Origin of the sequence: Streptomyces sp. NPDC046931 (assembly GCF_040644655.1) — a bacterium.
GTDB lineage: Bacteria > Actinomycetota > Actinomycetes > Streptomycetales > Streptomycetaceae > Streptomyces.
Genome location: NZ_JBEYWX010000002.1, coordinates 229,715 through 286,847, shown reverse-complemented (window position 1 = coordinate 286,847; position 57,133 = coordinate 229,715). Strand labels below are relative to the sequence as shown.

At 69.7% G+C, this 57,133-nt stretch carries 55 protein-coding genes and 3 tRNA genes (2 of these 58 cut by a window edge); 26 read left to right on the top strand and 32 right to left on the bottom strand.

Annotated elements, in window-relative coordinates; all coding sequences use genetic code 11:
- The 3 genes from ABZ876_RS05375 to ABZ876_RS05365 all read right to left on the bottom strand — a co-directional run.
- Positions 1-680, bottom strand: partial view of a TrmH family RNA methyltransferase gene (locus tag ABZ876_RS05375; protein ID WP_361774565.1) — the 5' portion only. Its footprint begins 91 nt before the window's first position; only the first 680 of its 771 coding nucleotides appear in the window; it begins with the start codon at positions 678-680; its stop codon lies off the left edge, out of view.
- A 91-nt stretch (positions 681-771) separates the two neighbouring features.
- Positions 772-1,992 carry an HTTM domain-containing protein gene (locus tag ABZ876_RS05370; RefSeq protein ID WP_361774562.1) on the bottom strand — a complete coding sequence of 407 codons (1,221 nt, stop codon included), beginning with the start codon at positions 1,990-1,992 and terminating at the stop codon, positions 772-774.
- Positions 1,989-2,813 carry a DUF5819 family protein gene (locus tag ABZ876_RS05365; RefSeq protein WP_361774559.1) on the bottom strand — a complete coding sequence of 275 codons (825 nt, stop codon included), beginning with the start codon at positions 2,811-2,813 and terminating at the stop codon, positions 1,989-1,991. The genes ABZ876_RS05370 and ABZ876_RS05365 overlap by 4 nt, the downstream gene beginning before the upstream one ends.
- A gap of 298 nt (positions 2,814-3,111) precedes the next feature.
- On the opposite strand from ABZ876_RS05365, the gene paaA reads away from it, so the two are divergent.
- The 6 genes from paaA to ABZ876_RS05335 all read left to right on the top strand — a co-directional run bounded on the left by paaA (position 3,112) and on the right by ABZ876_RS05335 (position 8,079).
- Positions 3,112-4,164, top strand: a complete 1,053-nt coding sequence (paaA, locus tag ABZ876_RS05360; protein ID WP_361774556.1) for a 1,2-phenylacetyl-CoA epoxidase subunit PaaA — start codon at positions 3,112-3,114, stop codon at positions 4,162-4,164.
- A gap of 2 nt (positions 4,165-4,166) precedes the next feature.
- Complete coding sequence (paaB, locus tag ABZ876_RS05355; RefSeq protein ID WP_361654246.1) at positions 4,167-4,454, top strand: 1,2-phenylacetyl-CoA epoxidase subunit PaaB; 288 nt, start codon at positions 4,167-4,169, stop codon at positions 4,452-4,454.
- The gene (gene paaC / locus ABZ876_RS05350) at positions 4,451-5,170 is read left to right on the top strand and encodes a 1,2-phenylacetyl-CoA epoxidase subunit PaaC (RefSeq protein ID WP_361774553.1); all 720 of its coding nucleotides are present in this window, start codon (positions 4,451-4,453) and stop codon (positions 5,168-5,170) included. The genes paaB and paaC overlap by 4 nt, the downstream gene beginning before the upstream one ends.
- Positions 5,164-5,736 carry a 1,2-phenylacetyl-CoA epoxidase subunit PaaD gene (gene paaD, locus ABZ876_RS05345; protein WP_361774551.1) on the top strand — a complete coding sequence of 191 codons (573 nt, stop codon included), beginning with the start codon at positions 5,164-5,166 and terminating at the stop codon, positions 5,734-5,736. The genes paaC and paaD overlap by 7 nt, the downstream gene beginning before the upstream one ends.
- Complete coding sequence (locus tag ABZ876_RS05340) at positions 5,736-6,800, top strand: 2Fe-2S iron-sulfur cluster-binding protein (protein ID WP_361774548.1); 1,065 nt, start codon at positions 5,736-5,738, stop codon at positions 6,798-6,800. Before paaD ends, ABZ876_RS05340 begins: the two co-directional genes overlap by 1 nt.
- Before the next feature lie 139 nt (positions 6,801-6,939).
- Positions 6,940-8,079: an acyl-CoA dehydrogenase gene (locus ABZ876_RS05335; RefSeq protein WP_361774545.1), complete on the top strand. Its 1,140-nt coding sequence runs from the start codon at positions 6,940-6,942 to the stop codon at positions 8,077-8,079.
- 43 nt (positions 8,080-8,122) lie between these two features.
- Here ABZ876_RS05335 and ABZ876_RS05330 read toward each other — a convergent pair whose 3' ends face one another.
- The 4 genes from ABZ876_RS05330 to ABZ876_RS05315 form a co-directional block, all read right to left on the bottom strand.
- A complete protein-coding gene (locus tag ABZ876_RS05330) occupies positions 8,123-8,452 on the bottom strand; it encodes a rhodanese-like domain-containing protein (RefSeq protein ID WP_361775567.1) in 330 nt (109 codons plus the stop codon).
- An 88-nt stretch (positions 8,453-8,540) separates the two neighbouring features.
- Positions 8,541-9,548, bottom strand: coding sequence for a J domain-containing protein (locus ABZ876_RS05325; protein WP_361774542.1), 1,008 nt, complete (start codon positions 9,546-9,548; stop codon positions 8,541-8,543).
- A 356-nt stretch (positions 9,549-9,904) separates the two neighbouring features.
- Positions 9,905-10,231, bottom strand: coding sequence for an ankyrin repeat domain-containing protein (locus ABZ876_RS05320; protein WP_361774539.1), 327 nt, complete (start codon positions 10,229-10,231; stop codon positions 9,905-9,907).
- Positions 10,232-10,299: 68 nt separating this feature from the next.
- Positions 10,300-11,730, bottom strand: a complete 1,431-nt coding sequence (locus tag ABZ876_RS05315) for a DUF2252 domain-containing protein (RefSeq protein WP_361774536.1) — start codon at positions 11,728-11,730, stop codon at positions 10,300-10,302.
- 207 nt (positions 11,731-11,937) lie between these two features.
- Between ABZ876_RS05315 and ABZ876_RS05310 the strand changes: the two genes are divergently transcribed.
- Entirely contained in the window at positions 11,938-12,303 is a 366-nt protein-coding gene (locus ABZ876_RS05310) for an MmcQ/YjbR family DNA-binding protein (RefSeq protein ID WP_361775564.1), read from the top strand.
- A gap of 126 nt (positions 12,304-12,429) precedes the next feature.
- Here ABZ876_RS05310 and ABZ876_RS05305 read toward each other — a convergent pair whose 3' ends face one another.
- From ABZ876_RS05305 to ABZ876_RS05290, 4 genes are all read right to left on the bottom strand, one after another.
- Positions 12,430-13,524: a PP2C family protein-serine/threonine phosphatase gene (locus ABZ876_RS05305; protein ID WP_361774533.1), complete on the bottom strand. Its 1,095-nt coding sequence runs from the start codon at positions 13,522-13,524 to the stop codon at positions 12,430-12,432.
- Between the two features lie 158 nt (positions 13,525-13,682).
- Complete coding sequence (locus ABZ876_RS05300; RefSeq protein ID WP_361774530.1) at positions 13,683-14,129, bottom strand: SRPBCC family protein; 447 nt, start codon at positions 14,127-14,129, stop codon at positions 13,683-13,685.
- 242 nt (positions 14,130-14,371) lie between these two features.
- On the bottom strand, positions 14,372-15,403 hold the full coding sequence (locus ABZ876_RS05295) for an LAETG motif-containing sortase-dependent surface protein (protein ID WP_361774527.1): 1,032 nt from the start codon (positions 15,401-15,403) through the stop codon (positions 14,372-14,374).
- 1,019 nt (positions 15,404-16,422) lie between these two features.
- A tRNA-Leu gene (locus ABZ876_RS05290) sits at positions 16,423-16,509 on the bottom strand.
- Between the two features lie 571 nt (positions 16,510-17,080).
- Here ABZ876_RS05290 and ABZ876_RS05285 point away from each other — a divergent pair.
- The 6 genes from ABZ876_RS05285 to pknB all read left to right on the top strand — a co-directional run bounded on the left by ABZ876_RS05285 (position 17,081) and on the right by pknB (position 25,218).
- Positions 17,081-17,929, top strand: a complete 849-nt coding sequence (locus ABZ876_RS05285; protein ID WP_361774524.1) for a DUF3662 and FHA domain-containing protein — start codon at positions 17,081-17,083, stop codon at positions 17,927-17,929.
- 10 nt (positions 17,930-17,939) lie between these two features.
- The gene (locus ABZ876_RS05280) at positions 17,940-18,455 is read left to right on the top strand and encodes an FHA domain-containing protein (RefSeq protein WP_361774521.1); all 516 of its coding nucleotides are present in this window, start codon (positions 17,940-17,942) and stop codon (positions 18,453-18,455) included.
- Between the two features lie 90 nt (positions 18,456-18,545).
- Entirely contained in the window at positions 18,546-20,105 is a 1,560-nt protein-coding gene (locus tag ABZ876_RS05275) for a Stp1/IreP family PP2C-type Ser/Thr phosphatase (protein WP_361775561.1), read from the top strand.
- A 27-nt stretch (positions 20,106-20,132) separates the two neighbouring features.
- The gene (locus ABZ876_RS05270) at positions 20,133-21,569 is read left to right on the top strand and encodes an FtsW/RodA/SpoVE family cell cycle protein (protein WP_361774518.1); all 1,437 of its coding nucleotides are present in this window, start codon (positions 20,133-20,135) and stop codon (positions 21,567-21,569) included.
- Positions 21,566-23,053, top strand: a complete 1,488-nt coding sequence (locus ABZ876_RS05265; protein ID WP_361774515.1) for a penicillin-binding transpeptidase domain-containing protein — start codon at positions 21,566-21,568, stop codon at positions 23,051-23,053. Before ABZ876_RS05270 ends, ABZ876_RS05265 begins: the two co-directional genes overlap by 4 nt.
- Positions 23,054-23,223: 170 nt before the next feature.
- On the top strand, positions 23,224-25,218 hold the full coding sequence (gene pknB, locus ABZ876_RS05260) for a Stk1 family PASTA domain-containing Ser/Thr kinase (protein WP_361774512.1): 1,995 nt from the start codon (positions 23,224-23,226) through the stop codon (positions 25,216-25,218).
- Positions 25,219-25,298: 80 nt separating this feature from the next.
- Here pknB and ABZ876_RS05255 read toward each other — a convergent pair whose 3' ends face one another.
- From ABZ876_RS05255 to ABZ876_RS05230, 6 genes are all read right to left on the bottom strand, one after another.
- Positions 25,299-26,033 (bottom strand): class E sortase, encoded by a 735-nt coding sequence (locus tag ABZ876_RS05255; protein WP_361775558.1) that lies wholly within the window; start codon positions 26,031-26,033, stop codon positions 25,299-25,301.
- A 104-nt stretch (positions 26,034-26,137) separates the two neighbouring features.
- The gene (locus ABZ876_RS05250; RefSeq protein ID WP_361774509.1) at positions 26,138-27,307 is read right to left on the bottom strand and encodes a class E sortase; all 1,170 of its coding nucleotides are present in this window, start codon (positions 27,305-27,307) and stop codon (positions 26,138-26,140) included.
- Positions 27,304-27,942 carry an aminodeoxychorismate/anthranilate synthase component II gene (locus ABZ876_RS05245; protein WP_361774507.1) on the bottom strand — a complete coding sequence of 213 codons (639 nt, stop codon included), beginning with the start codon at positions 27,940-27,942 and terminating at the stop codon, positions 27,304-27,306. The genes ABZ876_RS05250 and ABZ876_RS05245 overlap by 4 nt, the downstream gene beginning before the upstream one ends.
- A complete protein-coding gene (locus tag ABZ876_RS05240) occupies positions 27,939-28,100 on the bottom strand; it encodes a hypothetical protein (protein ID WP_361774504.1) in 162 nt (53 codons plus the stop codon). The genes ABZ876_RS05245 and ABZ876_RS05240 overlap by 4 nt, the downstream gene beginning before the upstream one ends.
- A gap of 52 nt (positions 28,101-28,152) precedes the next feature.
- A complete protein-coding gene (locus ABZ876_RS05235; protein WP_361774501.1) occupies positions 28,153-28,836 on the bottom strand; it encodes a class E sortase in 684 nt (227 codons plus the stop codon).
- A gap of 36 nt (positions 28,837-28,872) precedes the next feature.
- Entirely contained in the window at positions 28,873-29,619 is a 747-nt protein-coding gene (locus ABZ876_RS05230; RefSeq protein ID WP_361775555.1) for a DUF881 domain-containing protein, read from the bottom strand.
- Positions 29,620-29,818: 199 nt separating this feature from the next.
- On the opposite strand from ABZ876_RS05230, the gene crgA reads away from it, so the two are divergent.
- On the top strand, positions 29,819-30,073 hold the full coding sequence (gene crgA / locus ABZ876_RS05225) for a cell division protein CrgA (protein ID WP_234516326.1): 255 nt from the start codon (positions 29,819-29,821) through the stop codon (positions 30,071-30,073).
- A gap of 302 nt (positions 30,074-30,375) precedes the next feature.
- On the opposite strand, the gene ABZ876_RS05220 is transcribed toward crgA, so the two are convergent.
- Together ABZ876_RS05220 and ABZ876_RS05215 are read right to left on the bottom strand one after the other, a co-directional pair.
- Entirely contained in the window at positions 30,376-31,287 is a 912-nt protein-coding gene (locus ABZ876_RS05220) for a rhomboid family intramembrane serine protease (protein ID WP_361774498.1), read from the bottom strand.
- Between the two features lie 97 nt (positions 31,288-31,384).
- On the bottom strand, positions 31,385-31,918 hold the full coding sequence (locus ABZ876_RS05215) for a peptidylprolyl isomerase (RefSeq protein WP_361774495.1): 534 nt from the start codon (positions 31,916-31,918) through the stop codon (positions 31,385-31,387).
- 365 nt (positions 31,919-32,283) lie between these two features.
- On the opposite strand from ABZ876_RS05215, the gene ABZ876_RS05210 reads away from it, so the two are divergent.
- Positions 32,284-32,979 carry a DUF5324 family protein gene (locus tag ABZ876_RS05210; protein ID WP_361774492.1) on the top strand — a complete coding sequence of 232 codons (696 nt, stop codon included), beginning with the start codon at positions 32,284-32,286 and terminating at the stop codon, positions 32,977-32,979.
- 433 nt (positions 32,980-33,412) lie between these two features.
- Here the strand turns inward: ABZ876_RS05210 and ABZ876_RS05205 are convergent.
- Positions 33,413-33,485: transfer RNA gene (locus ABZ876_RS05205), tRNA-Ala, on the bottom strand.
- 180 nt (positions 33,486-33,665) lie between these two features.
- Between ABZ876_RS05205 and ABZ876_RS05200 the strand changes: the two genes are divergently transcribed.
- Together ABZ876_RS05200 and ABZ876_RS05195 are read left to right on the top strand one after the other, a co-directional pair.
- Positions 33,666-34,214 (top strand): DNA-binding protein, encoded by a 549-nt coding sequence (locus ABZ876_RS05200; RefSeq protein WP_361774489.1) that lies wholly within the window; start codon positions 33,666-33,668, stop codon positions 34,212-34,214.
- A gap of 87 nt (positions 34,215-34,301) precedes the next feature.
- Positions 34,302-36,032, top strand: coding sequence for a protein kinase (locus ABZ876_RS05195; protein WP_361774486.1), 1,731 nt, complete (start codon positions 34,302-34,304; stop codon positions 36,030-36,032).
- A 15-nt stretch (positions 36,033-36,047) separates the two neighbouring features.
- Here ABZ876_RS05195 and ABZ876_RS05190 read toward each other — a convergent pair whose 3' ends face one another.
- Together ABZ876_RS05190 and ABZ876_RS05185 are read right to left on the bottom strand one after the other, a co-directional pair.
- Complete coding sequence (locus tag ABZ876_RS05190) at positions 36,048-37,466, bottom strand: hypothetical protein (protein ID WP_361774483.1); 1,419 nt, start codon at positions 37,464-37,466, stop codon at positions 36,048-36,050.
- A 215-nt stretch (positions 37,467-37,681) separates the two neighbouring features.
- The gene (locus tag ABZ876_RS05185; RefSeq protein ID WP_003999697.1) at positions 37,682-37,810 is read right to left on the bottom strand and encodes a DLW-39 family protein; all 129 of its coding nucleotides are present in this window, start codon (positions 37,808-37,810) and stop codon (positions 37,682-37,684) included.
- Positions 37,811-38,145: 335 nt separating this feature from the next.
- Here ABZ876_RS05185 and ABZ876_RS05180 point away from each other — a divergent pair, with 335 nt between their 5' ends.
- Positions 38,146-38,508, top strand: coding sequence for a DUF6344 domain-containing protein (locus ABZ876_RS05180; RefSeq protein WP_361774480.1), 363 nt, complete (start codon positions 38,146-38,148; stop codon positions 38,506-38,508).
- 199 nt (positions 38,509-38,707) lie between these two features.
- Positions 38,708-39,163 carry a class I SAM-dependent methyltransferase gene (locus tag ABZ876_RS05175; protein WP_361774477.1) on the top strand — a complete coding sequence of 152 codons (456 nt, stop codon included), beginning with the start codon at positions 38,708-38,710 and terminating at the stop codon, positions 39,161-39,163.
- 63 nt (positions 39,164-39,226) lie between these two features.
- On the opposite strand, the gene ABZ876_RS05170 is transcribed toward ABZ876_RS05175, so the two are convergent.
- Complete coding sequence (locus ABZ876_RS05170) at positions 39,227-39,661, bottom strand: VOC family protein (protein WP_361774474.1); 435 nt, start codon at positions 39,659-39,661, stop codon at positions 39,227-39,229.
- Positions 39,662-39,847: 186 nt separating this feature from the next.
- Between ABZ876_RS05170 and ABZ876_RS05165 the strand changes: the two genes are divergently transcribed.
- Positions 39,848-40,213 (top strand): hypothetical protein, encoded by a 366-nt coding sequence (locus ABZ876_RS05165; protein WP_361774472.1) that lies wholly within the window; start codon positions 39,848-39,850, stop codon positions 40,211-40,213.
- A gap of 241 nt (positions 40,214-40,454) precedes the next feature.
- Here ABZ876_RS05165 and ABZ876_RS05160 read toward each other — a convergent pair.
- The 9 genes from ABZ876_RS05160 to dnaA form a co-directional block, all read right to left on the bottom strand.
- A tRNA-Ile gene (locus ABZ876_RS05160) sits at positions 40,455-40,531 on the bottom strand.
- A 123-nt stretch (positions 40,532-40,654) separates the two neighbouring features.
- Positions 40,655-41,371, bottom strand: coding sequence for a DUF3566 domain-containing protein (locus ABZ876_RS05155; RefSeq protein WP_361774469.1), 717 nt, complete (start codon positions 41,369-41,371; stop codon positions 40,655-40,657).
- Positions 41,372-41,389: 18 nt separating this feature from the next.
- Entirely contained in the window at positions 41,390-43,984 is a 2,595-nt protein-coding gene (gene gyrA / locus ABZ876_RS05150; protein WP_361774466.1) for a DNA gyrase subunit A, read from the bottom strand.
- 40 nt (positions 43,985-44,024) lie between these two features.
- Positions 44,025-46,100: a DNA topoisomerase (ATP-hydrolyzing) subunit B gene (gene gyrB / locus ABZ876_RS05145; protein WP_361774463.1), complete on the bottom strand. Its 2,076-nt coding sequence runs from the start codon at positions 46,098-46,100 to the stop codon at positions 44,025-44,027.
- A gap of 361 nt (positions 46,101-46,461) precedes the next feature.
- Positions 46,462-46,995, bottom strand: a complete 534-nt coding sequence (locus ABZ876_RS05140) for a DciA family protein (RefSeq protein WP_361774460.1) — start codon at positions 46,993-46,995, stop codon at positions 46,462-46,464.
- Positions 46,992-48,113: a DNA replication/repair protein RecF gene (recF, locus tag ABZ876_RS05135; protein WP_361774457.1), complete on the bottom strand. Its 1,122-nt coding sequence runs from the start codon at positions 48,111-48,113 to the stop codon at positions 46,992-46,994. The genes ABZ876_RS05140 and recF overlap by 4 nt, the downstream gene beginning before the upstream one ends.
- Positions 48,114-48,166: 53 nt before the next feature.
- Positions 48,167-49,042, bottom strand: a complete 876-nt coding sequence (gnd, locus tag ABZ876_RS05130; RefSeq protein ID WP_361774454.1) for a phosphogluconate dehydrogenase (NAD(+)-dependent, decarboxylating) — start codon at positions 49,040-49,042, stop codon at positions 48,167-48,169.
- 176 nt (positions 49,043-49,218) lie between these two features.
- Entirely contained in the window at positions 49,219-50,349 is a 1,131-nt protein-coding gene (dnaN, locus tag ABZ876_RS05125; protein ID WP_361774451.1) for a DNA polymerase III subunit beta, read from the bottom strand.
- A 959-nt stretch (positions 50,350-51,308) separates the two neighbouring features.
- On the bottom strand, positions 51,309-53,231 hold the full coding sequence (gene dnaA / locus ABZ876_RS05120; protein WP_361774449.1) for a chromosomal replication initiator protein DnaA: 1,923 nt from the start codon (positions 53,229-53,231) through the stop codon (positions 51,309-51,311).
- A gap of 423 nt (positions 53,232-53,654) precedes the next feature.
- Between dnaA and rpmH the strand changes: the two genes are divergently transcribed.
- The 6 genes from rpmH to rsmG all read left to right on the top strand — a co-directional run.
- Positions 53,655-53,792 carry a 50S ribosomal protein L34 gene (gene rpmH / locus ABZ876_RS05115; RefSeq protein WP_003956500.1) on the top strand — a complete coding sequence of 46 codons (138 nt, stop codon included), beginning with the start codon at positions 53,655-53,657 and terminating at the stop codon, positions 53,790-53,792.
- Between the two features lie 18 nt (positions 53,793-53,810).
- Entirely contained in the window at positions 53,811-54,185 is a 375-nt protein-coding gene (rnpA, locus tag ABZ876_RS05110; protein ID WP_361774446.1) for a ribonuclease P protein component, read from the top strand.
- Positions 54,182-54,535 carry a membrane protein insertion efficiency factor YidD gene (gene yidD / locus ABZ876_RS05105; protein WP_361774443.1) on the top strand — a complete coding sequence of 118 codons (354 nt, stop codon included), beginning with the start codon at positions 54,182-54,184 and terminating at the stop codon, positions 54,533-54,535. The genes rnpA and yidD overlap by 4 nt, the downstream gene beginning before the upstream one ends.
- Before the next feature lie 3 nt (positions 54,536-54,538).
- Positions 54,539-55,825 (top strand): membrane protein insertase YidC, encoded by a 1,287-nt coding sequence (gene yidC / locus ABZ876_RS05100; protein ID WP_361774440.1) that lies wholly within the window; start codon positions 54,539-54,541, stop codon positions 55,823-55,825.
- A gap of 15 nt (positions 55,826-55,840) precedes the next feature.
- Positions 55,841-56,353, top strand: coding sequence for a R3H domain-containing nucleic acid-binding protein (locus ABZ876_RS05095; RefSeq protein ID WP_361774437.1), 513 nt, complete (start codon positions 55,841-55,843; stop codon positions 56,351-56,353).
- Between the two features lie 160 nt (positions 56,354-56,513).
- On the top strand, positions 56,514-57,133 hold the 5' portion of the coding sequence (gene rsmG, locus ABZ876_RS05090; protein WP_361774434.1) for a 16S rRNA (guanine(527)-N(7))-methyltransferase RsmG. The gene runs 97 nt beyond the window's last position; the window shows 620 of its 717 coding nt (coding positions 1-620); the start codon lies at positions 56,514-56,516; its stop codon lies beyond the right edge, outside the window.

Here is a 57,133-nt window from a genome sequence, read left to right as displayed (position 1 = left end):
GGCAGGGACACCAGGTGGTCGGTGCGCGAGCGCAGTTCGGCCGACAGTCCGGTGCGCTCCGAGCCGAACGCGAGCACGGCGTCGTCCGGCAGCTTCAGGGCACGGATGTCGTCGCCCTCCGGGTCCAGCGCGAAGACCGGGCCCGGCGGCAGCTCGGCCACGGACAGCCGCTCCACGGCGGTCGCGAAGTGTAGCCCGGCCCCGCCCCGCACGACCGTGGGATGCCAGGGGTCGAGCGTGCCGGTCGTCACCACACCGGTGACGCCGAAGCCGGCCGCGAGCCGGATCACCGCCCCCGCGTTGCCCAGGTTCCGCGGGTTGTCGAGGACGACGACGGGGGCGCTGCGGGGCGTGCGCCGAAGCGTCTCGAGATTGGCCTCGCGCGAGGGGCGTACGGCGAGGGCCGCGACCGCGGTGGGATGCGGGCGTGGCACGAGGGCCCGGTAGGTGTCCTCGGAGACCTCCGTCAGGAGCGCCTCCAGCACGTCCCGCACATCGGGCGCCAGCTCGTCGGCCAGGTCGAGCGCCGCACGCCGGCCGGTGGTGACGGCGATCGGCACGTGCGCGTGGAAGCGCAGCGCGTGCTTGAGCGCATGGAAGCCGTCGAGGAGGACGGAGGCGTCGGCGAGCCGGCGCCAGGTACCCAGCGGATCGGCGGTGCTGCGGTGGGGGGCCGTCATGCCGTGCAGCCTACGTGCGCCGCAGGCCGCCGGCGTCCGGGCGGCCCGGGCGGAGTCCGGGCCGGGCCGTTGTGCGGCTCACTTGCGCGGCTCACACCGTCGGACTCGCCTCCGGCGCCTCGGCCGGCTCCTCGGTGGGCGGCCGGGGCCTGCGCGGGCCGGGCAGCGGAATCCGGGCGCCGGATGTCGCGACCCGTCCCCGAGCGCGTGCCGCCCATCCGCCGAGCCGCCGCAGGAAGGACGTCGGCAGGAACACGGCGTCGGCGGCGATCATCGCGAGCGAGAAGAACGGCAGCCCGAGCACCACGGCGATCATCGCGTGCTCGGTCATCATGGCCGCCAGCAGGACGTTCTTCACTCGCCGGTTGAGCAGCGTGAACGGGAACGCGACCTGCGTGGCGACCGTCCCGTACGTCACCAGGAGCACGATCACACCGTGCGCGGACAGCAGATCGGACAGGGCGGGCCACGGCGAGAAGTAGTCGAGATGGAGCGGGTAGTAGACCGCGGTGCCGTCCTGCCAGCGCGACCCCTGGATCTTGTACCAGCCGGCGGTCGAGTAGATCAGACACGCCTCCGCCATGATGACCAGCAGGGCGGCGTTGTGGACGAGGTTGGCGACGACGTCCAGCAGCATGCGCGGCTCCGCGTGCGGGGCACGCCGGACGACGTACCACCACAGAGCCTGCACGGCCCACAGACCCCACAGGGCGAGCCAGGCACCGCTGATCCGGCCCGCGCCCGTCGCCACGGCCAGCGCGAGGCCGAGCACGACCCACAGAACGGGGCCCGCCCGGTCGGGCCGCGGCTGCCGGCCACGCGCGCGTGCCGCACGGGCGCGCCGGGCCCGCCGCTCGTCCAGCGACCACACCTGCCCGCAGCGCGTGAACACCAGATAGATCGCCATCAGATGGATGACGTTGTCACCGCCGTCGCCCATGAAGACGCTGCGGTTCTGCAGCGACAGCACACCCACCATGAACAGCACCGACATGGTGCGGGTGCGCCAGCCGACCAGCAGCAGGGCGCCGGACAGCACGGCGAGGGCGTACACGCTCTCGAACCACGCCTGACTGTCGGACCACATCAGGACGGTGAAGGCGTGGTTGTCCGCGGTCAGCTGCCGGGCCAGGTCCCAGCTCCAGGGGCCATCGGGCCCGTACAGCTCCTGGCGATGCGGAAGCTCACGCAGCAGGAACAGCAGCCAGGTGGCGGCGAAGCCGATGCGGACGGCCGCGGTCTGGTACGGGCCGAGGGCCGAGCCGGTGACGCGGGCGATCCCGCGCGAGACACCCGCGGCGAAGCGCTTCATCGGGCGCTCACCCCCGCCCGCTCGCCGTCCGACAGCGGCCACCAGGACAGCCGGCGGTACATGGGCGCCGTGCTGACCTGCTCGTCGCTCCACTTGGGGGGCGGCACGTTGGTGGTGCGGATGCGGACCTGGACGCGTTCGGCGGTCTCGCCGGGCCGGGCGGCGTGCTCGCGGCCGAGGCGCAGCGCGACGACCCGGCGGAGATAGTCCTCGGACAGGGCGCCGCGCAGGCCCGTGGGACGGTTCTCGCCGTCGTGCGAGGCGACGTAGAAGTCCCAGGCGCGGCGCAGCTCGTTCTGCTGGGTGTGGCTCGGCAGCAGGTTGCCGTCGATGGCGGCACCGTCGAGCGCGGACAGGTCGTACCAGCCGGTCGTCCGTGCGGCGCCGTCGCCGGTGCGCAGTTCGGCACGTGCCTGGACGTCGATGTTCTGCTGCAACGGGTTGGGCGCGAAGAGCTTCCAGTTCTGCTCGAACTCGGGGTAGATCCAGTGGTCGATCGCCTTGCCGTGCTCCTTCGTGACCACGTTCGCGGGCGCGACGTGCAGGAACACCAAGCCCAGGTGCACACAGGCGGCGACGGTGACGACCGCGAGGGCCAGCGCGGCGGGGATCTGGTAGCGGCGGGAGAGGGCGGCGATGCCGGTGCGCGGGGCCGCCGGGTCCGAAGCGGGCCCCTCCGCTTCCCGTGCCCCCGTGGTCTCCTTCGGGCCCGGATCGCCGGGTACGTCGCGGGCGGCGCCGGCCCGGCGGGCGGACACCGGGTCACCGAAGTCGCCCGGCTGTTCGAGCCGGGCGCCCGGTCCCTCGTCGTACGCGTCCATTCCGCCCCGTCTCCCGAGCTGCCGTGTGCCCGCGGTGCCGTCCCAGGCCGCAGGTGCTGTCCGGCGACCGTCTCCGCCGTGGGCCGAACGGACCGCACCACCCGTTCGCAGCACTCCACGGCGTTCGCACGGAACGGTACCCAGGCCCGCCCGCCCCGCACAGCGCATTGGGCACAGCGGCCGGACGGCTGCCCGGAGGTCGTCCACAGCGGTTGACACCCTACGGCGCCGCGTCCCACCATTGAATCGACACGACCGAACGATCGGTCGGGCAAGGTGAGTGGTCGAGGGGGATCGCATGGCGACAGCAGCAGCGCACCGGCCGGCCCGCGCGGACGGCACGGCACACATGGACACAGCGGCCTACGAGGCTGTCTTCGACGCCGCCGTCGCGGCCGAGGAGCGCATCGAGCCGCGCGACTGGATGCCCGACGCCTACCGCGCCACCCTGGTCCGGCAGATCGCCCAGCACGCGCACTCCGAGATCATCGGCATGCAGCCGGAGGCCAACTGGATCACACGCGCGCCCTCCCTGCGCCGCAAGGCGATCCTGATGGCCAAGGTCCAGGACGAAGCAGGCCACGGGCTGTACCTGTACAGCGCGGCGGAAACGCTCGGCACCAGCCGCGACGAACTGCTCGACAAGCTCCACACCGGCCGCCAGAAGTACTCCTCGATCTTCAACTATCCCACGCTGACCTGGGCGGACGTCGGTGCCATCGGCTGGCTGGTGGACGGCGCCGCGATCACCAACCAGGTCCCCCTGTGCCGCTGCTCCTACGGCCCCTACGCCCGCGCGATGGTCCGCATCTGCAAGGAGGAGTCCTTCCACCAGCGCCAGGGCTACGAGCTTCTGATGACCCTCAGCCACGGCACCCCGGAGCAGCACGCGATGGCGCAGGACGCGGTGGACCGCTGGTGGTGGCCGTCCCTGATGATGTTCGGCCCGCCCGACGACGAGTCCGCGCACTCCGCGCAGTCCATGGCCTGGAAGATCAAGCGGCACTCGAACGACGAGCTGCGCCAGCGCTTCGTGGACATCTGCGTCCCTCAGGCCGAGTCCCTGGGCCTCACCCTCCCCGACCCGGACCTCATATGGAACGAGGAACGCGGGCACTACGACTTCGGCGCCATCGACTGGACCGAGTTCTGGGACGTCCTCAAGGGCAACGGCCCCTGCAACGAGCAGCGGCTGACCCAGCGCAGGCGAGCCCACGACGACGGCGCCTGGGTACGGGAAGCGGCCGCGGCGTACGCGGCGAAGCACAACGCGACAGGTACGGCCGACACATCCGCGCGGACGGCAGGCGGACCGTCGGCAGACCAGACCGACGAGAACGGAAAGGCGTGACCATGACGACCGAAGAGTGGCCGCTGTGGGAGGTCTTCGTGCGCTCACGCCGAGGGCTCTCGCACACCCACGCCGGCAGCCTTCACGCCCCCGACGCCGAGCTGGCCCTGCGCAACGCACGTGACCTTTACACGCGGCGCGGCGAGGGAGTCTCGATCTGGGTCGTGCCGTCCGCCGCGATCACCGCGTCCTCGCCGGACGAGAAGGACCCCTTCTTCGAACCCGCCGCCGACAAGCCCTACCGGCACCCCACGTTCTACGACATCCCGGAAGGGGTGAAGCACCTGTGACCGCCACCGTACACACCGCGGCCGCCCTGGCCCTCGGCGACGACGCCCTGGTGCTCTCCCACCGCCTGGGGGAGTGGGCGGGCCACGCGCCCGTGCTTGAAGAGGACGTGGCGCTCGCCAACATCGCCCTGGATCTGCTCGGCCAGGCCCGGGTGCTGCTGTCCATGGTCGGCGACGAGGACGAACTGGCCTACCTGCGCGAAGAGCGCGCCTTCCGCAATCTGCAACTGGTGGAACAGCCCAACGGCGACTTCGCGCACACCATCGCCCGCCAGCTCTACTTCTCCACCTACCAGCGGCTTCTGTACACGCACCTCGCCGCCACGGACGGCCGGTTCGCGGGCCTCGCCGCCAAGGCGGTCAAGGAGGTCGCCTACCACCAGGACCACGCCGAACAGTGGACACTGCGGCTCGGCGACGGCACGGACGTCAGCCACGAGCGGATGCAGCGCGCGTGCCGGACGCTGTGGCGATTCACAGGAGAGATGTTCCAGCCGGTCGAGGGCCTGGACATCGACTGGACGGGCATGAAGACGGCCTGGCTGGAATCGGTGGGTGACGTACTGCGCCGCGCCACCCTGGACCTGCCCGAAGGACCCCAGACCGGGGCGTGGACCGCGGGCGCCGGCCGGCAGGGCCTGCACACCGAATCCTTCGGGCGGATGCTCGCCGAAATGCAGCATCTGCACCGCAGCCACCCGGGGGCGTCATGGTGACGGCCACAGCCCTCGAAGAGGAACTGCGCCGGCTCGCCGGATCGGTCCCCGACCCCGAGCTGCCCGTGCTCACCCTGGAGGAACTGGGCGTCCTGCGGGCCGTCCACCTGCACGGCCCGGACACGGTTGAGGTCGAACTCACCCCCACCTACACGGGATGCCCCGCGATCGAAGCGATGGCCCTGGACATAGAGCGCGTGCTGCACGAACACGGCGTGCCCCAGGTCGTGGTGCGCACCGTGCTCAGCCCGGCCTGGTCGACGGACGACATCTCCGACGAAGGCCGCCGCAAACTCAGGGAGTTCGGGATCGCACCGCCCCGCGTACGGCCGGCATCCGGACCCGTGTCACTGGAACTCGCTCCCACACGCACGGCCGCGGGCTCCCGAGACGCCGGCACCGCACCCCCGGCCACCGGCTCCCCCGGACCGGAAGAGCCCGTGCGCTGCCCGCTCTGCGGATCCGCCGAGACCGAGCTGCTCAGCCGCTTCTCGTCCACCGCCTGCAAGGCACTGCGCCGCTGTCTCGCCTGCCGTGAGCCCTTCGACCACTTCAAGGAGCTGTGATGGCCCGGTTCCACCCGCTCCTCGTGACCGCCGTCGACCGGCTCACCGACGACTCCGTCGCACTGACCTTCGCAGTACCGCCCGCACTGCGCGAGGAGTACCGGCACGCACCGGGCCAGCACCTGGCCCTTCGCCGCACCGTCGACGGCACGGAGGTACGGCGCACCTACTCGATCTGCTCCCCCGCACCGGCCCCGGACGGCGAGGGTCCGCACACACTGCGCGTCGGAGTCCGGCTCGTGGACGGAGGCGCCTTCTCCGCCTACGCGCTCAAGGAGATCGCCGTCGGCGACGAACTGGACGTGATGACCCCGGCGGGACGGTTCACGCTGGAGCCCGCGCCCGGGCTGTACGCGGCGATCGTCGGCGGCAGCGGAATCACCCCTGTCCTGTCCATCGCGGCCACACTGCTGGAGCGCGAGCCGCGCGCCCGGTTCTGCCTCGTACGCAGCGACCGCACGTCCGCCTCGACGATGTTCCTGGAGGAGGTCGCCGACCTGAAGGACCGCTACCCCGAGCGATTCCAGCTGGTCACGGTGCTCTCCCGGGAGGAACAGCAGGCGGGGCTGCCGACCGGCCGGCTCGACGGCGAGCGGCTGTCCGGACTGCTGCCCGCGCTGCTTCCGGTGGACGAGGTCGCGGGCTGGTTCCTGTGCGGACCGTTCGGACTGGTGCAGTCGGCGGAGCGAGCGCTGCGCGGGCTCAAGGTGCCACGGGCCCGTATCCACGAGGAGATCTTCCATGTGGACGCAGGCGCCGCCGTCACGCCGTCCGCACCCGCTCCCGCGCACAGCACGGTGACCGCGCGGCTCGACGGACGCGGCGGGACCTGGCCGGTCCACGACGGCGAATCGCTGCTGGAGACGGTGCTGCGCAACCGCCCCGACGCCCCCTACGCCTGCAAGGGCGGAGTGTGCGGGACCTGCCGGGCCTTTCTGGTCTCGGGCGAGGTGCGCATGGACCGCAACTTCGCGCTGGAACCGGAGGAGACGGACGCGGGATATGTGCTGGCGTGCCAGTCCCACCCGGTCACGGAGAAGGTGGAGCTGGACTTCGACCGGTGAACGGCGCCCCCCGCCGGCACGTCACCGGCCCCCTCGCCGCCCGAGGTGCCCCGGACCGTTCCCTCCCCGTTCCCTTCTTATAGAACCTGTTCTATCTTGACGCTCCGTCAGATCACCGGAGCCGCCGGGAGGACAGGCCGTGGACTTCACCTTCAGCGAGGAGCAGCAGGCGGCGCTCGAGGCGGCGAAGGCCCTCTTCGCCGGGGCCGCACCGGACAAAGTGCCCAGTCCCGCGCTGGCCCCGGGCGCCGTCGCCGACGACTTCGACCGAACACTGTGGGCACGGCTCGCGGACGCGGACCTGCTCAGCCTGCTGCTCGACCCCGAGTACGGCGGCGCCGGCCTCGACCCCATCGCCTTCTGCCTGGTATTACGGGAGTCCGCGAAGGCACTGGCACGCATACCCCTGCTGGAGAACACGGCCGCGGCCACCGCCCTCCAAGCCCACGGCAGCACCGAGGCGAAGGAGGAACTGCTCGCACGGACGGGCCGCGGGGAACTGGTCCTGACCGTCGCCGCCCACGGCCGGACCGGCCACGACCCGGCCGAACTCGCGGTGGCCGCCCGCAAGGAACCGGACGGCACCTGGCTGCTGGACGGCATCCAGACCGCGGTGCCCTGGGCACACACCGCCGACATCATCCTCGTACCGGCACACACCCACGACTCGGGCCGCACCGTCCTCGCCCTCGTACCGCGGGACCACGACGGCCTCGTACTCACCGAACAGGTCTCCACGACCGGCGAACGGCTCGCGGAACTGCGCCTGGACTCGGCACGCATCGCCGCACCGCACCTGCTCGAGGCCGACGGGGCCTGGGAAGAGCTCCGGCTGCTCCTCACCACCGGGACCTGTGCACTCGCCCTCGGACTCGGCGAGAAGGTGCTGGAGATGACCGCCGAGTACACCGGCAGACGAGAACAGTTCGGCCACCCCATCGCCACATTCCAGGCGGTCGCCGTACAGGCCGCCGACCGGTACATCGACCTGCGCGCCATGGAGGCCACGCTCTGGCAGGCGGCATGGCGCATCAGCTCCGGCTCACCCGGCGCCCTGCCCGCCGCCGGGGACGTGGCAGCCGCGAAGATCTGGGCATCTGAGGGCGTACGGCGAGTCGTGCAGACCGCGCAACACCTGCACGGAGGGTTCGGCGCCGACACCGACTACTGCCTGCACCGCTACCACGCCTGGGCCAAGCACCTGGAACTCTCACTCGGCCCCGCGGCGGCACACGAGGACGCCCTGGGCAACCTGCTGGCGGCGCACCCACTCGGATGATCGGCACACAAGCCCGCTCCGGGCCCCCAGTCCACCCCAGGAACTAGAGCACGAAGCCCGGCCCACCCTTGGCATCCACGACGGGGCGCCCCTCGGCGGCCCAGACCTGCATGCCACCGTCGACGTTCACCGCGTCGACACCCTGCTGCGCCAGATACATCGCCACCTGAGCCGAGCGGCCACCCGAGCGGCAGATCACATGCACCCGGGCGTCCTGCGGCGCCGCCTGGGTGAACTCGCCGTACCGGGCGACGAACTCGCTGATGGGGATGTGCAGCGCCCCTGCGGCGTGACCCGCCTGCCACTCGTCGTCCTCACGGACGTCCAGCAGGAAATCGCCGTCCTTGAGGTCCGCGACCTCGACCGTTGGCACACCAGCTCCGAAATGCATACCCCCGACGCTACCCGACGGACGCACGAACCAGCCTCGGCCCCGACCTCCCGGAGCCGTACCCGGCGGGTCAGCCGCGCAGCGCCTCCAGCTCGGCTTCCTTCTCCGCGACCTGGGCAAGCAGCTGCTCGGCGATCTCGTTCAGAAGAGTGTCCGGGTCGTCGGGAGCGAGCCGCAGCATCGAGCCGATCGCGCTCTCCTCCAGCTCCCGGGCCATGAGCGTAAGCAGATCCTTACGCTGGGCGAGCCACTCCAGCCGGGCATACAGCTCCTCGCTCCGGCTCGGCCTGCGCTCCTCGGGTACAGGCCCGGCAGCCCACTCCTCGGAGAGCTCCCGGAGCTGAGCCTCGTCACCACGTGCGTACGCCGCATTCACCCGGGCGATGAACTCGTCACGCCGCTTGCGCTCGTCCTCGTCCTGGGCCAGGTCGGGATGGGCCTTGCGGGCCAGGTCGCGGTACAGCTTGCGGGCCTCCTCACTGGGGCGCACCCGCTGCGGGGGCCGCACGGGCTGGTCCGTGAGCATCGCCTGGGCCTCCGGGAACAGCCCGTCCGAGTCCATCCAGCCGTGGAACAGTTCCTCGACACCCGGCATCGGCATCACCCGGGCGCGGGCCTCGTGAGCGCGGCGTATGTCCTCGGGATCCCCACTAAGGGCGGCCCGCGCCTCGGCGATCTCCGCCTCCAGTTCGTCGAGGCGCGTGTACATCGGCCCCAGCTTCTGGTGGTGCAGCCGCGAGAAGTTCTCCACCTCGACGCGGAAGGTCTCCACGGCGATCTCGTACTCGATCAACGCCTGCTCGGCGGCCCGCACGGCCTGCTCCAGCCGCTCTTCCGGCCGCGGCGCGGACCCGCCAACGTCCTCACCGGTTCCCGGGGCCTCACCAGGACCGGCAGGGTCCGGGCCGGTTCCCGGGGCCTCACCGGAACCGGCGGAGTCCTCGCCGGTCACAGCAGCCTCACCGGAACCGGTGCCATCCCCCTCGGTCCCCAGGGTGCCGCCGGAACCGGCGCGCTCGGCAAGCGGCTCCTCGGCACCGGACACGGACTCGCTCTGCTCGGCTTCGGGCGTCGTCACCGCACCAGCGTATGACACGCGGGGAGGGGCGCTGCGGGGTGCGGGGAGGTCCTGGGCCCTAGAGAAGATCGACGTAACGCCTGGGGGCTCCCCGCCCCCTCCCCCTTCCCCGCCCGCCCCCTCCCCCTCCGCTACCTACTTCGTGGCTCCGCGAGGGGGCCTCCGGCCTTCGGGCCCGGCATGGCTTCCCCCTCCTGTTGTTGATGACCCGGGGGGCACCGGGTAGGGCAAGCACCCACACCCAGGCCCTGCTCTTCCTCGCCCGACGCCGGGCCGATGTCCTCCTCGCCATGCTCCGCGACGGAATCTTCTATGGGCCGCAGCCCGCCAAAGCCGCCTGACCTGCATAAACTGCACTACGAGACCGGACGATCCCCGAGATGCACCGCGGCATCTGAACCAATACGCCAGTCGGCAAGGCGCCGCGGACTCACACCGTGAAGGTTGTCCATGCCCGGATCGGCACCGGCATTGACCAGCAGCGACAGCACCGCACCATCACCTCGATACGTGAACACCGCCTGCCACAAAGGCGTATTGCCCTGCTCGTCGGGGACATCCACTCCCGCACCCGCCGCCAGGAGAGAGCCGACAGCCGCGGCATCCTGCTCATCCGCCGCGAAGTGCAGCGGCGTCCACCCCCGGCGGCTCTCACGGCCCGAGCCCTGAACCTCATCCGTCATGCCAGCCATCATCACGACAGCTTGACGAAGGACCTAGGGGCACCTCCCGCGCCCCCCTCCGAACTCCTTCAGACCCCCATCTCCCCCGCAATACGCCCACTGCGCACCGCAGCCACCAACTCCGCGTGGTCCGCCTCCGTGCGGTCCGCGTAGGCCACGGCGAATGCGGCGATCGCCTCGTCCAGTTCCTCGTTCTTGCCGCAGTAGCCCGAGATCAGGCGCGGGTCGGCGCTGTGGCTGTGCGCGCGGGCCAGCAGCGCTCCGGTCATGCGGGCGTAGTCGTCTATCTGGTCGGCGGCGAGCGCCGCGGGGTCGACGCTGCCCTTGCGGTTGCGGAACTGCCGCACTTGGTAGGGACGTCCGTCGACCGTTGTCCAGCCCAGCAGGATGTCGCTCACGACCTGCATGCGCTTCTGGCCGAGAACGACCCGGCGGCCTTCGTGCTCCGCCTCCGGCACCGGGTGGCCGGCCGCCGCCAGATGCGGGAGCAGGGCGGAGGGGCGCGCCTCCTTGACCTGGAGAACCAGGGGTTCCCCCCGGTGGTCGAGGAGCAGCACCACATAGGAGCGCGTGCCGACACTGCCCGTGCCGACCACCCGGAACGCGACGTCGTGCACCGCGTACCGGCCGAGCAGCGGCAGGCGGTCCTCGGACAGGGTCGTCAGGTAGTGCTCCAGGGATGCGGCTACCGCCGCGGCCTCCGCGTCCGGTATGCGGCGCAGCACCGGTGGTGCGTCCACGAAACGGCGGCCTCCGCCGTCCACCGTCTCCGTCGACTTGGCCGCGAACCGTCCGCTGGTGTTGGCCCGGGCCTTCTCGGAGACCCTCTCCAGGGTGCCGAGCAGGTCGTGGGCGTCCGTGTGGGAGACCAGTTCCTCGTCGGCGATCGCGTTCCACGCGTCGAGCACCGGGAGTCTGGCCAGCAGGCGCATGGTGCGACGGTAGGCGCCGGCCGCGTCATGCGCGGCTTGCCGGCAGGTGTCCTCGTCGGCTCCGGCCTCACGGCCGGCGAGGACCAGTGATGCGGCGAGGCGCTTGAGGTCCCATTCCCAGGGGCCGTGGACCGTCTCGTCGAAGTCGTTCAGATCGATGACGAGGCCGCCGCGGGCGTCTGCGTAGAGTCCGAAGTTGGCCGCGTGGGCATCGCCGCAGATCTGGGTGCGGATGCCCGTCGTGGGGGTGCGGGCGAGGTCGTGGGCCATGAGGCCTGCCGATCCGCGCAGGAACGCGAAGGGGGTGGCGGCCATCCTGCCGACGCGTATGGGGGTGAGTTCTGGGAGGCGGCCGTGGTTGGACTCCTCGACGGCGGTGACCGCGTCGGGGCGGTCGGCGTCCACCACGAGTTCGGCGTGCGCCCGGCGCCGTACGCGGGCGCGCAGTTCCTTGCCTTGGTCCTTGGGTGACTCCGGTGCGGGCCATCGCGCGAAGCCCCGCACCGCGGAAATCCTGCTCGTCTGCAGCGGCAGCGCCGCCCCGGTCTCCGTGCCGGTCTCGGTCACACCGACCGCCTCCCCCCGTTGTCGGCTGTCCTTGCAGCCGTAGGAACATCAACTGCGGAGACCGTACAGCCGGTGGCTGGGGAGCGTCAGGCCCTGTGGACAACTCCGCAGGTGTGGACAACCTGGTCACAGCGCCCCTGACGGTTCGCAGGACTCGCGTGACCGGGCAGCCCCCGCCGCCGAGGATCGAGGATGAGGAGAGTCGCAGTGACCCCCGAACAGTTGCGTACCTTCTGTCTTTCCTTCAGCGCGGCTGTGGAGGAGTTTCCCTTCTCCTCGTTCCGGGAGCTCTCCGTCTTCAAGGTGGAGGGCAAGGCCTTCGCCCTGACGAGTCTGGACGCCCGCCCGCTCACCGTGAACCTGAAGTGCGATCCGGAGGACGCGCTGCGCCTCCGCGGTGAGCACCCGGGACTGATCGTCCCGGGGTGGCACATGAACAAGCGCCACTGGAACACGGTGACGGTGGACGGGGAACTGCCGGACCCCCTGGTCCGGGAGCTCGTCGAGGACTCGTACGACCTCGTCGTCGCGGGCCTGCCTCGCGCCGCGCGTCTGCGCCTGGACCGACCCTGAGATCGCCGCGGCGACCCACAACCCCGGCCCTGCGCCCTATCGGCCATGCACCATGCCCCTGCGTGCCACGCTCGCGCGCCATGCCCCTGTGCGCAATGCACCACCCGCTGTGCGCTCGTCGCAAGATCAAGGAATGGCGGAGGCTTCGGTTTCCTGGGCGGCTTTCCGGTCGGCTTCCTCGTCCAGCCGCTCGATGAGGAGCATCGCCGCGTCGTCCGCCAGGTGGCCGCCGGTATGGCGGATCAATTCCAGGTGCAGGCATTCCAGGAACTGCGACGGCCTACACGGGTGCACCGCTTCCATGGCCTCGTGCAGGGAGAAGAACGCGCCGTCCGGGCTGCGGGCTTCGACCACGCCGTCGGTGTACAGCAGCACACGGTCACCGGGCATGAACGGATAGCTCTCGACCTTGGCAGGAGAAACGGTCATGAATTCCTCCAGGCCCAGGGGCGGCAGATCCGTGGTGGGTACCAAGGCCCCGACCTTGCCCTGACGTAGCACCAGGGGGGCCGGATGGCCGCGATTGACCACCTGGACCTCGGAGCCTTCGGTCACCTGGGCCACAACGGCGGTGACGAAATCCTCGGCCTGTTCTTCCTCGCCGTGCCGGCCGGCAGCCGTCGGCACGGCGAGCTCTCGTTCCAGCGCGGCCGCGCAGTGGTTCACCACCTCGACCAGATCGTCCTCATAGTGGGCGGCCTCCCGGAACGCACCCAGCACGGCCGCGGCCAAGCGCACGGCAGAAAGTCCCTTGCCCCGGACGTCACCCACGATCACCCGCACCCCGTACCGGGTCTGCGCGGCTTCGTACAGGTCTCCGCCGATCTGTGCTCCGGTCTCCGCCGCGAGGTAGATGCTGGCCATCCGTGCAGGACCCAGCCGGGCCGGAACACCTCGCACGAGGACCTCCTGGGCGGCTTCGGCGACCCGGCGCACCTGGTCGAGCTCCGTCTGTCTGCGCGTCCGCATGGCATTACCCACGGTCACACTGGCCACGGACACCATGAACAGGGACAGAAGGTTGCTGTAACCCTGGGCCCCCCACGTGTGGTGGACCGTCAACGAGTACACGGTGACAGCGCAGGCTCCGGCCGCTGCCGAAAGAATGCCTCTCGGGCCCATCGTCAGCGAAGCCAAGGCCGGTGTGGCGGCGAGGATGGGACCGGTCACCACAGCGTGTGCGGGCGAGAACTCGACCCCCAGCGCGAACAGCACGATCATGAATGGCACAGACTGTCCGAGCCTGAAGAGAACCCGGTCATGACCGCCCGCTCCTGATGGGCCAGGTGAGCGGAAGAGCGACCGCATGGCTACAGCTTGACTCACCGAGGTCGAGCGTTCCACTCAGCGCCTTGCTCGGGACGTCGCCACGCTCCGTGTCAGAGGTTCGCTGCCAGGTAGGCGTTACGCGACCGGATGGGCCTCGGCATGTACCAACGCAGGACGGCAGCGTCTGCAAACCGTCCGAGAACGCCGAGAGGCGAGGCGAAGTCGATCACGTCGGTCATGAGGGTGCCGCCGTGACCGTGGGGTTCGAAGCGATGCACATGCCGCCAGTGCCCGAACGGACCGGCTTCCTGCTCGTCGACGAAGAACCGTGGCGGGTCCCAGGCGGTGATGCGGGCGGTCAGCCTCCACGTCAGACCGAAGTGCCGGGCCTGGAAGGTCACCGTCCGGCCGAGCAGGAGCTTGCCTCGTGTCGTGCCTCCCACGGCCCGTTCCGAGGAGGAGGCCATGGACCGGGTGTGCGCTTCTACGTCGAGACACGCATCGAATGCCTGCTCGGGGGGGACGGGGAGCACGGTGACGATCTCGAAGTGCGGCACGGATTTCCTTCCCGGGCGGTGCCGTGGGGTGGCCGCTCCACTGTAGGAAGAGTCCGGGGGTCACTTGACTTGGGCCCTCCGCACTTGGCGCCCTCCGCCGGCTAGGTTCCGGCCGACGGGTCCGCGGGGCCACCGACCAGCGAGTCCGCGGGGCCGTCAGCAGGTCCGCGCGGCCGCCGACCAGCGGACGCGCGGACTTCGCTTTCAGCGGAGTTCGCTTTCAGAGCGATGAGTCGCCGTTGTCAGAGTGCGGCACCCGGGCCTGCGCTCTTGCGGCGACGGACCAGGAAGACGGCGCCCGCGCCGACGGCCACCGCGGCGCCGCCTGCCAGGGAGATCACCGGCAGCGCGGAGCTGGAGCCGGTCTGGGCGAGGTGGCCCTGGGGTTCGATCTTGGTGTTGCCGGACGGCTGCTGCTTGGGCAGCGGCTTCTTGCCGCCCTGCGGCTTGGCGTCACCGGGGGTGCCGGGAGTGGCGCCTGCCTTGAGGATGTCGAACTCGTAGTAGCTGTCGTCACCGGAGAAGACACAGTTGCCCTGGTCATCGGCGTACATGCCGATGCTGATGGCGTAGCCGAGGCCGGCCGGGGCGGTCTTGTCCACGGCCAGGCGTAGATCGATGGAGAAGGACTCGTGGGCCTTCACGTCGGTGTAGCCGAGGTAGCCGGCGCCCTCGTCGTTCTCGTCCAGGGAGATGTCGACCCACTTGCCGGAGGACGGGTCCTTGTACTGGAGGGTGAGGTGGCTGGTGTCGACGAAGTATTCGTCCCTGTCCGTCTGGGCCGCGAACACACCGAGGTCGACGCGCCGGTAGGCACGGTCACCGGTGTTGTTCACGTTCAGCCGGAAGCCGTGGAAGCCGCTGCCCGCCACGATCTTCGACGGCAGGCCGGAGAGGCCGGTGTGCAGGTTCTTGTCGACCTGAGGCTCGTCCGCGTTGCACTCGAAGGGGCCCTTCGACTCCGACGGTGACGCCGAGGCAGGGGCGGACACCGAGGCCGACACGGACGCGCTGGAGGAGACGGACTGCGCGGCGGCGGGGACGTTGTCGTCAGCCGCCGGCGTGGTGTCGTCGGCTCCGGGAGTCGTCTCGTCCGCGGCCGGAGTGGTGTCCTCGGCGGCGGGCGTGGACTGCTCCCCGGTGAGAGCCGTCTCGCTGGCGGTGGGCGAAGCGGTGTCGTCGTCCGCGGCATAGGCGGCCGGAGCCGCAAGCAGGACGGCCGGAGCCATGGCGGCTGTCGCGGCGGCGAGAGCCAGAGACCGGCGGAGCTTCATCGCGAACCCCAAGAGCGTGAGTGGCCGAAAGCGTACGCAGAGACGACCCGCAGCGACTGAAAAGGGTTGTCTGGTACTTACACGGCACTTACGTGACCCACGTCATACCAGTCCTCCGAGGCCCGCGCCGCCGCGACCCGCCCCGCCCCGCCACGCCACGACCCGCGCCCCGCGACGCCGAGCACGCACCTCCCACAACTCCGAGCCGAGGAGCGGCAGATCCCCGACCGGTCCATGGACTGCACACTCGTCTACGACCAGCTCGCGCAGTGAGAAATGGCCGCTGCCGCCGCCCCCTTCATCGGAATGGCCGCTGCCGCCCTCTCATAGGCGAAGAAGGAGCCCTACGCGAAGCGTCGCCGCATCGCCATCGTCGTGGTCCCGTTACCGGCCCTGGCCGGCTGCTCGCGGCACAACGCCGAAGCAAACCCGGCTGCTTCACCGGTTGACGGTGCACGCCAGGCCGTCGACGACTACGTTTCCGCTCTCAACGCACACAGCGCGACCGGTCTCATCCGGATCGGCGGCGTAAAGGACGAGCCCTGGGCACGGCGGGAGGCGGCAAGGATCCTTGCCGGCAAGGGCGGGCGAGGATGGAAGATGGGCAGCCTGGAAATCGACCACGACATGGGCCCCCGCACGGGCAGCGCCCGTCTCTCCGCCACCGACAAGGCGGGCAGGGCCATGAAGGACACCTTCACGGCGCCCCGGGACAAGGCAACTGGCACCTCGCCGTCTTCACCGGGCAGCCCACCCCGCGCGGCAGATCGCCCGCCTCAACCACCGGTCCGACCGCCTTCCAGGAAGCAACGGAGGCGAACCGGACGGCGGTACTCACCACCCCGCCTCCGGACTGGAGACCGAAGGCCTGGCCGCCCGTGAGATAGCTCACCGGCGGGGCTGAGTCACCCGCAATCCGTCTCCCAGGCTGTGCGATCCCTCACAAGCCCAGACACAACGACAAACGGGCCCCGCGGTGACTTCCGTCGCCGACAGAGACCCGTTTCGTCGGTTTCTCGTGGTGCGCGAGGGGGGAGTTGAACCCCCACGCCCTTGCGGGCACTGGAACCTGAATCCAGCGCGTCTGCCTATTCCGCCACCCGCGCATTGGGTGTGTCGTCCAGCTTCCGATCCCTTGCGGTGCGGCGCCTTCCGACATCGAGAACATTAGCACGCTGTCGACGGTGGGTTCACATCGCTTTCCCGCAGGGCACCGGCCCCACCAGTGGACACTTCTCCGACCGGCCCCGCGGAGACCCGTTCGACCAGCGCCGGTACCCAGCACCCGCCCCGTCCCCCCGCAACCGCAGCGCCCCACCGCGCCCCCGCACAGCCCCCGCGCCCCAGGCGCCCCGGCACCCCGGCAACGTCTCGAGCCGTATCTGTTCACGTATCAACCTCGTACCGGTCCCGCTCATCTCTCCAGGAGGGGACGGGGTCCACAGCCAGGTGCGGGACACTGGTCTACGGCCGCCTCTACGATCCATGCCAGGAGTACGAGCACGGAGTACGAGCAGGAGGAGTTCGAAGGGGTCGACCGGAGGGAACTCCGCAGGCGTCGACACCCGTCGACAGGGCCGACAGGGGGAACCAGCCGATTTTCCGGCGCGTGGATACGATCAGTAAGCAGTACCAGGTAAGCAGTACCCAGGACGGCAACGACGGAGGAGGTGCCTCATGGGAGTCCTGAAGAAGTTCGAGCAGCGTCTCGAAGGTCTGGTCAACGGCACCTTCGCCAAGGTCTTCAAGTCCGAGGTCCAGCCCGTGGAGATCGCCGGCGCGCTGCAGCGCGAGTGCGACAACAACGCGACGATCTGGAACCGCGAGCGGACCGTGGTCCCCAACGACTTCATCGTGGAGCTGAGCGCACCGGACCACGAGCGCCTGAGTCCCTACTCCGGCCAGCTCGGCGACGAGCTCGCCGGCATGGTCCGCGACTACGCCAAGCAGCAGCGCTACACCTTCATGGGCCCCATCAAGGTCCACCTGGAGAAGGCCGACGACCTCGACACCGGCCTGTACCGGGTGCGCAGCCGCACGCTGGCCTCCTCCAGCAACCAGCAGGCCTCCGCTCCCGCCCCCTCCGGGCGGCAGGGCCCCGGCGGCTACGGCTATCCGCCGGCCGCCGCGCCGGCGGGAGCGCCGCCCATGCCGCCCGCGCCGCCGCCCGGCGGACGCGCCGACGGCTACGGGTACCCGCAGCCCGCGGGCCAGCGTCCCGCTGCCGCCCCGGCGTCCGGCGGGCGCACCCGCTACTGGATCGAGATCAACGGCACCCGCCACCAGATCTCCCGTCCGACGCTGGTGCTGGGCCGCAGCACCGAGGCGGACGTGCGGATCGACGATCCCGGCGTCTCCCGCCGGCACTGCGAGATCCGGACCGGAACGCCCTCGACGATCCAGGATCTCGGGTCCACCAACGGCATCGTGGTGGACGGGCAGCACACCACCCGCGCTACGCTCCGCGACGGCTCGCGGATCGTCGTGGGCAGCACCACCATCATTTACCGGCAAGCCGAAGGGTGAAGCGGGGGCAATGTCAGAGCTGACCCTCACGGTCATGCGGCTGGGTTTCCTGGCCGTACTGTGGCTGTTCGTGATCGTGGCCGTGCAGGTCATCCGCAGCGACCTGTTCGGTACGCGCGTCACCCAGCGCGGCTCGCGCCGGGACGGCGGACGGCCGCAGCAGGCCGCCCGGGCCGCCGCGGGGCCACCGCCCCAGCGGCAGCAGCCGAGCGGCAGCCGCCAGCGCCGCGGTGCGCCTAGCAAGCTGGTCGTCTCCGAGGGATCCCTGACCGGCACCACGGTGGCGTTGCAGGGCCAGACCATCACGCTCGGCCGCGCCCACGACAGCACGATCGTGCTGGACGACGACTACGCCTCCAGCCGGCACGCCCGGATCTACCCCGACCGGGACGGCCAGTGGATCGTCGAGGACCTCGGGTCCACCAACGGCACGTACCTCGACCGGACCAGGCTGACGACCCCCACACCGATTCCGCTGGGCGCGCCGATCCGCATCGGCAAGACCGTTATCGAGCTGCGGAAGTAGTACGACAATGAGCGAGCGGAGCGAGCACGCAGCGGCGGACCACACCATGGGCCCCGGCGCGCTCCCGACCGGAGGGTGGGCACCGTGCGGATGTACCCGGAGCCGACGGGCGAGGTGCGCATGAGTCTGTCACTGCGCTTCGCCGCCGGATCGCACAAAGGCATGATCCGCGAGGGCAACGAGGACTCCGGTTACGCCGGTCCGCGCCTGCTCGCGATCGCCGACGGGATGGGCGGCCAGGCCGCCGGCGAGGTCGCCTCGTCCGAGGTGATCTCCACGATCGTCGCGCTCGACGACGACATTCCCGGCTCCGACATCCTCACCTCGCTCGGCACGGCGGTGCAGCGCGCCAACGACCAGCTGCGAGCGATGGTGGAGGAGGACCCCCAGCTGGAGGGCATGGGCACCACGCTCACCGCCCTGCTGTGGACCGGTCAGCGGCTCGGCCTCGTCCACGTCGGCGACTCCCGTGCCTATCTGCTGCGGGACGGCGTCCTGACACAGATCACCCAGGACCACACCTGGGTTCAGCGGCTCGTCGACGAGGGCCGCATCACGGAGGAAGAGGCCACGACCCATCCGCAGCGCTCGCTACTGATGCGCGCGCTGGGCAGCGGCGAGCACGTCGAGCCCGACCTGTCGATCCGCGAGGTGCGGGCCGGCGACCGGTATCTGATCTGCTCCGACGGACTGTCCGGGGTGGTCTCCCACCAGACGATGGAGGAGACCCTCGCCAGCTACCAGGGCCCGCAGGAGACCGTGCAGGAGCTGATCCAGCTCGCGCTGCGCGGCGGCGGCCCCGACAACATCACGGTCATCGTGGCCGACGTCCTGGACCTGGACACCGGGGACACCCTCGCCGGGCAGCTGTCCGACACCCCGGTCGTGGTGGGCGCGGTCGCCGAGAACCAGCACCACCTGCACGACAACGGCATCATGCAGACGCCCGCGGGCCGTGCCTCCGGACTCGGCCGGCAGGTGCCCGGGCAGGGCGGCGGCGAGTTCGGGCCGCCCGGCAGCGGTGACACCACCGGCTACGTCCCGGCGGGCAGCTTCGGCGACTACACCGACGAGGACTTCGTCAAGCCGCGCAAGGGCCGCAGGTGGCTGAAGAGATCGTTCTACACGGCTCTGGTGCTCGGCGTCATCGGCGGCGGGTGCTACGGCGCCTACCAGTGGACGCAGACGCAGTACTACGTCGGCGCCAACGGCACGCACGTGGCGCTCTACCGAGGCATCAGCCAGGACCTCGCCTGGCTGTCGCTGTCGAAGGTGGAGAAGGACCACCCCGAGATCGAACTCAAGTACCTGCCGCCGTACCAGCAGAAGCAGGTCAGGGCGACCATCGCCGAAGGCGGTCTCACGGCGGCCCAGTCGAAGATCTCCGAGCTGTCCGTGCAGGCGTCCGCGTGCCGGAAGGAGAGCGAACGCCTGCAGAAGCCGAGCCAGACCAGCGCGAAGACCGGCAAGGGCCAGGCCGGGGACACCACGGGAACCACGAAGGCCTCCTTCACGTCCAAGGCCTCGCCGACCCCGACGTCCTCGGCGCCGCCGCCGGCGACCAAGACCCCAACCGCACCCACTCCCACACCCGGCCCCACCCTCTCGGAGGAAGAGCAGAAGGTCGTCTCACTGTGCGGTAAGCAGTAAGCAAGCCGTGAGGGGCCCTGTCACACCATGAGCAGCAGTACGAACACGACGACGCATCACACGTCCACGATCGGCGCGATCGGCACGCCGAGCCGCCGCAACACCGAACTGGCGCTGCTGGTGTTCGCGGTCGTCATCCCGGTGTTCGCCTACGCCAACGTGGGCCTCGCCATCAACAACAAGGTGCCGCCCGGCCTGCTGAGCTACGGCGTCGGGCTCGGTCTGCTGGCCGGGGTGGGCCATCTCGTCGTACGGAAGTTCGCGCCGTACGCGGATCCGTTGCTGCTGCCGCTCGCGACGCTGCTGAACGGGCTCGGCCTGGTCGTCATCTGGCGGCTGGACCAGTCGAAGCTGTTGCAGTCCATCAAGCAGGCCGGCACCGCGGCGCCCCGCCAGCTGATGTACACCGCGATGGGCATCGCCCTCTTCGTCGTCGTGCTGATCTTCCTTAAGGACCACCGGGTCCTGCAGCGGTACACGTACATCTCCATGGTGGGCGCGCTGGTGCTGCTGCTCCTGCCGCTCATCCCGGGTCTCGGCGCGAACATCTACGGTGCGAAGATCTGGATCCACGTCGGCAGCTTCAGCATCCAGCCCGGTGAGTTCGCGAAGATCGTGCTGGCGGTGTTCTTCGCCGGCTATCTGATGGTGAAGCGCGACGCGCTCGCGCTGGCCAGCCGCCGCTTCATGGGTCTGTATCTGCCGCGCGGCCGCGACCTCGGCCCGATCCTGGTCGTCTGGTTCATCTCGATCCTGATCCTGGTCTTCGAGACCGACCTCGGTACGTCGCTGCTGTTCTTCGGAATGTTCGTCATCATGCTGTACGTCGCCACCGAGCGGACCAGCTGGATCGTCTTCGGTCTGCTGATGTCCGCGGTGGGCGCCGTCGGTGTGGCGTCGTTCGAGCCGCACGTGCAGCAGCGTGTCCAGGCGTGGCTCGACCCGATGAAGGAGTACACGCTCTCCCGGCAGAACGTCGTCGGCCACTCCGAGCAGGCCATGCAGGCGCTGTGGGCGTTCGGCTCCGGCGGCACCCTCGGCACCGGCCTGGGCCAGGGCCACTCGGACCTGATCCGGTTCGCGGCCAACTCCGACTTCATCCTCGCGACCTTCGGCGAGGAGCTGGGCCTGGCCGGCATCATGGGGATCCTGCTGATCTACGGCCTGATCGTGGAGCGCGGCGTGCGCACCGCCCTCGCCGCCCGCGACCCGTTCGGCAAGCTGCTCGCCGTGGGCCTGTCCGGCGCCTTCGCGCTCCAGGTGTTCGTGGTCGCCGGCGGTGTCATGGGTCTCATCCCGCTGACCGGTATGACGATGCCGTTCCTGGCGTACGGCGGTTCCTCCGTCATCGCCAACTGGGCCCTGATCGGCATCCTGCTGCGCATCAGCGACACCGCGCGCCGCCCGGCACCGTCCCCCGCTCCGAACCCCGACGCCGAGATGACCCAGGTGGTCCGCCCGTGAACAAGCCCCTGCGCCGGATCGCGCTCTTCTGCGGGCTCCTTGTCCTCGCGCTGCTCGTCCGCGACAACTGGCTCCAGTACCTCCAGGCCGACAGCCTGCGCACCGACCCGAACAACCGCCGTGTCCTGATCGCCCGGTACTCCAAGCCCCGCGGTGACATCATCGTCGACGGCGACCCGATCACCGGGTCGAAGAAGACGTCCACCGACAGCCTCAACGACTTCGCTTTCAAGCGCACCTACAAGGACGGCGCGATGTGGTCGCCGGTCACCGGCTACGCGTCCCAGGCGTTCGGCGCCACGCAGCTGGAGTCCATCGAGGACGGCATCCTCACCGGCGACGACGACCGGCTGTTCTTCCGCAACACGCTGAACATGCTGACCGGCAAGCAGCAGCAGGGCGGCAACGTCGTCACCACGCTCAACGGGGCCGCGCAGAAGGCCGCCTACGACGGTCTGAAGAGGGTCGGCGGCAAGGGCGCGGCCGTCGCGCTCGACCCGCAGACGGGTGCGATCCTGGCGCTCGCGTCCTACCCGTCGTACGACCCGTCCTCGTTCGCGGGCAACTCCACGACCGTCGACTCCAAGGCGTGGACGAAGCTCCAGAAGAAGAACGACCCGAGTGACCCGATGCTGAACCGGGCACTGCGCGAGACCTACCCTCCGGGCTCCACGTTCAAGGTGGTCACCGCGGCCGCGGCGCTTGAGAACGGGCTGTACGACAGCGCGGACCAGAACACCGACTCGCCGCTGCCGTACATCCTCCCGAACACCCGGACCGAGCTGAAGAACGAGGGCAGCATCCCCTGCAAGAACGCGACCATGCGGGTCGCGCTCCAGTTCTCCTGCAACACGGTCTTCGGCAAGATCGGCGCCGACCTCGGCAAGGAGAAGATGCTGGAGGAGGCGAAGAAGTTCGGCTTCGACTCCGAGCAGTTCACGCCGGTGCGGGCCAACGCCTCCAACTTTCCCAAGGACATGGACAAGGCGCAGACGGCGCTCAGCTCCATCGGCCAGTACGACACCGCCGCGACCCCGCTCCAGATGGCGATGGTCGCCTCGGCGGTCGCGAACGACGGCAAGCTGATGAAGCCGTACATGGTGGACAAGCTCCAGACGCCCGGCCTGGACGTGCTCACGCAGACCCAGCCGCAGGAGCTGAGCCGGCCGCTGTCCGAGAAGAACGCCCAGGTCCTCCAGTCGATGATGGGGACGGTCGTCAAGGACGGTACGGGCAAGAACGCGCAGATCAACGGCGTGACGGTGGGTGGCAAGACCGGTACCGCCCAGCACGGCCTGAACAACAGCGAGAAGCCGTACGCATGGTTCATCTCGTTCGCCAAGCTCGGCGACGGCAGTTCGCCGGTCGCCGTGGCCGTGGTGGTCGAGGACAACAACGCCAACCGTGACGACATCTCCGGTGGCGGCCTCGCCGCCCCCATCGCGAAGAACGTCATGGAGGCGGTCATCAACAGCAAGAAGTGACTCCCGTCACGTCCCCTTCACATCGGTGCACGTTGCGATACCGGTCCTGTATCGGGTGGCGGATGTGGCCAGGTCACACAAAGCGAGCCGGGTACCGTATGCCCGGACAGCACACCGCCGGACCACACGCGGGTGTGGTCGGGACCGACGGAGAGGGCTGGTAGGAAGCTATGGAAGAGCCGCGTCGCCTCGGCGGCCGGTACGAGCTGGGCCATGTGCTCGGCCGTGGTGGCATGGCCGAGGTCTACCTCGCGCATGACACGCGCCTCGGCCGCACCGTGGCAGTGAAGACGCTGCGCGCCGACCTGGCGCGCGACCCTTCCTTCCAGGCACGGTTCCGCCGGGAGGCCCAGTCGGCCGCTTCGCTCAACCACCCCGCGATCGTCGCGGTGTACGACACGGGCGAGGACTACATCGACGGGGTCTCGATCCCGTACATCGTGATGGAGTACGTCGACGGCTCCACGCTCCGTGAGCTTCTTCACAGCGGCCGCAAGCTGCTGCCGGAGCGGGCCATGGAGATGACCATCGGCATCCTCCAGGGCCTGGAGTACGCCCACCGCAACGGCATCGTCCACCGTGACATCAAGCCCGCGAACGTCATGCTGACGCGCAACGGCCAGGTCAAGGTGATGGACTTCGGTATCGCCCGCGCGATGGGCGACGCCGGGATGACGATGACGCAGACGGCGGCGGTCATCGGAACGGCCCAGTACCTCTCGCCGGAGCAGGCGAAGGGCGAGCAGGTCGACTCCCGGTCGGACCTGTATTCGACGGGTTGCCTGCTCTACGAGCTGCTGACGGTCCGCCCGCCGTTCGTGGGGGACTCCCCGGTCGCGGTCGCCTACCAGCATGTGCGCGAGGAGCCGCAGCCGCCGAGCGTCTTCGACCCCGAGATCACGCCCGCGATGGACGCGATCGTGCTGCGGGCGCTGGTCAAGGACCCGGACTACCGCTACCAGTCCGCCGACGAGATGCGCCAGGACATCGAGGCCTGCCTCGACGGCCAGCCGGTCGCGGCGACGGCGGCCCTGGGCTCCGTCGGCTACGGCGGCTACGCCGACGACCAGGCGACGACGGCTCTGCGCGCCGAGCCCGGTGCCGGAGCCACGACGATGCTGCCTCCGATGAACCCGGACGACGGCGGATTCGGCTACGACGACCGCCCGGACCGCCGCCGCCAGAAGAAGAAGGCGAACACGTCGACGATCCTCCTGGTCGTCGCGGGTGTGCTGGTGCTGCTCGGAGCGATCCTCATCGGCAAGTGGATGTTCAGCGGCAACGGCCCGGGCGACGGGAACGTCACCGTGCCCAACTTCGTCGGCCAGTCCAGGACCGATGCGCGGCAGCTGGCGGACAACTCCGACCTGAAGCTGGCCTTCTCCGCCAAGCCCTGCGAGGACCAGGCCAAGGGCAACGTCTGCGACCAGAACCCGAAGCCGAAGACCCAGGTCAAGAAGGGCGACACGATCAACCTGGTGGTGTCCACGGGCGCCCCGAAGGTGACGGTGCCGGACGTCCGGGGTGTGCAGTTCGACAAGGCGAAGTCGCAGCTCGAGGACAAGGGCTTCAAGGTCGAGCAGAAGACGCAGGAGTCCGACCAGACTCCGGGCGTCGTCACCGAGCAGGACCCCGAGGGCAATGTGGACAGGGAGAAGGGCTCGACGATCACCCTCACCGTCGCCGTCGCCCCGGCGACGACAACCGTGCCGGACGTGACGAACCGGTCCTGTGACGACGCCAAGCAGCAGATGCAGGCCAACAACCTGACCGGCAACTGCGTCGAGGTGGACGTCAGCGACCCGAACCAGGCCGGCAAGGCCGTCCAGACCGTGCCCGCGGCGGGCAGCACGGTCAAGAAGGGCTCCACGGTCACCATTCAGGTCGGCAAGGCGCCCCAGCAGGTCCAGATCCCCCCGAACATCCAGGGCCAGAAGCTGAAGGACGTCAAGCAGGCGCTGACCCAGGCGGGCCTCCAGGTCCGCAACATCGTCGGCCCCCAGGACGACAACGCCATCGTGGTGGGGTCGAACCCGGGCCCGGGCAGCCAGGTCCAGCAGGGCAGCCCGGTGGACCTGGTCACCACCGACCAGGGCGGCAACGGCGGGAACGGCAACGGTGGCACGAACATCTTCGGCGGCCTGACCGGCGGCAGGAGGAACTGACCCGCCCCTGTTACGACACCGGGCCCCGGCCCCCTCGAAGGGGGCCGGGGCCCGGTCGTGTGTCGGGGAAGGGCCGGCGGTCAGCGCAGCTCCGGCGGCGGGGTCCGGTCGCTGTCCACCTTGTCCACCCGTTCCAGTTCGCCCCACACGATGTAGCGGTACTCGGAGGTGAAGACCGGGGTGCAGGTCGTCAGGGTGATGTAGTGGCCCGGCTTCGTCACGCCGGCCTGCTTGGGGACCGCGGAGAGAACCTTCACGTTGTACTTCGACGTCTCCGGGAGGATCGCGAAGACCTTGTAGACGTACCAGTCGTCCTTGGTCTCGAAGACGACCGGGTCGCCCTTCCTCAGCTTGTCGATGTTGTGGAACTTCGCCCCGTGCCCGTCACGGTGCGCGGCCAGCGCGAAGTTGCCGCTCATGCCCGTCATCGGCAGGGTCGCCTTGACGGGGTCCGTGTAGTAGCCGGCCACGCCGTCGTTGAGGACTTTCGCCGACGTGCCCATCTCCACCAGCACCTCGCCGTTGCCCATGGCCGGCACATGCAGGAACCCGATGCCGTCCTTGGTGTCCAGGGCGCCCGGGCCGCTGTCCTCCTCGGCCGCCCAGTGGTCGCGCACCTTGTCGCCCTGCCGGTCCGCCTTGCGGTCGGCGAGGACGTTCGTCCACCACAGCGAGTACACGACGAACAGGCCGAGCACGAGGCCCACGGTGATGAGGAGCTCCCCGAAGACGCTGACGGCGAGCGCGATCCGGCCGGTGCCGCGGCGCCGGGGCGCGGAGGGGGAGTCGGGACCGGGCGACGGCGCGTCGGTCAGCTCGTCCTGGTCGGTCGTCACGCCCACTGCAATCTGCTCCGTCTGTCCCACGTGCCCGTGCGTACACAGGTCTTACGAAATGAACGGCCCGGGAAACCCGGGCACTACGAGATGAGGGCGTCCGGCTTGCCCTTGCTGCGCGGCCGGTCCTCGACCATCTTGCCCCAGACGATCATCCGGTACTTGCTTGTGAATTCCGGCGTACAGGTGGTCAGGGTGATGTAGCGGCCCGGCCTGGTGAAGCCCGAGCCCTTCGGTATGGGATCGAGGACGCTCGTGTTCGCCGGCGAGGTCACCGGAAGGATGGACGTCATCCTGTACACGAAGTAGTCGTCCTGCGTCTCCACCACGATCGCGTCGCCGGGCTGGAGACGGTTGATGTACCGGAACGGCTCGCCGTGCGTGTTCCGGTGCCCCGCGAGAGCGAAGTTGCCCGTCTTGGCGTCCGGCATGGCCGTCTTGAGGCGGCCCTCGCCATAGTGGCCGACCATGCCCCTGTCGAGGACGTCGGTCTTGCTGGTGCCCTCCGCGATGGGCGCGACGACGTCCAGCTTCGGAATGTGCAGGATGGCGAAGCCCTGCCCGGGCGCGAAGACCCCCGGCGCCCGTTTGCCGCTCGCCCAGTCCTGCTGGAGGTGCTGTGCGGCGCTGCCCGCCTCCTGGTGCGCGCGCACGTTCGACCACCACAGCTGGTAGGTCACGAACAGCAGCATCACCACACCGGTGGTGATGAACAGCTCGCCGACCAGCCGGCTCACGAGAACCGCTGCACCGGGCTTGCGGGCCCGTGCCGCCCTCCGCGCCTCCACCCGGGACAGAGGAGCCGTCGAGGCCGCCCCAGGGCCTCTCCCGGGCCTCTGGGGCCCGCCGGGGCCGCCCTGGCCGCCCCCGTGCCGTCCGTGCCTCCTGGCGGCCTTGCGTCGTGCGGCACGGCCGCCGGGCGGGGCGGCGGGACCGGCCGCACGGTCCGGGGCCCGCCGGGGCTCCTCGACGCCGAGGGCGCGCAGCGCGACCGTCTCGCTGTCCATCGGCACGGGCGGGTCGTAGGACCGGGCGGCAGCGGGCTCCTCGTACGGGGGGAGCAGCGCCGTCTGGTCGTGTCCCTGCTGCGATATCTGCTGCCCGTAGGGCTCGCCGTGCCGGCCCCCCGCCTGCCACGCCTGCCCCTGCCAGGCGCCGCCGTCCCCGTACGGCTGCTGCCCGTACGGGGATCCGTGGTCCGCGGCGCCCCCATAGGCGGCGCCGCTCTCGCGCTCGGGGCGCAGCGCGGTCACGCCGTGGCCCTGCCCACCACCGGGGCCAGCCCCGCCGACCTCGCCACGGCCCCCTGGTCACCGCACTCCGCCAGCCAGTTGGCCAGCATCCGGTGGCCGTGCTCGGTGAGCACCGACTCAGGGTGGAACTGCACGCCCTCGACGGGGAGTTCGCGGTGCCTGAGGCCCATGATGATCCCGTCGTGCGTACGCGCCGTGACCTCCAGCTCGGCCGGCACCGTCTCCGGCTCGGCGGCCAGGGAGTGGTAGCGGGTCGCGGTGAAGGGGGAGGGCAGACCGGCGAAGACGCCCTTGCCCTCGTGCTCGACCAGGGACGTCTTGCCGTGCAGGAGCTCCGGTGCCCGGTCGACGACACCGCCGTACGCCACCTGCATCGACTGCATGCCCAGGCAGACGCCGAAGACGGGCACGCCGGTCGCGGCGCAGTGCCGCACCATCTCGACGCAGACGCCGGCCTCCTCGGGGGTGCCGGGACCGGGCGACAGCAGCACACCGTCGAAACCGTCCTGCGCATGCGCGGTCGACACCTCGTCGTTGCGTAGCACCTCGCACTCGGCGCCCAGCTGGTAGAGGTACTGCACCAGGTTGAAGACGAAGCTGTCGTAGTTGTCGACGACGAGAATGCGCGCGCTCACTGGTTGTCCACCGTCACATCGTTGAAGGGCAGCAGCGGTTCGGCCCACGGGAAGACGTACTGGAAGAGGACATAGACCACGGCCAGGACCAGCACGAGCGAGACCATCGCCTTGATCCAAGCGTTCCCCGGCAGATGCCGCCAGATCCAGCCGTACATGCCGTCCCTTCCGTCTCATCACGGCACCAGACTCCCGCCGTACGCCACCAGACTAACGGCGAAGGGCCGCCGGTTTGCCTGCGTCCACAGGCTGCGCGGAATCGAGGTGCGCCCAGACGATCAACCGGTGACTGTGCCCCCATTCCGGATCACACGTGGTCAGCGTCAGATAGCGTCCCCGACGCTCGTACCCCGAATTACGTGGCACAGGGTCGATTACTTCAACGTCCGTGGGCACGGTTTTGTAAGGGCCTTTGTCGATCCGATACGTGAACCAGGTGGTTCCGTCGGTGAGGACGACCGCGTCCCCGGGGCGCAGCCGGGGGAAGTCCCTGAAGGGGTCGCCGTAGGTGCGCCGGTGTCCGGCGACCGCGAAGTTGCCCTCCTGGCCGAGCCGGGCGCTGCCCGTGTAGTGGCCGAGGCCCTTCTTCAGGGTGTCCACCCCGGTGTCCTCGAGCACGGGCTTGTTCCACGTGAAACCGAGCCGGGGGATGTACATGACGGCGAACGGCCTGCCTGGGACGTAGGGCGCGGGCTTCCCCGGGCTCGCGGGACCGCCGGGCGCGGCGGTGGTCGCAGTCGCCTTCGACCACTGCCGTTGCAGCTGATCGATCTGGTCGCTCATCGCGCGGTCCGCCCGCACTCCGGTCCAGAACAGGACGTAGACCACGAAGAGCACGATGAGAGTGCCGACGGTGACGCACAGTTCGCTGACGGTCCTGACGATCACGCGCACCGGCACAGGTCCCCCCGTGGCAGCTGATCCCGGGCTCTACCGCACGGGCTTCGCGTAGTGCAGGTCCACTGTGCCCGAGTAGCCGGGAAGAGTCACCGTTCCGTCCTCGGTCACCTTCCAGCCGAGGCCGTAGACGTTGACGTACACCATGTAGTTCTGGATGGCGGGCGAGGAGGCGAGCGCCTTCTGCAGCCTGTCCGGGTCGCCGACCGCGGTGATCTTGTACGGAGGCGAGTAGACGCGTCCCTGGAGGATCAGCGTGTTGCCGACGCAGCGCACGGCGCTGGTGGAGATCAGGCGCTGGTCCATGACCTTGATGCCCCGGGCGCCGCCCTGCCACAGCGCGTTCACCACGGCCTGCAGGTCCTGCTGGTGGATGACCAGGTAGTCGGGCTGCGGCTCGGGGTAGCCGGGGAGCTTGGCGGTGGCGCCCGGCGGGGCGTCGTTGAGGGTGACGGTGACGGCCCGGCCCGTGACCTTCTGGGTGCCGGCGCTCTTCTCCAGCGCCGCGAGCCGGGTCTCCTCGGCCTTGCTGGTGCCGCCGCCGGTCCGCTTGGCGAGGGCATCGACGTCGTCACGGAGCGCGGCGTTGGACTCGTCGAGGAGGGCGTTCTTGCGGCTGCGGTCGTGGATCAGGTCGGAAAGCTTCAGCAGCGAGGTGTCCGTGCGGATGTTGGTGCCCTTGGCCGTGTTGAAACTCGTGAAGAAGAGGAGACCGGCCAGGGCGAAGACACCCACCGTGAGCACGCGCACGGGCCGCAGCCGGCGCGGAGTGGGGGGCAGTGGCCCCGTTCGAGGGGACCCGGGACCCGCCTGGGGGGAGTCGGCCGTATTGCTCAACGTACCCTTATCTCCTTCGGCGCCGCGGAAGCACTACGCTAACGGACGCCCGGGGGAGCGCTCAGTGTCCCCTTGTACGCTGCCCCGGAGCCCGACCCCGTTCCCTGCGCGGCCACGCAGCGCATCGACAGGAGAGACCCTCGTGCCGAAGTCACGTATCCGCAAGAAGGCCGACTACACGCCGCCGCCGTCCAAGCAGGCCACGAACATCAAGCTGGACAGCCGGGGCTGGGTCGCGCCGGTCATGCTGGCGATGTTCCTGATCGGTCTCGCGTGGATCGTCGTCTTCTACGTGACCGACGGCTCCCTGCCCATCCACGCGCTGCGCAACTGGAACATCGTGGTGGGCTTCGGTTTCATCGCGGCGGGGTTCGGCGTCTCCACGCAGTGGAAGTAGCGCCCCCACAGGGCTCCGCGGCCGCCGCCCGGGGCCGTGCGGCGAGTTATCCACAGCCTTTGTCCACAGCGCTGGCGACCAGTGGAAAAAGAACGACGATCTGTGGATAACCCAGTCGGGCATTGACGCCGGTATGACGGAATCACCGGCCTCCGTAAATGCGTTCGCCCCCTGTCCCACCTGCGGAAACTCCGCTCGGTGACAGGGGGCACGTCTGTTCCCCACAGCGTGCACAAGATCCGCCACAGACTGTGGACAACGCTGGGTACAACCTCGGGCTACGGCCTGTGCGGATCCGCCGCTCAGGTGAGCTGAGCCGTCCTCACCAGGGTCATCACGACCACGGCCGCCAGCACCAGCGCACACGTCCCGTACTGGACGAGGCTCCGCCGCTCGCGCGGGGCGTGGACCATGGCGTAGCCGACCACGACACCGGCGACGAGTCCCCCGATGTGGGCCTGCCATGCGATGCTGCCCCACCCGAATGTGATGATCAGGTTGACCACCAGGAGACCGATCACGGGGCGCATGTCATACCGGAGCCGGCGCATGAGCACGGCGGTGGCGCCGAAGAGCCCGAAGATCGCGCCGGAGGCGCCGAGCGAGGGCTCGTTCGGGGCGGCGATCAGATAGGTGAGCGCGCTGCCGGCCAGCCCGGAGACGAAGTAGAGCGCGAGATAGCGGGCGCGGCCGAGGGCCGCCTCGAGGGGGCCGCCGATCCACCACAGGCTGAGCATGTTGAACAGGATGTGGACGTAGTTGGCGTGCAGGAACATCGCCGTCAGCAGCCGGTACCACTGCCCCTGCGCGACACCCTGGAGCGCGCCCCCGACCGTGAACCTAGCGTCTCCCACGAGCTCGAACTGATCGCTGAAGGCGTCACCCAGCGACTGCTGGAGCAGGAAGACGATCAGGTTGATCCCGATGAGGACCTTGGTGACCAGCCGGGGGTCGTCCGTGACGGTGCCGCCCGTGAGCGTGCGCGGCCGGGACGCGGCCGCGGGGTGGCCCGTGCCGGAGCCGCTGCGGACGCATTCGGGGCACTGGAAGCCCACCGAGGCGCCGACCATGCACTCCGGGCAGATGGGGCGCTCACAGCGGGTGCAGCGGATGCCCGTCTCGCGGTCGGGGTGCCGGTAGCAGACCGGCAGTTCCCGGGCGTCGTGCGGCCCCTGGTTCTGCGGGTCCTGCGGGTTGCCTGGCGCGTGGTCCATGGGTCCCCTCACTCTCCGTACGAACGGGTGGCCCCGCCCTTCCTTTTACGGACGGGCGGGGCGCTTTTGTTCCCTCGTGCGGGGTGCCGCGGAGGGGTCAGCCCTCGCGGGTCTCGACGACGACCGACTCGATGACGACGTCGTTGACCGGGCGGTCGGTGCGCGGGTTCGTCTGGGTGGTGGCGATGGAGTCCACGACCTTCTGACTGGCCCCGTCGATGACCTCGCCGAAGATCGTGTGCTTGCGGGTCAGCCAGGCCGTCGGGGCGACCGTGATGAAGAACTGCGAGCCGTTGGTGCCCGGGCCGGCGTTGGCCATGGCCAGCAGGTACGGCTTGTCGAAGGCGAGCTCCGGGTGGAACTCGTCCTCGAACTGGTACCCCGGACCGCCGGTGCCGTTGCCCAGCGGGTCACCGCCCTGGATCATGAAGCCGCTGATCACCCGGTGGAAGACCGTGCCGTCGTAGAGCTTCTTCGTGGACTTCTCGCCCGTGGCGGGGTGCGTCCACTCACGCTCGCCGTTGGCGAGCTCGACGAAGTTACGGACCGTCTTGGGCGCGTGGTTCGGCAGAAGCCGGACCTGGATGTCGCCGTGGTTGGTCTTCAGGGTGGCGTAAAGCTGCTCAGCCACGATGTGCCTTCCGTTGTCCTCTGTGACTCCCCGATCCTCGCACGGTACGCGCCCTGAGTCGCCCGACCACCGCCTCTGGGACCGCATCCCCGATGTGTTGCGGAAAATCGGCCCGGTCGCCCCGCCACGGGGGCGCGACGGGGCGATCCGTGGCATTGTCGTCGACAAGCTCCTGTTGCCCGTATACATCCGCTATCGCACGTGATCAGCCCGCGCAGGTGGTCGGACCAGGCGCCCCGTGTGGCTCCTCGTGGTCCGCATGACCCGGATGCCCGCCCTCGCATGCCCGGGAGTCCTTCGAGAGGCATGATCCGTAAAAGGCTGGAAAGTCGAATTACCGTACGCCACCGAGGAGGAGGAACCCCGTGACCCGCATCGACAGCGTGCGCGCCGCGACCGGTTCGGCGAAGGACAGCGTGCTGCATGCCGCGGAAGTGGTGGCGCCCTACGCCGACACGGCCAAGGACAAGGCAGCGCACTACGCACACGAGGCGCGTGTTCGTCTCGCGCCCAAGGTGTCGCAGGCCGCCGGACAGGCCCGCTTGCAGTACGACGCCCATCTCGCCCCGCGACTGGTACAGGCTCGCGCTCATGTGCCGCCCAGGGTGGACCAGGCCGCACACGAAGCGGCCGCCTACACCCTCAAGGCCGCTCGCCAGGCGGCCGACTACTCCCGTCCGAAGATCGAGCAGGCGGCCGCCGTCGCCGGTCCGGTACGGGAGGAGGCCGCGGCCCGCGGAGCCGCGGCGCTGGCCGCGCTGCGCGGCCAGGTCTCGCCGCAGCAGATCCAGAAGCTTGTGCGCCGCCAACAGCGGCGGGCCAAGGCCGGCCGCGCCGTCAAGGGGCTGGCACTGCTGAGCCTCCTGGCCGGCGGTGCCCTCGCCGCCTGGAAGTGGTGGGACAAGCAGGCGAACCCCGACTGGCTCGTCGAACCGCCCGCCGCGACCGAGGTCTCGCAGAGCGAGCGCCTGACGGCGGTGGACGGCAGCGGTCCGCTGGATCCGGAAGTACAGGCGAAGCAGTCCGAGGAGGACTCCACGGAGAACGACGACCGGCGCTGAGGCCGCCCGGCTCCGGGCCGGACTCCACCACCCCGGTGGGGCGGGAGACTTGAACAGCTCCTGCCCCATCGTGCTGCTCGTGCTGCCCGGGTGACGTTTCACGTGGAACGCCGCGGCAAGGCTTCATGCTTCCCCGGGCGACGACGTTTGCAACGCGTCATGTGTGCACATTCCGTGGAGACTTCTTTTACGGAACGCAACCCGCCGCTTACCCGTATCCGGGGGCGGCGGCTCGCACAAGACGCCTCAAATCACCTCGCACCACCCTCTCGCGCCCACCCGTCATCCACGGGTTGACGCCCACCCCCTGGAGAGCCCCTGCATATATTTGCGCAAAGGAATGCAACGACTGCAAACAACGCCTGTGTGACGCGGGTCACCCCAAACGAAAACCGGCCAGCCGCCGGGAAGGGCGTCTGGCCGGTCCGAGATGTGGAGCCTAGGGGAGTCGAACCCCTGACATCTGCCATGCAAAGACAGCGCTCTACCAACTGAGCTAAGGCCCCGAGAAGACACGTCCGGCCGGAGCGGACACACACCGGCGGGCGCTGCGGACCAGCGTACCGGGTAACCCCCCGTATCTCGCAAAAAGAGGGGGGTCCCCGTGGACGACCACTCTCCGTAAGATGCTCGTCGTGGTTCGCGACAGCGAACCACGGTACTTGGGGAAGCGATGGGGAGACGCAATGGACGCCGCACAGCAGGAAGCCACCGCAAGAGCGCGGGAGCTGCAGCGGAACTGGTACGGGGAGCCGTTGGGGGCGCTCTTCCGTAAGCTCATCGACGATCTCGGTCTCAACCAGGCACGTCTCGCCGGTGTACTGGGGCTGTCCGCGCCGATGCTGTCGCAGCTGATGAGCGGTCAGCGCGCCAAGATCGGCAATCCCGCGGTGGTCCAGCGGGTACAGCTGTTGCAGGACCTGGCGGGGCAGGTCGCGGACGGCAGTGTGAGCGCGGCCGAGGCGACCGAACGGATGGACGAGATCAGAAAGTCGCAGGGGGGCTCGGTGCTGAACAACACCACGCAGACGACGAGCAGTTCGGGAGCGCCCACGGTCAAGCGGGTGGTCCGCGAGATCCAGTCCCTGCTGCGCTCGGTGGCGGCGGCCGGCGACATCATCGAGGCGGCGGACACCCTCGCCCCGAGCCACCCGGAGCTGGCAGAGTTCCTCCGGGTGTACGGCGCCGGCCGGACCTCCGACGCGGTCGCCCACTACCAGTCCCACCAGAACTAGCCGAGGCCTCGGCCACCGGGGGCTTCTCGTGCCGGGGGGTGCGCGGGAGTCCCCGGCACCGTCCGGAAGGGGGAGCGACGCACGACCATGGGTGAGGTCTTCGCCGGACGGTACGAACTGGTCGATCCCATCGGGCGCGGGGGAGTCGGTGCGGTCTGGCGCGCCTGGGACCACCGGCGGCGCCGCTATGTGGCCGCCAAGGTCCTCCAGCAGAGCGACGCCCATGCGCTGCTGCGGTTCGTGCGCGAGCAGGCGCTGCGCATCGACCACCCCCATGTGCTCGCGCCCGCCAGCTGGGCCGCGGACGACGACAAGGTCCTGTTCACCATGGACCTGGTCGCCGGGGGCTCGCTGGTCCACCTCGTCGGGGACTACGGCCCGCTGCCTCCCGCGTTCGTCTGCACCCTGCTCGACCAGCTGCTGTCCGGGCTCGCGGCCGTGCACGCGGAGGGGGTCGTGCACCGGGACGTCAAGCCCGCCAACGTGCTCCTCGAGGCCACCGGAGCCGCCCGGCCCCGGCTGCGGCTGTCGGACTTCGGCGTCGCCATGCGGCTGGGGGAGCCGCGGCTGACGGAGACCGACTACGTGGTGGGTACGCCGGGTTATCTCGCGCCCGAGCAACTGCTGGGCGCGGAGCCCGACTTCGTGGCCGACCTGTTCGCCGTGGGCCTGGTCGCGCTGTATCTGCTCCAGGGCGCCAAGCCGGACGCCAAGGCACTGGTCGAGCATTTCGCCGCCCACGGCACACCCGGTGCGCCGCACGGCATCCCCGGGCCCCTGTGGGAGGTCGTGGCGACGCTGCTGCAACCGGACCCGGCCGCCCGCTTCCGCACCGCCACGGGGGCGCGCAAGGCCCTCGCGTCGGCCAGGGAGCTGCTGCCCGAGCCGGGACCCGACGAGGAACAGGTCGAGATCTTCGACCAGATCGGGCCGCTCCCGCCGGGATTCGGCCCCGAGGGGCCGCTGGGTACGGCGTCCGGGGTGAGGCCGGAGACCGCTCCGGACCCGCGGCACCCGCCGGACGCCGAGGCCGGCACCTGGGGAGCCGCGGCCGGCACACCGGGCTCCCGGGCCGGTGGCGCGCCCGGCGACTCCGCCGGGACCGACGACGGACCGGTGCGGTTGACCAGCGGTGCGATACCTCCGCGACCGACCACCGCACCGACGGCGTCCCACACACCCGCCCCCACACCTCCGGCACCGTCTGCGGCACCGTCTGCGGCACCTCCTACGCCCTCCCCCACCCCTTTCGCCCCTTCAGGCGCTTTCTCCCCCTCCGGCACCCGCACCCCCGCGCCCCCTCCCCTCGGCACCGGCGTCCCCGCCGTCGCGCCCGGGTCGCCGCCTCCCCCCGCCGTACGGCCGCGGTCCGCGCCCTACGGGCCACCGCCCAGGCCGGCCGCCGATCCGACGCCGCCCTCGCGGCCGTCCACGATGTCGGACACCGGAAGCTTCCACCTGCCGCCTCCGGTGATCCGCCCGGCGCCCGGTGCGGGTCCGGGAACGCCCGAGCAGCCGCCCACGCCGCCCGCCACCCTCGTGGCTCCGGCCCCCGCGAACACGGCGCCCGCCCCGCACCACGAGCCCACGTATGTGCCCGTCTCCGGCCCGCTCACGGCTCCGGCGGTGGCCGCCAGGCAGGCCGCCTGTGCGAACGTCGTGTCGCCGCACGCGCCGACCCGGCCGCAGCGGACCGGGCGGCACGGCAGGAGAGCGGCCGCCCGGCGCGCTGGACCACCGGCGAAGGTCGCCGTACCGGTCCTGCTTCTCGCGCTCGTCTGCTTCGTGGTGGGCTTCTGGGCGCTGACGCGGCTCTGAGCGGCGCTCAGGCGGTCACCCCGCCCACCGGCGCCGGGACCGCCGCCGGGCGGCCAGGGTCCACACCCCGAGCCACAGGACCAGCGCGCTCCCGGTGCCGATCCCGCCCACGGCGACCATCCTCATCGTGCGGGTGCCCCCCGCCGCCCCGCCGCCGACGCGGGTCGCGGCGTGGGGCGAGGACCCGCCGGAGTGCTTTCCTCCACCCGCAGCGGTCTCCGCCCCGGCCGCCGCTTCCTCCCGGTCCGTGGCCGTGACCTCGAACAGGTCACGCGGTACGGACCGCCCGGCGTACACCGGCCCGGGCACCGGGGTCCCGCCGACCCGCACGCGCAGGGTCAGTCCGAACGGGCCGTCGCCGAACCGCTCCGCGACGGGGGCGCCGAGGTGCACGGCGAGGTAGTACCAGCCCGCGAACCGCATCCCGCCGGCACGCTGGCCGACGGCACGGCGGTTGGCGTAGTCCACGGGCGGCAGCGGCTCCAGCGACGCCGAGGTCTGCGCCCCGCTGTAACCGGCGTCGGCGTCGTCGACGTAGCCGCGGACGGGGTTGTAGAGCGACATGGCCAGCGCGGTGCCGACATAGCCGTCGCCGCCCGCGAAGCTGCCCATCTCGACAGTGGCCGAAAGCTGCTGTCCCCAGTCGACGGGAACCTTGTAGAAGAGTGTCTGCCCGGGCTTGATCCCGTCCTGCCAGACGCCTTGCCCCACGGCGCTCGCCGTGGCGAAGCCCGCCCCGCCCGCGCGGTGCGCGGCCTGCCCCAGGACGGGCTCCGGGGATCCGGAGTTCCAGGTCCGGGGCGGGGTCGTGGCCCCGGCCCGGCGCGGGGCGGGTTCCGAGACGTAGTCCAGCTCGAGGTCCCAGTCGACAGGCAGGGCGGCGGTCAGGTCGCGCCGTTCGACGACCGCGTAGTACGCGCCCGCCCCCTTGCATCCGTACGTGCCGGGGCCGGTCTCGCGCGAGGCCCAGGCGGCGATCGGGTGCGGGCTCTGGGTGGGACCGAAGTGCGAGGTTCCCGAGGAGCAAGTGGTGCCGTCGGCGTCCTGGACGGACACCTTAAGGCCGTCGGAGGAGGAGACCCGTGCCCCGGCCCGGGGCACGGCCGTTGCGGAGACGTAGGCGTTGGCGGACGCGTCGAGGTCCAGCCGGTAGTAGCGCTTGGCGCCCGGGGGCAGGGCGCTCCGGTAGACGTGCCCGGCGTCCAGGCGTACGGCGTCCGTGGTGCCCCTCGCGCCATCGACCGTCCTGGCGTCGCGGGCGAACGCGTATGCGTCCGGACTGCCGTCGTCGGCCGCGTAGGGCGGGGCGGCCCGCGCGGGGAGCGCTGCGGCCGCGCCGAGCGCCACCGCCGCGCACAGGGCGACGGCCGCGTGCGCCGGTGTACGACCGCGCCGCGGGAACCCGCGTCCTGCTTCCGTACGCCGCTTCCTCACGCTCCACCCCCGCCTTGCTCCGCAGACCCGGACCGCCGCCCATCCTGCCCCGCACGCCATGGCGGTACCTTGCTCTTTACGTACGAGCGGCCGAAACGCTTCCCCGTGGAGCCCGGGAAGCAGTGGAGCTTGGGAAACAGTGGAGCCCCGGGAAACACAAGACCCCGACCGCGTCGGCGGTCGGGGCCTGCTCTGATCTCTGTCGTCCTGAGAACTCACGAACCCGTGGGCACGGAGTCGGTCGCCTCCGTCCACAGATCCTGCTCGGCGCGATCCGCCTGGATCTGGCGGTACACGAGGAGCCCGCCGATGGCGGCCAGTGCGACCAGGAGAAGCTTCTTCACCGCGCGACCTCGTCTTTCCTTGACGTAGGGGACTTCTGGCGCCCGACTATACACACCGATCGATATCGTTCGGTGACCTGAGCCGGTGCTCAACTCCGGGCGGGCGCACCGCAGTACGGCTCGACACCGCCGGTGCGTCTCCGTGTGAGCGAGGCTCACCGAGCGTGACGTTCGACGCTCTCCCCCACCCTTTCGGCTTTTCCGGGGCCCGTACGTCCATCCGAGTGGTGTTCATCCGAAGATCGACGCGCCATGGGCGTTGGTCCCCCACTTCGGAGCCCTCATACACATCATGAGGAAAGTACGCAAATCGCCCGACCCGAAAGTGAGGGGTCATGGCCCGCACCCAGGTCATGAAACTGTGGACCGCCGTCGTCAGCGCCTTCCTCGCGCTGTTCACCGCGCTGGGACTCATCACCACGACCACCGCCGCCGCGGAGGTACCCCAGCCCCAGCCGGCCCGCAACAGCACGGCTCAGGTGACACCGTCGCGACCGGACCACGGACGCTGGCCCCGGAACCGGTCCTTGCCCCCCACGATGAAACAGCGCATCCGCGCCGAAGCCCACGGTTCCTCCCCGGCCTCCCGCAACCGCCTGCCGGCCTCCGCACCGACACTCCGCCTCGCCCGCTGCGCCCTCAGAGCCCCCAGCCGGCCCGCCGAACCTCCCGAAGCGACCGTGCGGCTGCAGCGCTGAACCGACCCCGCCCCGGACGAGATTGCGTACACAACCTCATGGCGAGCTGCCCGGCACCTGCTCCCAGGTGCCGGGCCGTCGGCGTGCGAGCTCCCGCTCCGCCAGTCGGGTCGATCATGGGAGGTGGAGGACATCGGTCGACCGTCCGGAGTCCTCGGTCGATCGTTCACGGAATTCCGGAGCCGGCGGGAAGCATGCCATGGCAGAAGATCACGAGTTGGCGGACGTCCAGCGAGCGCACTGGCAGAACACCTACACCGTCGATCCGGCCATGTACGGTGACCGGCCGTCCGCCCCCGCTGTGCATGCCGCCGAAGTCTGCCGGGCGGCCGGCGCCGGAGACGTCCTGGAGCTCGGCGCCGGGCACGGCCGTGAGTACTTCGCGCGCGAAGGCTTCACCGTCCGGGCCACCGGCTTCTCCGCCACAGGCCTCGGGCAGCTCCGCGCCGCCGCCCGCTCCCAAGGGGTGGCCGAGCGGGTCACGACCGCGGTGCACGACGTGCGCGAACCGCTGCCGCTTCCGGACGCGTCCGTGGATGCGGTGTTCGCGCACATGCTGCTGTGCATGGCCTTGTCCACCAAGGAGATCCACTTCGCGGTCGGCGACCTGCCCCGCCGTCTGTGGCGCGTCACCCAGACCCTGCGCCGGCACTGAGAAGATCCTTCGCGGCTGCCGTCCGAAGGGAGACGGCTCCCACCTCGCCGTCTCGGAGAATGCTCAGTCGAGACAGAACTCGTTGCCCTCGATGTCCTGCATCACGATGCACGACTCGTTGTCGTCATCGGCAAGCAGCACTCGCACGCGTACCGCGCCGAGCGCGACCAGCCGTGCGCACTCGGCCTCGAGCGTGGCGAGGCGCTCCTCACCCACGAGTCCGGTGCCGACCCGCACGTCGAGATGCAGCCGATTCTTGACGACCTTGCCTTCGGGAACGCGCTGGAAGTACAGCCGCGGGCCCACGCCTGAGGGATCACTGCAGGCGAACGCTGAACCCTGCCGCTCAGGCGGCAGCGAGCGATCGAATTCGTCCCACGTGGCAAACCCCTCCGGTGGCGGCGGTACGACGTACCCCAGCACCTCGCACCAAAAGCGGGCGACGCGTTCAGGTTCTGCGCAGTCGAAGGTGACTTGGAACTTCTTGATCGATGACATCGGCGCACCATAGCAGGGGGACTTTGTTGCTCAATTCCCGGTGTGGATCCGCACGTTGGCAAGCAGCGCCGAGGTCGAGGCGGCTGCTGAAACGGGGGCCTGGGCCGGAAAAGGTCATCCGCGGGCTTCAGGGCCAGTGGAGACTGTGAGGCAGTTCTCCCCGAGGTGATCAGGAGCCCAGTGAACATGGAATTCGCCGAAGCCGTGGAGACAGTCCTGCGGGACCTCCGGGCACAGTGCGCGGTGCAGCCAGACATACGTTCGGATGGCACGACCGGGATCACGCTCTGGGCCCCGGACGGTTCAGGTCTGGGCCTGACACCACATCCGGACGGCACCGCCGCAGAGTTGCTCGTGCACCTGGCAGATCAGGTCCAGGACTGGGCGGTGGAGGCACTGTGGTCTGAAGGTGCGTCGGCGGTCTGGCCACAGTGCCCGACACACCCGGACACGCATCCGCTGACGGCGGCTGTCCGCATGGACGCGGCGGTGTGGGTGTGCCCGAAGAGCGGAACGACGGGGGCGCGGATCGGGGAACTGAAGACCCACTAGCGCGAGCGGGGCTGCGGCCGGCGGCAATCAGCGCCGGCCGTGCAGCGGCTGTGTCCCCGGTTGCCGTACGTGGCAGTCGTCCCGCCCATTCCACAGCCTGTGGAGGCCGACGGGCCTCAGCCGTGGCGCACCTGCTTTTGGATCAAATCGTCTCTGAGGCTTCCTGACGCAACCCCCGGCCGTTGGTGTCTACCGGTGGTGTCAAAAACCCCCGGCCCTAGTGGACCGGGGGTCTTCTCGCTGGTGGGGCTAACAGGATTTGAACCTGTGGCCTCATCCTTATCAGGGATGCGCTCTAACCAACTGAGCTATAGCCCCGCCGCGCTCTGCGGTGTGTCCCGCGCGCTGACCCCTGAAGATTAGCGCACGACGTGGGAAGTCCCAAAATCGGTTACCCGGGGAGCGGGCACCGCGCCGCCGGAGCCCGCTCCCGGGCCCCGCTCACTCGTCCTCCGCCAGCGTCAGCTCGACGCCGCCCACCAAGCCCGCGGAGAGGTTGTAGATGAACGCACCGAGCGTCGCGAGGGCGGTCGCCAGGATCACGTCGATGACCGCGATGATCGTCGTGAAGATGAGCACGTTCGGCAGGGACAGGAAGGACTGCAGGTCGAAGCCGTTCGACTCGTTCGAGCCGGTGGCCTCCGAGATCGTGCCGCCGACCGTGGAGAAGACACCCATGGCGTCCATGACCATCCACAGCACCGCGGCCGCCACGATCGTGCAGATGCCGAGCGCGATGGAGAGCAGGAAGCTGACCTTCATCACCGACCACGGGTCCGCCTTCGCCACTCTGAGCCGCGCCTTACGGGTGCGCGGAGTGGTGCGTGCGCCGGTCCGGGGGCGGCGCACGGCGCCCGTCCCCGGCTCCGCCGGATAGGCCTGGGGGGGGTGGTAGGGCCCCGCGGACTGCTGCGGCCTGCGCTCTCCCGGCAGGGGGGAGGCCGCGGCCGGCTGCGCCTCCGGCTCGGGATGCGTGGCTCCCGGAGCGGCCGGGCCCGCTCCAGCCGCGTACTGCTGGGTCTGCGGGCCTCGGGTGTCCGTCACAGTTCCCCCCTGGGATCCATGAGACTCATGGGAGTCCGTCGAGTTCGTGGCGGAGCCACGGCCGCCGCCGCCCGTGTCCGTGCCGGTCGATCCGGCGCCCGTGGCTCCGCTCACGCTGACTCACTCCTCGTGCTACTCGTCCGAGGGCGCCTCACCCTCGTCCGTGCCGGTGGCCGCGGCGGCCTCGGCGGTCTCGTCCACGACCACGTCGCCGTCGACTTCCTCCGCCTCGCGCCCGGCTTCGGCGTTACGTGCGATACCGACCACGGCATCGCGCTTGCCCAGGTTGATCAGTTGGACGCCCATGGTGTCACGGCCCGTCTCCCTGACCTCGTTGACTCGCGTACGAATCACACCGCCCGACAGCGTGATGGCGAGGATCTCGTCGGTCTCCTCGACCACCAGCGCGCCGACGAGCGAACCACGGTCCTCGACGATCTTGGCGGCCTTGATACCGAGGCCGCCGCGACCCTGGACGCGGTACTCGTCGACCGCGGTCCGCTTCGCGTACCCGCCGTCGGTGGCAGTGAACACGAACGTACCGGGTCGAACAACATTCATCGAGAGAAGCTCGTCTCCCTCTCGGAAACTCATGCCCTTGACACCCGAGGTGGCACGGCCCATCGGGCGCAGGGATTCGTCGGTCGCGGTGAACCTGATCGACTGCGCCTTCTTACTGATCAGAAGCAGATCGTCATCGGACGAAACCAGCTCGGCCCCGATCAGTTCGTCATCGGAACCGTCCTCCCTCTCACGGAGATTGATCGCGATGACACCGCCCGAGCGCGGCGAATCGTAATCCTTCAGAGGCGTCTTCTTGACCAGACCGCCCTTGGTGGCGAGGACCAGGTACGGCGCGGCCTCGTAGTCGCGGATCGCCAGGATCTCGGCGATCGACTCGTCCGGCTGGAAGGCGAGCAGGTTCGCGACGTGCTGGCCGCGCGCATCCCGGCCGGCGTCGGGCAGCTCGTAGGCCTTCGCGCGGTAGACGCGGCCCTTGTTGGTGAAGAACAGCAGCCAGTGGTGCGTGGTGGACACGAAGAAGTGGTCGACGATGTCGTCTTCCTTGAGCTTCGCGCCGCGCACGCCCTTGCCGCCGCGCTTCTGGGCGCGGTAGTCGTCGGCCTTGGTGCGCTTGATGTAGCCGCCGCGGGTGACCGTGACGACGATGTCCTCCTCGGCGATCAGGTCCTCGATGGACATGTCGCCGTCGAAGGGCACCAGCTGGCTGCGGCGGTCTTCGCCGTACTTCTCGACGATCGCGGCGAGCTCCTCGCTGATGATGCCGCGCTGGCGGACGGGCGAGGCGAGGATCTCGTTGTACTCCTGGATCTTCGCCTGGAGCTCGTCGTGCTCCTGGACGATCTTCCGACGCTCCAGGGCCGCGAGGCGGCGCAGCTGCATCTCGAGGATGGCGTTGGCCTGGATGTCGTCGATCTCCAGCAGGCTCATCAGGCCTTCACGCGCGATCTCGACGGTGTCGCTGCGCCGGATCAGCGCGATGACCTCGTCGATGGCGTCCAGTGCCTTCAGCAGACCGCGCAGGATGTGCGCGCGCTCCTCGGCCTTGCGCAGCCTGAAGCGCGTACGGCGGACGACGACCTCGATCTGGTGCGTCACCCAGTGGCGGATGAACGCGTCCAGGGACAGGGTGCGCGGCACGCCGTCGACGAGCGCCAGCATGTTGGCGCCGAAGTTCGTCTGGAGGTCGGTGTGCTTGTAGAGGTTGTTCAGGACGACCTTGGCGACCGCGTCCCTCTTGAGCACGATGACCAGGCGCTGGCCGGTACGGGAGGAGGTCTCGTCGCGGACGTCCGCGATGCCGCCGATCCTGCCGTCCTTCACCAGGTCGGCGATCTTCTGTGCCAGGTTGTCGGGGTTGACCTGGTACGGCAGCTCGGTGACCACCAGGCACTGGCGGTTCTGGATCTCCTCGACCTCGACGACCGCGCGCATGGTGATCGAGCCCCGGCCGGTGCGGTAGGCCTCCTCGATGCCCTTGCGGCCCACCACCAGGGCGCCCGTCGGGAAGTCTGGGCCCTTGATCCGCTCGATCAGGGCGTCGAGCAGCTCCTCGTGCGAGGCCTCCGGGTTCTCCAGGTACCACTGGGCGCCGGCCGCGACCTCGCGCAGGTTGTGCGGCGGGATGTTGGTCGCCATGCCGACCGCGATACCGGCGGAGCCGTTGATCAGCAGGTTCGGGAAGCGGGACGGCAGGACGGTCGGCTCCTGGGAGCGGCCGTCGTAGTTGTCCGTGAAGTCGACGGTCTCCTCGTCGATGTCGCGGACCATCTCCATGGACAGCGGCGCCAGCTTGCACTCGGTGTAGCGCATCGCCGCGGCCGGGTCGTTGCCCGGGGAGCCGAAGTTGCCGTTGGAGTCCACCAGCGGCATCCGCATCGACCACGGCTGCGCGAGGCGCACCAGGGCGTCGTAGATCGAGGAGTCGCCGTGGGGGTGGTAGTTGCCCATGACGTCACCGACGACACGGGCGCACTTGTAGAAGCCGCGCTCGGGGCGGTAGCCGCCGTCGTACATGGCGTACAGGACGCGGCGGTGGACGGGCTTGAGACCGTCGCGGACGTCGGGCAGCGCACGGGACACGATGACGGACATCGCGTAGTCCAGGTACGAGCGCTGCATCTCCGTCTCGAGCCCGACGGGCTCGACTCGCATCGCGACTTCGCCGCCCTCTTCGGGGGTGACGGGAGTGTTCTCGTCGGCCATTACTGGTGAAGATCCTTCCTGGCGGTCAGCTGAGACCGACTCAGATGTCGAGGAAGCGGACGTCCTTGGCGTTGCGCTGGATGAACGCGCGGCGGGCCTCGACGTCCTCGCCCATCAGGACCGAGAACAGGTCGTCGGCCTGTGCGGCGTCGTCGAGGGTGACCTGGCCGAGGACGCGGTGCTCCTGGTCCATCGTGGTGACGCGCAGCTCCTCGGCGTTCATCTCGCCGAGACCCTTGAAGCGCTGGATCGAGTCCTCGCGGATGCGCTTGCCGCGCTGCCGGCCCAGCTCGATCAGGGCGTCGCGCTCGCGGTCGGAGTAGGCGTACTCGGTGTCGTCCCGGCCCCACTTGATCTTGTACAGCGGGGGACGGGAGAGGTACACGTGCCCGGCCTCGACCAGCGGCCGCATGAAGCGGAACAGGAAGGTCAGCAGCAGGGTGCTGATGTGCTGGCCGTCGACGTCGGCGTCCGCCATCAGGATGATCTTGTGATAACGGAGCCGCTGAATGTCGAAGTCCTCGTGCACGCCCGTGCCGAAGGCGGAGATCAGCGCCTGGATCTCCTGGTTCTGCAGGATCTTGTCGATCCTGGCCTTCTCGACGTTGAGGATCTTGCCGCGGATCGGGAGGATCGCCTGGTACTGCGGGTTGCGGCCGGACTTGGCCGAGCCGCCGGCGGAGTCGCCCTCGACGATGAAGATCTCGCAGTTGGCCGGGTCGTTCGACTGGCAGTCGGAGAGCTTGCCCGGCAGGGAGGCCGACTCCAGCAGGCCCTTGCGGCGGGTCAGGTCGCGGGCCTTGCGGGCCGCCACGCGCGCGGTGGCCGCCTGGATGCCCTTGCGGATGATGTCCGCCGCCTCGTTCGGGTTGCGGTCCAGCCAGTCGTTGAGGTGCTCGTAGACCGCCTTCTGCACGAAGGTCTTCGCCTCCGTGTTGCCCAGCTTGGTCTTGGTCTGGCCCTCGAACTGCGGCTCGCTCAGCTTGACGGAGATGATCGCCGTCAGACCCTCGCGGATGTCGTCACCGGTGAGGTTGTCGTCCCTGTCGCGCAGCAGCTTCTTGTCGCGCGCGTACTTGTTGATCAGCGAGGTCAGCGCGGCGCGGAAGCCCTCTTCGTGCGTACCGCCCTCGTGGGTGTGGATGATGTTGGCGAACGAGTACACGCCCTCGCTGTAGCCGCTGTTCCACTGCATCGCGACCTCGAGGGACAGGCTCTTGTCCCTGTCCTCGGCCTCGAGGTCGATGACGGTGGGGTGCACCACGTCTCCCTTGCGGGAGTTGAGGTACTTCACGAAGTCGACGATGCCGCCCTCGTAGTGGTACGTGACGGTCTTGACCTCGTCCTTCTCGTCGGCGCCCGCCTCGTCCGCCCCGGCGGTGGCCTTCGCCGACTCGCGCTCGTCCGTGAGCTTGATCGTCAAACCCTTGTTGAGGAACGCCATCTCCTGGAAGCGCCGCGACAGCGTCTCGAAGGAGTACTCGGTGGTCTCGAAGATGTCCGGGTCGGCCCAGAAGGTGACCGAGGTACCGGTCTCCTCCGTCGCCTCGTGCCGGGCGAGCGGGGCCGTCGGGACACCCAGCTTGTACTCCTGCGTCCAGCGGTAGCCGTCGGTCTTGACCTCGACCGAGACCTTGGACGACAGGGCGTTCACGACGGAGACGCCGACGCCGTGCAGACCGCCGGAGACCGCGTAGCCGCCGCCGCCGAACTTACCGCCCGCGTGCAGCACGGTCAGTACGACCTCGACGGCCGGCTTCCCCTCGGAGGGCACGATGCCCACCGGGATGCCCCGGCCGTTGTCGACGACGCGCACGCCGCCGTCGGCCAGGATCGTCACGTCGATGGTGTCCGCGTGACCGGCCAGCGCCTCGTCGACGGAGTTGTCGACCACCTCGTACACGAGGTGGTGAAGTCCGCGCTCACCGGTCGAGCCGATGTACATGCCGGGTCGCTTGCGGACCGCGTCCAGACCCTCGAGGACGGTGATGGCACTGGCGTCGTACGACGCGGTGACCTCGCCGTTCGAACTGGTCGCCGCGCCGGCGTCGGTGGACGGGATGTTCTCGTTGGGGTTGCCGGAATCGGCCACGAAGCGCCCTTTCTGGCACAGCACAAACCAAGCTCGTCGGCGGTTGCCGGAGCGGCTGCGGCGTGTTGCGTTGGTAAGCCTTGATCAGCGTTGCTCAGCGTTACCCGGACGGTCCCCACGATCGGGGCGGGATTGTCCCCCAGTCTACCGGTAGCGCCGACAGTGATGGGGGTTTGCCGGTACCTGCGTCCGCATGTGCCGCCCTCAACCGGTCTCGTCCGACTCCCCATATACGGAACGGGGCTCCAAGAGGCTCTAAGAGGCACTCAGCGCTTCCGGCTGTCAACCCTTGGCTACGTCGGAGTCCGGTGGATGTTCGCGATCGCGCGCGGGCACGACGAACGGGCCGCCGACGCCTGCGTCCGACGACCCGAAGTGATGTCGGTCACCCGTAGGTGTCGCCGGGGCCCGTGCTCCCGGGGGCACGCAGGGGCCCGAAGCGGTGGGCGGGACCGCCGGGGCCCTGAACCTTGATCAACCGGACCGTGCCGTGTCCGAGGTCCTCGTTGAGGCGTGCGACCAGCTGCGGAGCCAGCAGCCGCAGCTGCGTCGCCCATGCCGTGGAGTCGCACGCCACCGTCAGGACGCGTTCGTCCTCGTCGTACCGCTGCGGAACGCAGTGCTTGGCCAGGTCCTCGCCGACGATCTGCGGCCAGCGGCCCATCACGCCGCCCACCGCGGCGGGGGTCTCCCAGCCGCGCTCGGTGATCAGTCTGTTGATCGCCGCCCCGAGCGCCATGGGGTCGCGGCGGTCGGCGCGCGCCCCGGAGCGCAGGCCGCCACGTCGTGCCTGCTTCTTCTGCTGTGCCGCGTCACCCCGCGCGCGTGCCTGTTCCTTGGCCGCCCGGAGCGCCACGCGCGCGAGGTCCACACCCGACAGCTCGGGAGTCTTCTTCGGTGCGGGTTCGTCGGTGCTCATGCGCGCTCCACGATGCCGTCGGACACGGAGTACCGCGTCCCCGTCAGTACGTGCGGTACGTCGTCGTCGACCGCGGCGGTCACCAGCACCTGCTCGCCGGGCGCCACCAGCTCGGCGAGGCGCTCGCGGCGGCGGGTGTCCAGCTCGGCGAAGACGTCGTCGAGGACGAGCACCGGCTCGTTGCCCTCCGCGCGGAGGAGGTCGTATGAGGCCAGACGCAGCGCCAGCGCGTAGGACCAGGACTCACCGTGCGATGCGTACCCCTTGGCGGGCAGCTGACCGAGTTTGAGGAGCAGATCGTCGCGGTGCGGTCCCACCAGGGTGACGCCGCGCTCGATCTCCTGCTTCCGGGCCTCGGCGAGCGCGGACATCAGCTGTTCGTAGAGGGCCTCGCGGGTGTGGGCCTCACCGGGCGCGGACGGCTTGTACTCCAGGGCGAGCGGGCCGCCGCCGGGTGCCAGCTGCTCGTACGCCTTGTCGGCGAGCGGCTGGATCGCGGCGATCAGGTCGAGGCGCTGGGCGAGCAGCTCGGCACCCGCGCGGGCGAGGTGCTGGTCCCATACGTCGAGGGTGGACAGGTCCACAGAGCGCCCGCCGTGGCGGCGGGCCAGCGCGGCCGTCTTGAGCAGGGTGTTGCGCTGCTTGAGGACCCGGTCGTAGTCGGAGCGGACGCCCGCCATACGGGGGGAGCGTGCGGTGATCAGCTCGTCGAGGAAGCGGCGCCGCTCGCCGGGGTCGCCCTTGACCAGTGCGAGGTCCTCGGGTGCGAACAGCACACTGCGCACGATGCCGAGCACGTCGCGGGGCCTGACCTGCGAGGATCTGTTGATGCGGGCGCGGTTGGCCTTTCCGGGGTTCAGCTCCAGTTCGACCAGCTGCTGCCGCTCGCCCTGTCGGACCTGCGCACGGATGATCGCGCGTTCGGCGCCCATGCGGACGAGGGGCGCGTCGGAGGAGACGCGGTGGCTGGCGAGGGTGGCGAGGTAGCCGACCGCCTCCACGAGGTTCGTCTTGCCCTGGCCGTTGGGGCCGACGAAGGCGGTGACGCCCGGGTCGAGCGGGACTTCGACCCGGGCGTACGAGCGGAAGTCGGCCAGCGACAGATGCGTGACGTGCATGGTCGTTCGCCGACCTCCCCCAGGGGTTGTGGACCGCCGGGCGGCCCTGTGGACTACTTCTTCTCGACCGCGTGGCCGCCGAACTGGTTCCGCAGCGCCGCGATCATCTTCATCTGAGGCGAGTCGTCCTGCCGCGAGCTGAACCGCGCGAACAGCGACGCCGTGATCGCCGGCAGCGGCACCGCGTTGTCGATGGCGGCCTCCACGGTCCAGCGGCCCTCGCCGGAGTCGGCCGCCCAGCCGCGCAGCTTGTCCAGGTGCTCGTCGGCGTCCAGGGCGTTGACCGCGAGGTCCAGCAGCCAGGAGCGGATGACCGTGCCCTCCTGCCAGGAGCGGAAGACCTCGCGGACGTTGTCCACCGAGTCGACCTTCTCCAGCAGCTCCCAGCCCTCGGCGTAGGCCTGCATCATCGCGTACTCGATGCCGTTGTGGACCATCTTCGCGAAGTGGCCCGCGCCGACCCTGCCCGCGTGCACCGAGCCGAACGCGCCCTCGGGCTTGAGGGCGTCGAAGATCGGCTGCACTTTGGCGACGTTCTCGGCGTCGCCGCCGTACATCAGCGCGTAGCCGTTCTCGAGCCCCCAGACACCGCCGGAGACGCCGCAGTCGACGAAGCCGATGCCCTTGGCCGCGAGTTCCCCGGCGTGCCTCTCGTCGTCCGTCCAGCGGGAGTTGCCGCCGTCCACGACGACGTCGCCGGGCTCCAGCAGCTGCGCCAGCTCGTCGATCGTGGACTGGGTCGGGGCGCCGGCCGGGACCATCACCCACACCACGCGCGGGCCCTGAAGCTTGCCCACAAGCTCTTCGAGGCTGTGGACATCGGCGAGGTCCGGGTTGCGGTCGTATCCGATGACGGTGTGACCTGCGCGGCGGATCCGCTCGCGCATGTTGCCGCCCATCTTGCCGAGGCCGACGAGACCGAGCTCCATCAGTTGTTCCTTAGGTTGCGATGGCATGAGGGCACTTTCGTACCTGTGTCCGAGCCTAAACCCGGCCCTTCATGCACACCTGTGGGCCTACGCGCTCATGCGTAACCCCTGCCACCTGCGGCTTCGTCCGCCGAGCCCGGTAATCCACCGGGCTCTGGGCACCCTGTGGACAGCCGTCAGCCGCTGAGCCGCACCGGCATGATCAGGTACTTGTACGCCTGGTCCGCCTCGGCGTCCACCGCCGGCTTACCGCCGAGCAGCGCGGGCTTCGTCGACGTCGTGAAGGACAGCTGGGCCACCGGGGAGTCGATGGCGCTCAGACCGTCCAGCAGGAAGGTCGGGTTGAAGGCGATCGAGATGTCGTCGCCCTCCAGCTGGGCGTCGACCCTTTCCACAGCCTGTGCGTCGTCGCTGGAGCCGGCCTCCAGGATCAGCACACCCTGCTCGAAGCTCAGCCGCACCGGGGTGTTGCGCTCGGCGACCAGGGCGACGCGCTTGACGGCCTCCACGAAGGGGGCGGTCTCGATGGTGGCGACGGAATTGAACTCCGTCGGGAACAGCGTGCGGTACTTCGGGAGGTCGCCCTCCAGCAGGCGGGTGGTGGTGCGCCGGCCGGCGCCCTCGAAGCCGATCAGGCCCTCGCCCGAGCCCGAGCCGGACAGCGCCAGGATCACGGAGTCGCCGCTGGTCAGCGCCTTGGCGGTGTCCAGGAGCGTCTTGGCGGGCACCAGGGCCACCGCGGACGCGTCCGGGTTCTCCGGCTTCCACAGGAACTCACGGACCGCGAAGCGGTAGCGGTCGGTGGAGGCCAGCGTGACCGTGTCGCCCTCGATCTCGATGCGCACACCGGTGAGCACGGGCAGCGTGTCGTCGCGGCCCGCGGCGATGGCCACCTGCTGCACGGCGGAGGCGAAGACCTCGCCCGGGACCGTGCCCGTGGCGTTCGGCATCTGGGGCAGCGCCGGGTACTCCTCCACAGGGAGGGTGTGCAGGGTGAACCGGGAGGAGCCGCAGACCACCGTCGCCCGTACACCGTCTGTGGAAATCTCCACCGGGCGGTTGGGCAGGGCGCGGGAGATGTCGGCGAGGAGCCGGCCGGAGACGAGGACCGTGCCCTCCTCCTCGACCTCGGCCTCCACCGACACGCGTGCGGAGACCTCGTAGTCGAAGCTGGACAGGCTCAGCTGTCCGTCCTCGGCCTTCAGCAGCAGGCCGGCGAGGACAGGCGCCGGCGGACGGGCCGGAAGGCTGCGCGCCGCCCAGGCCACTGCCTCCGCGAGTACGTCGCGTTCCACCCGGATCTTCACCGTAAGCCGCCTCCTGCTGTTGCCGGCGTTCTCGCCCTGCCTGGCCTTCGTCGTGACTCGGTGCCGAGAGCCCCTGTGACGGGAAGGACACCGGGGACCAGTCTGACGCACGCCGCTGACAGTCGGTGCCCCTCGGGGTCAAGTCGTGACGAGGGGCGCCCGGGAGCCGGAGAGCGAGTTGTGCACAGGACCCGCTTCCAGACGAATTCCCCGCTCTATCTGAGTAGGGGTAGTAGTAGGGCCTGTGGATACCGTGGATAACCACGTTTGCCCAGCTCAGCGCCGAGATTTTGTCCACCGGCCCTGTGGGCGGCGGCAGTGGACAACCGGGGGTCTCTGTGGAGAACGGAAAGTTCTGCACATCCCGTGCACAGCCGAGGGGCACTTCTCCCCAGCGCCGTCCCCAGATTTACCCGTCTTTCCCACAGCCCAACCCAGCACCTCGATGTGACGCCTTTCACTCCGTCCGGTGAGAGACCGCGTCACGTTGCCGAACAGTGGACAGCGGTGTGGAGAAGTGGGGAAACACTGGGGACAACCGGCCGCAGCCTGTGGGTCGTCGGTGGACAACTCCATGCACAGTCTGTGGATCTTCATGTCGTCCACAGTCTGTGGAAATCGTTCGTCCACCAATCCACAAGTGGCTGAGCTGGCCGGATCATCATCCGGGGGTCCAGCCTGTGGATGCGATCTGGACAACTCCGCAGTCCCCAGCATGTGGACGGAAGAAAGTCGCCGGATCTGTGGAGAGTGGCCGTAACGCGGCGAGTATTCGAACAGCAGGTTGCCGACCTGACGTCGCCGGAGGAGCGGAGAGCACCCGCCACGGGAGGCTCCGGGAGGCTCCGGGAGGGCCGGACCGGTGCGTCGGCGGGCGTACAGGAGGGCTCCGGGAACGGCGGAGGGCGCCCCTGGGGAAGAGTCCCGGGGCGCCCTCGGAGCCGTGTCGCGTGCGGCTGTCAGCCGTTCTTGATGCGGTTCGTCAGCTCGGTCACCTGGTTGTAGATGGAACGCCGCTCGGCCATCAGCGCGCGGATCTTGCGGTCGGCGTGCATCACCGTGGTGTGGTCGCGGCCGCCGAACTGCGCGCCGATCTTCGGCAGCGACAGGTCCGTCAGCTCACGGCACAGGTACATCGCGATCTGCCGGGCGGTCACCAGGGCACGGCCGCGCGAGGTGCCGCACAGGTCCTCCACCGTCAGACCGAAGTAGTCGGCGGTGGCCGCCATGATGGCCGTCGCCGTGATCTCGGGGGCCGCGTCCTCGCCGCCGGGGATCAGGTCCTTGAGGACGATCTCCGTCAGGCCGAGGTCCACGGGCTGACGGTTGAGCGAGGCGAACGCCGTCACCCGGATCAGCGCGCCCTCCAGCTCCCGGATGTTGCGCGAGATGCGGGAGGCGATGAACTCCAGCACCTCGGGCGGCGCGTTGAGCTGCTCCTGCACCGCCTTCTTGCGGAGGATCGCGATACGCGTCTCCAGCTCCGGCGGCTGGACGTCGGTGATCAGACCCCATTCGAAGCGGTTGCGCAGCCGGTCCTCCAGGGTGACCAGCTGCTTGGGCGGCCGGTCCGAGGACAGCACGATCTGCTTGTTGGCGTTGTGGAGCGTGTTGAAGGTGTGGAAGAACTCCTCCTGCGTCGACTCCTTCTGCGCCAGGAACTGGATGTCGTCGACGAGCAGGATGTCCATGTCGCGGTAGCGCTTGCGGAACGCGTCCGCCTTACCGTCGCGGATCGAGTTGATGAACTCGTTGGTGAACTCCTCGGAGCTCACGTACCGCACGCGGGTGCCCGGATAGAGGCTGCGCGCGTAGTGCCCGATGGCATGCAGCAGGTGCGTCTTGCCGAGCCCCGACTCGCCGTAGATGAAAAGGGGGTTGTACGCCTTCGCCGGTGCCTCGGCGACGGCGACCGCGGCCGCGTGCGCGAAGCGGTTCGAGGCGCCGATGACGAACGTGTCGAAGAGGTACTTCGGGTTCAGCCGCGCGGTGGGCTCGCCCGGTCCGGTGGCGGGCGCGGGCTGTGCGGCCAGCGGGCCGGGGGCGCCGGTGGGGGGCAGACCCGGGCCGGCCGCACCGCCCCGGTGCCCATGGCCCCCGGAGGGCGGCCCCGGGAGTTCGCGCCGGTCGGGGCGCTGCTGGTCGAAGTCGCCGCGCGCGCTCTCGTAGTCCGGGCGCTGCTGTTCGTAGGGCGGGCGCTCCAGTGACTGCGTGCGGTAGTCCGGCGCCGGCGTCGCGTAGGGGTCGCGTTCGGGGAAGCCGAGACGCTGCTGCTGCCAGCCGTAGTCGTCCTGCGACGAGCGGGGCCAGGCGCCCGGCTCGGGGCGCTGGTACTCGCCCGGGTATGCGGGACGAGCCGGCGGGAGCTGGTCGGCACGGGCGGGCGGAAGCTGGTCCGTGCGGGCCGAGGGGAGCTGGTCACCGGGGCCCGTGGGCAGCTGGTCGGGGCGGCCCGCGCGGTGGCGGCCGTATTCCTCGTAGCCGCCTTGGCCGTCGTAGCCGTCGCGGCCGTCGTAGCCGTCGCGGCCGTCGTAGCTGTCGCGGCCGGGGAGCTCGCGCTCCTCGTAGCGCGGCTGGGCGGGCGGCGCCGGCGCAGGGGGCTCGCCCGCGGAGTCGTCGACGGTGATCGCGATACGGATGGGGCGGCCGCACTCGCGGCTGAGCGTGTCGCTGACGATCGGCGCCAGCCGGCCTTCGAGGACACCTTTCGCGAATTCGTTCGGAACGGCGAGCAGGGCGGTGTCGGCGACCAGCGCCAGGGGCTGGCAGCGCCGGATCCAGTGCTCGTCCTTCGCCTCGACACCCGGTCCACGCCCCTCACCGAGGAGCTGCTCGAGTACTCGTGGCCACACTGCGGCAAGATCGGCAGGTACGTCAGCCACAGGGCACGCTCTCTCACGGGTCCCACATGCATGTTGGTCGCGGGACGGGTCGGAAGGTAATTCGGGTGGTCGGCCCGAGGACGAAACAGCTCGGCCGGGGACAAGGGAACGACTCGGAGTCCAGTCACGGTAGTCAGGGCGACCGGCGTGGTTCAAGTTGTTGTCCCCAGGCTGTGGACAAGTGTCCCTTACGCGTCGCTGGTTTGACCGAACGGCGCAGCCCCGCGTACCGTAACCAGGTCGAGTTGTCGATGGCTGCTGCCGCCTGCCTCCGATGGGCACAGATCACGTCCAGTGTTCCCACCAGGGAACATGCGGTGATCGGGAAGCGGTGCACTCGGGCGTAATGCGAGCTACTCGTGGGCGCACGGTGACAGCCAGGCGACACCCCGCCACCCACCGAATCATTACTGGAGCCCCCGAGTGAGCAAGCGCACCTTCCAGCCGAACAACCGTCGTCGCGCGAAGACCCACGGCTTCCGGCTGCGTATGCGCACCCGTGCCGGCCGCGCCATCCTGGCGTCCCGCCGCAGCAAGGGTCGCGCCCGCCTGTCCGCCTGATCGCGCACAGGTCATGACGTGCTGCCTACCGAGCATCGGCTGAGGCGGCGCGAGGACTTCGCGACCGCGGTACGCCGAGGACGCCGGGCCGGACGCCCGCTCCTCGTCGTCCACCTTCGTAGCGGTGCCACGGACCCGCACGCGCCTGGGGAGAGCGCTCCCCCGACGCGTGCGGGTTTCGTCGTGAGCAAGGCCGTGGGCGGAGCGGTCGTACGCAACAAGGTCAAGCGCAGGCTTCGCCATCTCATGCGTGACCGAGTGGCCATGTTGCCCCCCGGTAGCCTGGTAGTCGTACGAGCGCTGCCCGGATCGGGTGACGCCGACCCTGCACAGCTGGCCCGAGACCTGGATGCCGCACTTCAGCGGCTGCTGGGAGGAGGGGGCGCGCGATGAAGTACCCAATGCTGGCCCTGATCAAGATCTATCAGTGGACGATCAGTCCACTGCTGGGGCCGGTCTGCAAGTACTACCCCTCGTGTTCTCACTACGGCTTCACGGCCATCGACCGGCACGGTGCGATCAAGGGAACGGCACTGACCGCCTGGCGCATCCTGCGGTGCAATCCGTGGTCGCTCGGCGGTGTGGACCATGTCCCGCCGCGCAAGCGCCCGCGGTGGCACGAAATGCTGCGCGACACCTGGCGCGCACGCAAGGGCGGGCCCTCCGCCGCCGAACCGGCCACCGAGGGGAATCTCCACTCGAGCCCGGCCGCAGAGACCCCGTCCCATGTCCAAGGAGCATGATTAGTGGACACGATTGCCAGCCTCTTCAGCTTCATCACGACACCCGTCTCCTGGGTCATCGTCCAGTTCCACACGGTGTACGGCGCGATCTTCGGCGCTGACACAGGCTGGGCCTGGGGCCTGTCCATCGTGTCCCTGGTGATCCTGATCCGTATCTGCCTGGTCCCGCTCTTCGTGAAGCAGATCAAGGCGACCCGGGCGATGCAGACGTTGCAGCCCGAGATGAAGAAGATTCAGGAGCGCTACAAGAACGACAAGCAGCGCCAGTCCGAAGAGATGATGAAGCTGTACAAGGAGTCGGGTACCAACCCGCTCTCCTCGTGCCTTCCCATCCTGGCGCAGTCCCCGTTCTTCTTCGCCCTGTACCACGTGCTCAACGGCATCGCGACGGGCAAGACGATCGGCGTCATCAACGAGCCGCTGCTCGCCAGTGCCCGTAAGGCGCACATCTTCGGTGCCCCGCTGGCCGCGAAGTTCACCGACGGTGCGGACAAGGTCGCCGCACTCGGCGCCTCGCTGACCGACGTCCGGGTCGTCACCGCGATCATGATCGTCCTGATGTCGGCCTCGCAGTTCTACACGCAGCGCCAGCTGATGACGAAGAACGTCGACACGACGGTGAAGACGCCGTTCATGCAGCAGCAGAAGATGCTGATGTACGTCTTCCCTGTGATGTTCGCCGTCTTCGGCATCAACTTCCCGGTCGGTGTCCTCGTCTACTGGCTGACCACCAACGTGTGGACCATGGGCCAGCAGATGTACGTCATCCACAACAACCCGACCCCGGGTTCCAAGGCCCAGGCCGCCTACCTCGAGCGTCTGACCAAGCACGTCACGCACCACGGCAAGATCCGCAGGCGGAGCGAGAAGGCCATCGTCAAGGCGATCGTCGCCAAGGGCCGCGACCGCAACGAGTTCGAGCGCAAGTTCATCAACGGTCTGACCAAGGCTGGCCTCGCGGCCCAGTCCGACGGCACCGTGGCGAAGAGTGAGGCCGTTGCCGTCGCCACCGTCGAGGACGGTACGCCGACCACCGGAGCCGCCCCCAAGCGCCAGCAGCCCAAGCGGCAGAGCAAGTCTCAGCGTCAGTCCGGTGGGACCAAGCCGGCGGGTGGTTCCGAGGAGTCGTCCTCGTCGCCGTCGCTGACCAAGTCCGACGAGCCGGAGGACGCCAAGCCGGCCGGCAACGACAAGAAGGCGACGCCGCAGTCCGGTTCCGGCGCCCGCAGCCGGGCTCAGTCCGGTCAGCGCAAGGGGCCACAGCGGCCCAAGTCCCCGTCCAAGAAGTAAGAAGGAGTCCATCCCGTGACGGAAGGCACCACCTCCGCGGCTGCCGAGGGTGCAGACACCCTGACCCGCCTGGAGCAGGAGGGCGAGATCGCGGCGGACTACCTCGAGGGTCTGCTGGACATCGCCGATCTCGACGGCGACATCGACATGGACGTCGAGGCCGACCGTGCGGCTGTGTCGATCATCAGTGACACGGGCGGCCGGGACCTGCAGAAGCTGGTCGGTCGTGACGGCGAGGTGCTGGAGGCGCTCCAGGAGCTGACCCGCCTGGCCGTGCACCGGGAGACCGGCGACCGCAGCCGGCTGATGCTGGACATCGCGGGCTATCGCGCCAAGAAGCGTGCGGAGCTCTCGGAACTCGGCGCCAAGGCGGTGGCCGAGGTCAAGAGCTCCGGCGAGCCCGTGAAGCTCAAGCCGATGACGCCGTTCGAGCGCAAGGTCGTGCACGACGCGGTCAAGGCCGCGGGCCTGCGCAGCGAGTCCGAGGGCGAGGAGCCGCAGCGCTTCGTCGTCGTGCTGCCTGCCTGAATCGGTCCGCAGCTTCTTCGGCCCCGTCTGTTGAGCAGACGGGGCCGAACTTTGTCAGCCTGGTAGTTCCCTTACGGCTGTGTGCCCGGCAGCCGTGAGTTCCTGATAGTTCTGGTGGTCTGCGCCCAGTGCGCTCGTGCGGTACGGAAGGACGGTCCCCGTGACGGAGGCAGCAGAGCTTCCCCCTGCGCCGGAGCAGGCGCGCGAGGTGTTCGGTGATCGCTTCGCGGACGCGGTCCGCTATGCGGAGCTGCTCGCGGAAGCAGGTGTGCAGCGCGGTCTCATCGGTCCACGGGAAGTGCCCCGGCTCTGGGAGCGCCATCTGCTGAACTGCGCGGTGCTCTCCGAGGTCGTGCCTGAGGGGGTGACCGTATGCGATGTGGGCTCCGGTGCGGGGCTGCCCGGCATTCCCCTCGCGCTCGTCCGGGAGGACCTGAAGATCACGCTGCTGGAGCCGTTGCTGCGACGCACCAACTTCCTCAGCGAGGTCGTCGAGCTGCTGGGTCTTGACCATGTGACCGTCGTTCGCGGCCGTGCCGAGGAAGTCATGGGCAAGATTCAGCCGGTCCATGTGGTTACCGCGCGCGCCGTGGCCCCGCTGGACCGCCTGGCCACCTGGGGCATCCCTCTGCTGCGCCCGTACGGGGAGATGCTCGCGCTCAAGGGCGACACGGCGGAGGAGGAGCTGAAGAGCGCCGCTACCGCCCTGACGAAGCTCGGCGCCGTGGGGACGTCGATTCTCCATGTGGGCGAGGGGATCGTGGATCCGTTGTCGACCGT

Coding starts and splice junctions, on each gene's coding strand:
- ABZ876_RS05370 (WP_361774562.1), bottom strand. CDS start 1,992: ATGAAGCGCTTCGCCGCGGGTGTCTCGCGCGGGATCGCCCGCGTCACC.
- ABZ876_RS05365 (WP_361774559.1), bottom strand. CDS start 2,813: ATGGACGCGTACGACGAGGGACCGGGCGCCCGGCTCGAACAGCCGGGC.
- paaA (WP_361774556.1), top strand. CDS start 3,112: ATGGCGACAGCAGCAGCGCACCGGCCGGCCCGCGCGGACGGCACGGCA.
- paaB (WP_361654246.1), top strand. CDS start 4,167: ATGACGACCGAAGAGTGGCCGCTGTGGGAGGTCTTCGTGCGCTCACGC.
- paaD (WP_361774551.1), top strand. CDS start 5,164: ATGGTGACGGCCACAGCCCTCGAAGAGGAACTGCGCCGGCTCGCCGGA.
- ABZ876_RS05340 (WP_361774548.1), top strand. CDS start 5,736: ATGGCCCGGTTCCACCCGCTCCTCGTGACCGCCGTCGACCGGCTCACC.
- ABZ876_RS05320 (WP_361774539.1), bottom strand. CDS start 10,231: ATGACGGATGAGGTTCAGGGCTCGGGCCGTGAGAGCCGCCGGGGGTGG.
- ABZ876_RS05305 (WP_361774533.1), bottom strand. CDS start 13,524: ATGATCGTGCTGTTCGCGCTGGGGGTCGAGTTCTCGCCCGCACACGCT.
- ABZ876_RS05295 (WP_361774527.1), bottom strand. CDS start 15,403: ATGAAGCTCCGCCGGTCTCTGGCTCTCGCCGCCGCGACAGCCGCCATG.
- ABZ876_RS05285 (WP_361774524.1), top strand. CDS start 17,081: ATGGGAGTCCTGAAGAAGTTCGAGCAGCGTCTCGAAGGTCTGGTCAAC.
- ABZ876_RS05280 (WP_361774521.1), top strand. CDS start 17,940: ATGTCAGAGCTGACCCTCACGGTCATGCGGCTGGGTTTCCTGGCCGTA.
- ABZ876_RS05275 (WP_361775561.1), top strand. CDS start 18,546: ATGTACCCGGAGCCGACGGGCGAGGTGCGCATGAGTCTGTCACTGCGC.
- ABZ876_RS05270 (WP_361774518.1), top strand. CDS start 20,133: ATGAGCAGCAGTACGAACACGACGACGCATCACACGTCCACGATCGGC.
- pknB (WP_361774512.1), top strand. CDS start 23,224: ATGGAAGAGCCGCGTCGCCTCGGCGGCCGGTACGAGCTGGGCCATGTG.
- ABZ876_RS05240 (WP_361774504.1), bottom strand. CDS start 28,100: ATGTACGGCTGGATCTGGCGGCATCTGCCGGGGAACGCTTGGATCAAG.
- ABZ876_RS05220 (WP_361774498.1), bottom strand. CDS start 31,287: ATGGACCACGCGCCAGGCAACCCGCAGGACCCGCAGAACCAGGGGCCG.
- ABZ876_RS05200 (WP_361774489.1), top strand. CDS start 33,666: ATGGACGCCGCACAGCAGGAAGCCACCGCAAGAGCGCGGGAGCTGCAG.
- ABZ876_RS05195 (WP_361774486.1), top strand. CDS start 34,302: ATGGGTGAGGTCTTCGCCGGACGGTACGAACTGGTCGATCCCATCGGG.
- ABZ876_RS05180 (WP_361774480.1), top strand. CDS start 38,146: ATGGCCCGCACCCAGGTCATGAAACTGTGGACCGCCGTCGTCAGCGCC.
- ABZ876_RS05175 (WP_361774477.1), top strand. CDS start 38,708: ATGGCAGAAGATCACGAGTTGGCGGACGTCCAGCGAGCGCACTGGCAG.
- ABZ876_RS05170 (WP_361774474.1), bottom strand. CDS start 39,661: ATGTCATCGATCAAGAAGTTCCAAGTCACCTTCGACTGCGCAGAACCT.
- ABZ876_RS05165 (WP_361774472.1), top strand. CDS start 39,848: ATGGAATTCGCCGAAGCCGTGGAGACAGTCCTGCGGGACCTCCGGGCA.
- gyrA (WP_361774466.1), bottom strand. CDS start 43,984: ATGGCCGACGAGAACACTCCCGTCACCCCCGAAGAGGGCGGCGAAGTC.
- ABZ876_RS05140 (WP_361774460.1), bottom strand. CDS start 46,995: ATGAGCACCGACGAACCCGCACCGAAGAAGACTCCCGAGCTGTCGGGT.
- recF (WP_361774457.1), bottom strand. CDS start 48,113: ATGCACGTCACGCATCTGTCGCTGGCCGACTTCCGCTCGTACGCCCGG.
- gnd (WP_361774454.1), bottom strand. CDS start 49,042: ATGGAGCTCGGTCTCGTCGGCCTCGGCAAGATGGGCGGCAACATGCGC.
- yidD (WP_361774443.1), top strand. CDS start 54,182: ATGAAGTACCCAATGCTGGCCCTGATCAAGATCTATCAGTGGACGATC.